Origin of the sequence: uncultured Roseobacter sp. (assembly GCF_947495275.1) — a bacterium.
Lineage (GTDB): Bacteria > Pseudomonadota > Alphaproteobacteria > Rhodobacterales > Rhodobacteraceae > Roseobacter.
In genome coordinates, this window is record NZ_CANLYL010000007.1 from 1 (window position 1) to 54,090 (window position 54,090).

Annotated in this window: 67 protein-coding genes, 1 tRNA gene and 1 pseudogene (1 of these 69 only partly in view); 17 read left to right on the forward strand and 52 right to left on the reverse strand. The window is 58.0% G+C overall.

What is annotated here, in order from left to right; all coding sequences use genetic code 11:
- Positions 1–70: 70 nt before the first annotated feature.
- The 4 genes from Q0802_RS13555 to Q0802_RS13570 form a co-directional block, all read right to left on the reverse strand.
- A tRNA-Arg gene (locus Q0802_RS13555) sits at positions 71–147 on the reverse strand.
- Between the two features lie 130 nt (positions 148–277).
- Positions 278–1,705, reverse strand: coding sequence for a HAMP domain-containing sensor histidine kinase (locus Q0802_RS13560; protein WP_298919182.1), 1,428 nt, complete (start codon positions 1,703–1,705; stop codon positions 278–280).
- Between the two features lie 14 nt (positions 1,706–1,719).
- A complete protein-coding gene (locus Q0802_RS13565) occupies positions 1,720–3,138 on the reverse strand; it encodes an FAD-dependent oxidoreductase (RefSeq protein ID WP_298919184.1) in 1,419 nt (472 codons plus the stop codon).
- Positions 3,135–3,872 carry a TVP38/TMEM64 family protein gene (locus Q0802_RS13570; protein WP_298919186.1) on the reverse strand — a complete coding sequence of 246 codons (738 nt, stop codon included), beginning with the start codon at positions 3,870–3,872 and terminating at the stop codon, positions 3,135–3,137. Before Q0802_RS13570 ends, Q0802_RS13565 begins: the two co-directional genes overlap by 4 nt.
- A gap of 308 nt (positions 3,873–4,180) precedes the next feature.
- Here Q0802_RS13570 and rpmH point away from each other — a divergent pair, with 308 nt between their 5' ends.
- Genes rpmH through yidD form a run of 3 tightly spaced genes read left to right on the forward strand, consistent with a single transcriptional unit; the run spans position 4,181 to position 4,980 of the window.
- Complete coding sequence (gene rpmH / locus Q0802_RS13575) at positions 4,181–4,315, forward strand: 50S ribosomal protein L34 (protein WP_037911188.1); 135 nt, start codon at positions 4,181–4,183, stop codon at positions 4,313–4,315.
- 24 nt (positions 4,316–4,339) lie between these two features.
- Complete coding sequence (gene rnpA / locus Q0802_RS13580) at positions 4,340–4,753, forward strand: ribonuclease P protein component (RefSeq protein ID WP_298919187.1); 414 nt, start codon at positions 4,340–4,342, stop codon at positions 4,751–4,753.
- A complete protein-coding gene (gene yidD, locus Q0802_RS13585; protein WP_298919190.1) occupies positions 4,750–4,980 on the forward strand; it encodes a membrane protein insertion efficiency factor YidD in 231 nt (76 codons plus the stop codon). The genes rnpA and yidD overlap by 4 nt, the downstream gene beginning before the upstream one ends.
- Positions 4,981–4,986: 6 nt before the next feature.
- On the opposite strand, the gene Q0802_RS13590 is transcribed toward yidD, so the two are convergent.
- Complete coding sequence (locus Q0802_RS13590) at positions 4,987–5,514, reverse strand: DUF3833 domain-containing protein (protein WP_298919192.1); 528 nt, start codon at positions 5,512–5,514, stop codon at positions 4,987–4,989.
- 122 nt (positions 5,515–5,636) lie between these two features.
- Positions 5,637–6,530 carry a tRNA 2-thiocytidine(32) synthetase TtcA gene (ttcA, locus tag Q0802_RS13595; protein ID WP_298919194.1) on the reverse strand — a complete coding sequence of 298 codons (894 nt, stop codon included), beginning with the start codon at positions 6,528–6,530 and terminating at the stop codon, positions 5,637–5,639.
- Between ttcA and Q0802_RS24745 the strand changes: the two genes are divergently transcribed.
- The 9 genes from Q0802_RS24745 (at position 6,529) to Q0802_RS13635 (ending at position 14,831) form a co-directional block, all read left to right on the forward strand.
- Positions 6,529–6,705 (forward strand): pentapeptide repeat-containing protein, encoded by a 177-nt coding sequence (locus Q0802_RS24745; protein ID WP_366523325.1) that lies wholly within the window; start codon positions 6,529–6,531, stop codon positions 6,703–6,705. The genes ttcA and Q0802_RS24745 overlap by 2 nt on opposite strands.
- Positions 6,706–7,151: 446 nt before the next feature.
- Entirely contained in the window at positions 7,152–8,546 is a 1,395-nt protein-coding gene (locus Q0802_RS13600; protein ID WP_366523331.1) for a bifunctional diguanylate cyclase/phosphodiesterase, read from the forward strand.
- Positions 8,547–8,699: 153 nt separating this feature from the next.
- On the forward strand, positions 8,700–10,520 hold the full coding sequence (yidC, locus tag Q0802_RS13605) for a membrane protein insertase YidC (protein WP_298919196.1): 1,821 nt from the start codon (positions 8,700–8,702) through the stop codon (positions 10,518–10,520).
- Complete coding sequence (locus Q0802_RS13610; protein ID WP_298919198.1) at positions 10,520–11,257, forward strand: MOSC N-terminal beta barrel domain-containing protein; 738 nt, start codon at positions 10,520–10,522, stop codon at positions 11,255–11,257. Before yidC ends, Q0802_RS13610 begins: the two co-directional genes overlap by 1 nt.
- Positions 11,257–11,907: a ribosome biogenesis GTP-binding protein YihA/YsxC gene (yihA, locus tag Q0802_RS13615; RefSeq protein WP_298919199.1), complete on the forward strand. Its 651-nt coding sequence runs from the start codon at positions 11,257–11,259 to the stop codon at positions 11,905–11,907. The genes Q0802_RS13610 and yihA overlap by 1 nt, the downstream gene beginning before the upstream one ends.
- Positions 11,908–11,966: 59 nt before the next feature.
- Positions 11,967–12,830, forward strand: coding sequence for an acetylglutamate kinase (argB, locus tag Q0802_RS13620; protein ID WP_298919200.1), 864 nt, complete (start codon positions 11,967–11,969; stop codon positions 12,828–12,830).
- A gap of 57 nt (positions 12,831–12,887) precedes the next feature.
- Positions 12,888–13,682, forward strand: coding sequence for a sterol desaturase family protein (locus Q0802_RS13625; protein WP_298919202.1), 795 nt, complete (start codon positions 12,888–12,890; stop codon positions 13,680–13,682).
- Positions 13,679–14,332: a ferredoxin gene (locus Q0802_RS13630; protein WP_298919204.1), complete on the forward strand. Its 654-nt coding sequence runs from the start codon at positions 13,679–13,681 to the stop codon at positions 14,330–14,332. Before Q0802_RS13625 ends, Q0802_RS13630 begins: the two co-directional genes overlap by 4 nt.
- Positions 14,333–14,336: 4 nt before the next feature.
- Positions 14,337–14,831 (forward strand): histidine phosphatase family protein, encoded by a 495-nt coding sequence (locus tag Q0802_RS13635; protein ID WP_298919206.1) that lies wholly within the window; start codon positions 14,337–14,339, stop codon positions 14,829–14,831.
- 23 nt (positions 14,832–14,854) lie between these two features.
- Here the strand turns inward: Q0802_RS13635 and Q0802_RS13640 are convergent, their stop codons facing one another.
- The 14 genes and pseudogenes from Q0802_RS13640 to ltnD all read right to left on the reverse strand — a co-directional run.
- Complete coding sequence (locus tag Q0802_RS13640; RefSeq protein ID WP_298919207.1) at positions 14,855–15,625, reverse strand: amino acid ABC transporter ATP-binding protein; 771 nt, start codon at positions 15,623–15,625, stop codon at positions 14,855–14,857.
- A gap of 13 nt (positions 15,626–15,638) precedes the next feature.
- Positions 15,639–16,937, reverse strand: a complete 1,299-nt coding sequence (locus Q0802_RS13645; RefSeq protein ID WP_298919209.1) for an ABC transporter permease subunit — start codon at positions 16,935–16,937, stop codon at positions 15,639–15,641.
- A 3-nt stretch (positions 16,938–16,940) separates the two neighbouring features.
- Entirely contained in the window at positions 16,941–18,155 is a 1,215-nt protein-coding gene (locus Q0802_RS13650) for an ABC transporter permease subunit (protein ID WP_298919211.1), read from the reverse strand.
- Between the two features lie 129 nt (positions 18,156–18,284).
- Positions 18,285–19,301: an amino acid ABC transporter substrate-binding protein gene (locus Q0802_RS13655; protein WP_298919213.1), complete on the reverse strand. Its 1,017-nt coding sequence runs from the start codon at positions 19,299–19,301 to the stop codon at positions 18,285–18,287.
- A 190-nt stretch (positions 19,302–19,491) separates the two neighbouring features.
- Entirely contained in the window at positions 19,492–20,208 is a 717-nt protein-coding gene (locus tag Q0802_RS13660) for an ATP12 family protein (protein ID WP_298919215.1), read from the reverse strand.
- A complete protein-coding gene (locus tag Q0802_RS13665; protein ID WP_298919216.1) occupies positions 20,205–20,879 on the reverse strand; it encodes an HAD-IA family hydrolase in 675 nt (224 codons plus the stop codon). The genes Q0802_RS13660 and Q0802_RS13665 overlap by 4 nt, the downstream gene beginning before the upstream one ends.
- Positions 20,876–21,916: an RluA family pseudouridine synthase gene (locus Q0802_RS13670; protein WP_298919217.1), complete on the reverse strand. Its 1,041-nt coding sequence runs from the start codon at positions 21,914–21,916 to the stop codon at positions 20,876–20,878. Before Q0802_RS13670 ends, Q0802_RS13665 begins: the two co-directional genes overlap by 4 nt.
- The gene (crcB, locus tag Q0802_RS13675) at positions 21,913–22,293 is read right to left on the reverse strand and encodes a fluoride efflux transporter CrcB (RefSeq protein WP_298919219.1); all 381 of its coding nucleotides are present in this window, start codon (positions 22,291–22,293) and stop codon (positions 21,913–21,915) included. Before crcB ends, Q0802_RS13670 begins: the two co-directional genes overlap by 4 nt.
- Before the next feature lie 58 nt (positions 22,294–22,351).
- Positions 22,352–23,146, reverse strand: coding sequence for a pentapeptide repeat-containing protein (locus Q0802_RS13680; protein ID WP_298919221.1), 795 nt, complete (start codon positions 23,144–23,146; stop codon positions 22,352–22,354).
- Positions 23,147–23,283: 137 nt separating this feature from the next.
- Positions 23,284–24,609, reverse strand: a complete 1,326-nt coding sequence (locus Q0802_RS13685; protein ID WP_298919223.1) for a replication-associated recombination protein A — start codon at positions 24,607–24,609, stop codon at positions 23,284–23,286.
- 90 nt (positions 24,610–24,699) lie between these two features.
- The gene (locus tag Q0802_RS13690; protein WP_298919225.1) at positions 24,700–25,464 is read right to left on the reverse strand and encodes a TIM barrel protein; all 765 of its coding nucleotides are present in this window, start codon (positions 25,462–25,464) and stop codon (positions 24,700–24,702) included.
- Positions 25,461–26,108 (reverse strand): aldolase, encoded by a 648-nt coding sequence (locus tag Q0802_RS13695; RefSeq protein ID WP_298919227.1) that lies wholly within the window; start codon positions 26,106–26,108, stop codon positions 25,461–25,463. The genes Q0802_RS13690 and Q0802_RS13695 overlap by 4 nt, the downstream gene beginning before the upstream one ends.
- Positions 26,105–27,355, reverse strand: coding sequence for a 3-oxo-tetronate kinase (gene otnK, locus Q0802_RS13700; protein WP_298919229.1), 1,251 nt, complete (start codon positions 27,353–27,355; stop codon positions 26,105–26,107). Before otnK ends, Q0802_RS13695 begins: the two co-directional genes overlap by 4 nt.
- Positions 27,355–28,281, reverse strand: a pseudogene (gene ltnD / locus Q0802_RS13705) (L-threonate dehydrogenase); the annotation flags it as partial. The gene otnK and the pseudogene ltnD, both read right to left, overlap by 1 nt.
- Before the next feature lie 109 nt (positions 28,282–28,390).
- Between ltnD and Q0802_RS13710 the strand changes: the two are divergent.
- Positions 28,391–29,404: a LacI family DNA-binding transcriptional regulator gene (locus Q0802_RS13710; RefSeq protein ID WP_298919232.1), complete on the forward strand. Its 1,014-nt coding sequence runs from the start codon at positions 28,391–28,393 to the stop codon at positions 29,402–29,404.
- A gap of 69 nt (positions 29,405–29,473) precedes the next feature.
- Here the strand turns inward: Q0802_RS13710 and rplQ are convergent, their stop codons facing one another.
- The 4 genes from rplQ to rpsM all read right to left on the reverse strand — a co-directional run bounded on the left by rplQ (position 29,474) and on the right by rpsM (position 31,928).
- On the reverse strand, positions 29,474–29,893 hold the full coding sequence (gene rplQ / locus Q0802_RS13715; protein ID WP_298919234.1) for a 50S ribosomal protein L17: 420 nt from the start codon (positions 29,891–29,893) through the stop codon (positions 29,474–29,476).
- 131 nt (positions 29,894–30,024) lie between these two features.
- A complete protein-coding gene (locus Q0802_RS13720; protein ID WP_298919236.1) occupies positions 30,025–31,041 on the reverse strand; it encodes a DNA-directed RNA polymerase subunit alpha in 1,017 nt (338 codons plus the stop codon).
- Between the two features lie 113 nt (positions 31,042–31,154).
- Positions 31,155–31,544 (reverse strand): 30S ribosomal protein S11, encoded by a 390-nt coding sequence (rpsK, locus tag Q0802_RS13725; protein ID WP_159974560.1) that lies wholly within the window; start codon positions 31,542–31,544, stop codon positions 31,155–31,157.
- A gap of 15 nt (positions 31,545–31,559) precedes the next feature.
- On the reverse strand, positions 31,560–31,928 hold the full coding sequence (gene rpsM / locus Q0802_RS13730) for a 30S ribosomal protein S13 (RefSeq protein ID WP_298919239.1): 369 nt from the start codon (positions 31,926–31,928) through the stop codon (positions 31,560–31,562).
- A 305-nt stretch (positions 31,929–32,233) separates the two neighbouring features.
- Between rpsM and Q0802_RS13735 the strand changes: the two genes are divergently transcribed.
- Positions 32,234–33,349 (forward strand): hypothetical protein, encoded by a 1,116-nt coding sequence (locus Q0802_RS13735; RefSeq protein ID WP_298919241.1) that lies wholly within the window; start codon positions 32,234–32,236, stop codon positions 33,347–33,349.
- Positions 33,350–33,382: 33 nt separating this feature from the next.
- On the opposite strand, the gene Q0802_RS13740 is transcribed toward Q0802_RS13735, so the two are convergent.
- From Q0802_RS13740 to rplO, 3 genes are all read right to left on the reverse strand, one after another.
- Positions 33,383–34,027, reverse strand: coding sequence for an adenylate kinase (locus tag Q0802_RS13740; RefSeq protein ID WP_298919243.1), 645 nt, complete (start codon positions 34,025–34,027; stop codon positions 33,383–33,385).
- Positions 34,024–35,391 (reverse strand): preprotein translocase subunit SecY, encoded by a 1,368-nt coding sequence (gene secY / locus Q0802_RS13745; RefSeq protein ID WP_298919245.1) that lies wholly within the window; start codon positions 35,389–35,391, stop codon positions 34,024–34,026. Before secY ends, Q0802_RS13740 begins: the two co-directional genes overlap by 4 nt.
- Before the next feature lie 120 nt (positions 35,392–35,511).
- Complete coding sequence (rplO, locus tag Q0802_RS13750; RefSeq protein ID WP_298919247.1) at positions 35,512–35,994, reverse strand: 50S ribosomal protein L15; 483 nt, start codon at positions 35,992–35,994, stop codon at positions 35,512–35,514.
- Positions 35,995–36,342: 348 nt separating this feature from the next.
- Between rplO and Q0802_RS13755 the strand changes: the two genes are divergently transcribed.
- Positions 36,343–36,969: a hypothetical protein gene (locus Q0802_RS13755; protein ID WP_298919249.1), complete on the forward strand. Its 627-nt coding sequence runs from the start codon at positions 36,343–36,345 to the stop codon at positions 36,967–36,969.
- A 55-nt stretch (positions 36,970–37,024) separates the two neighbouring features.
- Here the strand turns inward: Q0802_RS13755 and rpmD are convergent, their stop codons facing one another.
- The 11 genes from rpmD to rpmC form a co-directional block, all read right to left on the reverse strand.
- Positions 37,025–37,213 carry a 50S ribosomal protein L30 gene (rpmD, locus tag Q0802_RS13760; RefSeq protein WP_298919251.1) on the reverse strand — a complete coding sequence of 63 codons (189 nt, stop codon included), beginning with the start codon at positions 37,211–37,213 and terminating at the stop codon, positions 37,025–37,027.
- Between the two features lie 2 nt (positions 37,214–37,215).
- Positions 37,216–37,794 (reverse strand): 30S ribosomal protein S5, encoded by a 579-nt coding sequence (gene rpsE / locus Q0802_RS13765; RefSeq protein ID WP_298919253.1) that lies wholly within the window; start codon positions 37,792–37,794, stop codon positions 37,216–37,218.
- A 115-nt stretch (positions 37,795–37,909) separates the two neighbouring features.
- Complete coding sequence (gene rplR, locus Q0802_RS13770; RefSeq protein WP_298919255.1) at positions 37,910–38,269, reverse strand: 50S ribosomal protein L18; 360 nt, start codon at positions 38,267–38,269, stop codon at positions 37,910–37,912.
- 11 nt (positions 38,270–38,280) lie between these two features.
- Positions 38,281–38,814, reverse strand: coding sequence for a 50S ribosomal protein L6 (gene rplF / locus Q0802_RS13775; protein ID WP_298919257.1), 534 nt, complete (start codon positions 38,812–38,814; stop codon positions 38,281–38,283).
- Positions 38,815–38,824: 10 nt separating this feature from the next.
- Complete coding sequence (gene rpsH, locus Q0802_RS13780) at positions 38,825–39,217, reverse strand: 30S ribosomal protein S8 (RefSeq protein WP_195819744.1); 393 nt, start codon at positions 39,215–39,217, stop codon at positions 38,825–38,827.
- Between the two features lie 12 nt (positions 39,218–39,229).
- Positions 39,230–39,535, reverse strand: a complete 306-nt coding sequence (rpsN, locus tag Q0802_RS13785) for a 30S ribosomal protein S14 (protein ID WP_298919259.1) — start codon at positions 39,533–39,535, stop codon at positions 39,230–39,232.
- Between the two features lie 16 nt (positions 39,536–39,551).
- Complete coding sequence (gene rplE, locus Q0802_RS13790; protein ID WP_298919261.1) at positions 39,552–40,115, reverse strand: 50S ribosomal protein L5; 564 nt, start codon at positions 40,113–40,115, stop codon at positions 39,552–39,554.
- Positions 40,108–40,419, reverse strand: coding sequence for a 50S ribosomal protein L24 (gene rplX, locus Q0802_RS13795; protein WP_298919263.1), 312 nt, complete (start codon positions 40,417–40,419; stop codon positions 40,108–40,110). Before rplX ends, rplE begins: the two co-directional genes overlap by 8 nt.
- A 2-nt stretch (positions 40,420–40,421) precedes the next feature.
- Positions 40,422–40,790, reverse strand: a complete 369-nt coding sequence (gene rplN, locus Q0802_RS13800) for a 50S ribosomal protein L14 (RefSeq protein WP_011567679.1) — start codon at positions 40,788–40,790, stop codon at positions 40,422–40,424.
- A 72-nt stretch (positions 40,791–40,862) separates the two neighbouring features.
- Positions 40,863–41,102: a 30S ribosomal protein S17 gene (gene rpsQ / locus Q0802_RS13805; RefSeq protein WP_298919265.1), complete on the reverse strand. Its 240-nt coding sequence runs from the start codon at positions 41,100–41,102 to the stop codon at positions 40,863–40,865.
- An 11-nt stretch (positions 41,103–41,113) separates the two neighbouring features.
- Complete coding sequence (gene rpmC, locus Q0802_RS13810) at positions 41,114–41,320, reverse strand: 50S ribosomal protein L29 (RefSeq protein WP_298919267.1); 207 nt, start codon at positions 41,318–41,320, stop codon at positions 41,114–41,116.
- Between the two features lie 260 nt (positions 41,321–41,580).
- On the opposite strand from rpmC, the gene Q0802_RS13815 reads away from it, so the two are divergent.
- Entirely contained in the window at positions 41,581–41,955 is a 375-nt protein-coding gene (locus Q0802_RS13815) for a hypothetical protein (RefSeq protein ID WP_298919269.1), read from the forward strand.
- Between the two features lie 908 nt (positions 41,956–42,863).
- On the opposite strand, the gene Q0802_RS13820 is transcribed toward Q0802_RS13815, so the two are convergent.
- Positions 42,864–43,529 carry a PAS domain-containing protein gene (locus Q0802_RS13820; RefSeq protein WP_298919270.1) on the reverse strand — a complete coding sequence of 222 codons (666 nt, stop codon included), beginning with the start codon at positions 43,527–43,529 and terminating at the stop codon, positions 42,864–42,866.
- Positions 43,530–44,100: 571 nt separating this feature from the next.
- Here Q0802_RS13820 and Q0802_RS13825 point away from each other — a divergent pair.
- Entirely contained in the window at positions 44,101–44,724 is a 624-nt protein-coding gene (locus Q0802_RS13825; RefSeq protein WP_298919271.1) for a TIGR02466 family protein, read from the forward strand.
- 11 nt (positions 44,725–44,735) lie between these two features.
- Here Q0802_RS13825 and Q0802_RS13830 read toward each other — a convergent pair whose 3' ends face one another.
- The 13 genes from Q0802_RS13830 to fusA form a co-directional block, all read right to left on the reverse strand.
- The gene (locus tag Q0802_RS13830) at positions 44,736–45,146 is read right to left on the reverse strand and encodes a hypothetical protein (protein ID WP_298919272.1); all 411 of its coding nucleotides are present in this window, start codon (positions 45,144–45,146) and stop codon (positions 44,736–44,738) included.
- 267 nt (positions 45,147–45,413) lie between these two features.
- The gene (rplP, locus tag Q0802_RS13835; RefSeq protein WP_298919273.1) at positions 45,414–45,827 is read right to left on the reverse strand and encodes a 50S ribosomal protein L16; all 414 of its coding nucleotides are present in this window, start codon (positions 45,825–45,827) and stop codon (positions 45,414–45,416) included.
- Between the two features lie 13 nt (positions 45,828–45,840).
- Complete coding sequence (rpsC, locus tag Q0802_RS13840; RefSeq protein ID WP_298919274.1) at positions 45,841–46,548, reverse strand: 30S ribosomal protein S3; 708 nt, start codon at positions 46,546–46,548, stop codon at positions 45,841–45,843.
- Complete coding sequence (gene rplV, locus Q0802_RS13845) at positions 46,548–46,928, reverse strand: 50S ribosomal protein L22 (RefSeq protein ID WP_195819734.1); 381 nt, start codon at positions 46,926–46,928, stop codon at positions 46,548–46,550. Before rplV ends, rpsC begins: the two co-directional genes overlap by 1 nt.
- A gap of 3 nt (positions 46,929–46,931) precedes the next feature.
- Positions 46,932–47,210 carry a 30S ribosomal protein S19 gene (rpsS, locus tag Q0802_RS13850; RefSeq protein ID WP_025059469.1) on the reverse strand — a complete coding sequence of 93 codons (279 nt, stop codon included), beginning with the start codon at positions 47,208–47,210 and terminating at the stop codon, positions 46,932–46,934.
- A 3-nt stretch (positions 47,211–47,213) separates the two neighbouring features.
- Positions 47,214–48,056, reverse strand: coding sequence for a 50S ribosomal protein L2 (gene rplB, locus Q0802_RS13855; RefSeq protein ID WP_298919277.1), 843 nt, complete (start codon positions 48,054–48,056; stop codon positions 47,214–47,216).
- 293 nt (positions 48,057–48,349) lie between these two features.
- A complete protein-coding gene (locus tag Q0802_RS13860) occupies positions 48,350–49,423 on the reverse strand; it encodes a hypothetical protein (RefSeq protein ID WP_298919279.1) in 1,074 nt (357 codons plus the stop codon).
- 342 nt (positions 49,424–49,765) lie between these two features.
- Complete coding sequence (locus Q0802_RS13865; protein ID WP_298919281.1) at positions 49,766–50,062, reverse strand: 50S ribosomal protein L23; 297 nt, start codon at positions 50,060–50,062, stop codon at positions 49,766–49,768.
- Positions 50,059–50,676 (reverse strand): 50S ribosomal protein L4, encoded by a 618-nt coding sequence (gene rplD / locus Q0802_RS13870; protein WP_298919282.1) that lies wholly within the window; start codon positions 50,674–50,676, stop codon positions 50,059–50,061. Before rplD ends, Q0802_RS13865 begins: the two co-directional genes overlap by 4 nt.
- Positions 50,673–51,548: a 50S ribosomal protein L3 gene (rplC, locus tag Q0802_RS13875; protein WP_298919284.1), complete on the reverse strand. Its 876-nt coding sequence runs from the start codon at positions 51,546–51,548 to the stop codon at positions 50,673–50,675. The genes rplD and rplC overlap by 4 nt, the downstream gene beginning before the upstream one ends.
- Positions 51,549–51,566: 18 nt before the next feature.
- Positions 51,567–51,881, reverse strand: a complete 315-nt coding sequence (rpsJ, locus tag Q0802_RS13880) for a 30S ribosomal protein S10 (protein WP_108838874.1) — start codon at positions 51,879–51,881, stop codon at positions 51,567–51,569.
- Between the two features lie 162 nt (positions 51,882–52,043).
- Positions 52,044–53,219 carry an elongation factor Tu gene (tuf, locus tag Q0802_RS13885; protein ID WP_298919286.1) on the reverse strand — a complete coding sequence of 392 codons (1,176 nt, stop codon included), beginning with the start codon at positions 53,217–53,219 and terminating at the stop codon, positions 52,044–52,046.
- A 77-nt stretch (positions 53,220–53,296) separates the two neighbouring features.
- Positions 53,297–54,090, reverse strand: the end of a protein-coding gene (fusA, locus tag Q0802_RS13890; RefSeq protein ID WP_298919288.1) for an elongation factor G. Its footprint extends 1,324 nt past the window's final position; 794 of the gene's 2,118 nt are visible here — the last part of the coding sequence; its start codon lies beyond the right edge, outside the window — the gene reads right to left on this strand; the stop codon is at positions 53,297–53,299.

Here is a 54,090-nt window from a genome sequence, read left to right on the forward strand (position 1 = left end):
CGCAACCACCCACAAAACAAAGAAAAAGGTCGTCAAAGACGACCTGATCAAATTCGAGGAAATGTGGTAGTGGCGGACCGAGGAGGATTCGAACCCCCGACCCCTTGATTCGTAGTCAAGTACTCTATCCAGCTGAGCTATCGGTCCACTAACGCCGGGGTTTAGTTGTGTGTGCTTTTTTATGCAAGCACAATCGGTGGATTTTTTTCAAACTTGGCGCAGACAGCCAAATCCACTTATTTTCGTCCGCCCGTTGCATCAACAACCGAACCGCGTTTCAATCCGCCGCCTGGAATTGCGTCGGGATCGCCTGTCGGGTTGACAAGGTCCCGTCTCCCTTCGGCAGGCATATGCTGAACCGCGTACCTTCGGGACCGGTTTGTGACAGCTCAAGCGTGCCGCCATGGCCGCGCACCAATTCTTCGGAAATGGCGAGACCCAGCCCTGAACCACCTTTGCGGGCACCACCCTGGAAGGGCGTGAACAGATGCTCCTGCGCCTTTGGCGGCAAACCCGGCCCCGTATCCGTGACATCAATCCACCAGGCCTCGGCGTCCTCATATGCCTCAACACAGATTTCACCGGATTGTCCTCCAGTCACCAGCGCTTGCCGGGCGTTTCGGATCAGATTGGCCAGAACCCGGTACAATTGTTCGGGATCTGCGCGGACGGTCATATTTGCCGCGACGTTGCACGAAAAGCTGACATCGGACGACCCTACGGCGAGCCGCTCACTATCGATGACCTCATCCACAAGTTCTGCCAAGGGGAGCATTGTCAGCGTTGGGCTTGGCTCTTCCGCTTTCCCAAAGGCCAGGGTGCTTTCACACAGGTGAACCGCCCGCGTGATCGATCCGACAAGCTTGGGCGCCATGCGCTTGACCGTCGGATCTTCGCTCATCTCGATGCGGTCGGTAAAGAGCTGCGCCGAGGTCAGAATGTTTCTCAGATCGTGACTGATCTTGCTGACGGCACTGCCCAGTTGCGCAAGCCGGTCCTTTTGACGCAAAGCCTGCGTCAGGTCGGTTTCAAGCTTTTGCAGCGCTTCCTCAGCCTCGCGCAATTCAGTGACCCCGGCCGACGGCGTGATGATGCGACGGGCATCCTCCGGAGCGGCGGCGTAGTTCTGCATGTGCCCCACGACACCCTTGATCGGTTTGAGCAAAAGCGCGCGCATGGCAAAAAAGAGCAGCAACGCGGTAACGACGGAAATAACCGCCGAGAGGATCAGAATGCGAATACCGTAGTCGATCATCGCTTCCCGCAGCGGCATGGTCTCCATCGTCACTTCGATCAACAAGCCTGCGTCTCTCACAGGGGCTCCGATCACGCGGATCACTTCGTTTTCAGGCGCGATAAGCCGAACCAATGCATCCCGGATCAACACCACAGCGCTGTTGTCGCGCATGTCGAAGGTTTGCGATATCGGCTGCGGCAATTCCGACGCCAGCATCAACTGCCGCACCTGATCCCGCCGCAGCACCACATTGAACACACCTGCGTTTTCGAGAAGTTCGGCTTCAAGCTCGCGGTCGATCATGTCATCCGCCAGCAGCGCCAGCGAGGCAATCTGCGCCCTCTCAAGACGGTTCATCAGATAGTCTTCGCGGAAACGTGCAATGGACGGTACAAAAATCAGAACTTCTGCCAGCATCACGAAGATGGTGGTCAAAACAAGCAGCCGTCCTGAAAGCGAGTTTATCATATCACGCCAAGTTTTCACGGCACGAAGCGTTGAACAAGCCCTACGATCTTTTTGACCATGAGGCTGTCAAAAAGTCGCGGACTGAAATAGGCCCCGGCGGCACGTTTGTTGACCTCGCCAATCGTGGGGTAAGGGGCAACCATGGCCGCAACCTGGCTCATCTTCATCCTGTTCGCCAAAGCCAGCGCCCATAGATTGATCAGCTCACCTGCCTGATACCCGACAATTGACGCACCCACTGGGCGGCCTTTGACCACCATGACCTTGATAAACCCCTTGGTTTTGCGTTCTGCGATGGCGCGGTCGTTGTGTTCATAAGGAAAGCGTACCACTTCCAGGGCGATCCCATGGTCCTTTTTGGCCTGCGCTTCGGTCAATCCCACCTGCGCCAGTTCGGGATCGGTAAAAGTGACCCAGGGAATATGCGTGGTTTTCGCCTTGGACGGCAGACCGAAAAGCATCGACCTTATGATGACCCCGGCATGGTAGCCCGCCACATGAGTAAATTGCAGCCCACCCGCGACATCACCGATGGCATAGACACGCCGATTCGTCGTGCGCAGACCTGCATCTACCTTGATACCGGACTTTGTCGTCTCTACCCCTGCGGCGTCGAGGCTGAGCTTGCTCGTATTCGTTTTGCGCCCCACTGCCATCAGCAGATGTGTGCCTTTGATCGTGCGCCCATCTTCAGTGATCACTTCGATAGCGCCCGCTTTACCCTTCACCTCAGAGGCAACGGTGTCTTCTTCGATAACCACGCCTTCCTCGCGCAAGCTGTCGAGAACGACCTGCGCCAGTTCCGGGTCATCTTTGCCCAAAGCTTTCTCACCTTCGATGACGGTAACCTTGCTGCCAAGACGAATGTGAGCCTGCGCCATTTCCAAACCGATCGGTCCGCCGCCCACGATCAGCAGATGCTTTGGTTTTTCCCGGAGATCGAACAAAGTCTCATTCGTTTGATAGGGAACTGTCTCCAGACCCGGGATTTGTGGAACGAGGGGTGAGGACCCGGTCGCAATGACAATACGGCGCGCAGTGATAACCGTATCCCCAGCCTGCACTTGCGTGGGCGAGATGAAATGCCCGAAGGCCCGGATCACCCTGACACCAAGCCCTTCAAACCGTTCCTGACTATCAACCGGTTCAATCTGCGCTATAACACCGGCCACGTGATCCTTGGCCGCGGCGTAATCAACCTTGCCAGCGGCGCTTGCAACCCCAAATGGCTCTGTCTGGCGCTGATTATAGGCGGCCTTTCCGCTGGCAATCAAAGCCTTGGATGGAACACAGCCATAGTTCAGGCAGTCGCCGCCCATCTTGTGCCCTTCGAGCAGCACCACATCGGCGCCCATCTGCGCGGCACCCGCGGCAACCGACAACCCACCGGACCCGGCACCGATGATCAGAATATCGGTTTTGATTTCGTTCACTTGGTCAGATCTTTCTTGCCGGACACAGCTTTGACGAGCACGGGAAGCAATGACAAGGCGCTCAGGCCAAGAATTGGCACGAGGATATGGGGTTCAAAGATCACGCCAAGATCTGGTGTCTCTCCGCGCGCGAAAACCTCGCCCAATCCCGCGCCCACCGAGGAATAGACCAACGATCCAGGAATGATCCCGAGAAAGGTGGAAATCACGAAGCGATGCAAAGGCACAGCCAGAAAGGCCGGGATCAGGTTGGCGACAAAAAAGGGCACCGCGGGCACCAGCCGAATGAAAAACAACATGGACCACTGGTTTTCATCCAGCCCGCGCTTGATCTTGTTGATGGCCCCCTGGGACGCATCCATGCGGGCTTTCAAGCGATCTCCCAGACCGTGGCGCGCGGCCAGAAAGATGATCGCAGCCCCCAGCGTGGCGCCGGTCACGCTAAAGAGCGACCCGGCAAAGGTGCCAAACAGAAATCCGCCCGTCAGCGTCGCGATCAGCGCCCCAGGCAATGAAAACCCGACAATGACAACATAGGCCAGCACAAACCCCAATACGGTCAGCACAAAGTTGGCGTCGCGAAAGGCAATCAGAGCTTCGCGGTTATCGCGCAGCGCGTCAAAGCTGAGATATTCCCTCAGGGTAAATGCCCCGACAGCGGCCGCAGCCAGAATGACCAGCAAAGGCAGGTTGCGCATCAGGCCGGGTTTTGGGTTTTCAGTCATATCTGACATTACTGTTGCCTTTCAGGCGGTGCGTTTCAATTCCCTTGCTAGATGACGCTTTAACGCACGTTGTGATAGAGTTATCACGGGCGCTTGATCAGACGTGACGGATACGGCATCTGCAAGGCAGCATTCTGCGTTTAAATGAAACATGTTGACGAAATACCCGCGACCGGTCCGGAAAATGTTGCAAACTGCCAAAATATGCGCCCGTGGGGTTTGACTTGCCGCGCAGAGGGCATTAGAGCACGGGCTTCGAATGATACCGGACGAGCTGCGATTCCGCGCCTCCGGATAGTGATATTGGAGACGGAGCGATGAAACGCACCTATCAACCCTCGAATCTCGTGCGCAAACGGCGCCACGGTTTCCGCGCGCGCATGGCCACAAAAGCCGGTCGCAAGATCATCAACGCGCGCCGCGCCCAAGGCCGGAAGTCGCTGAGCGCCTAAGCGCCCTTGACAGGTCCACACGACATGACACCGCCGCAAGCTCCCCCGTCAGGCACAGATGCCGAAGGGGGTATGCTTTCGGCGGTTTCTTTGCGTCTGAACACTCTCAAAAAACGGGCGGATTTCCAACGTGCCTCGCGCAGTCTGAGGGCTGTAACGCCGGGATTTGTCTTGCAGATGCGCAAAAGGCGCGCGAACGACGCCCTTGGCCTGCGTGTGGGCTACACCTGCTCAAAGAAAGTAGGCAATGCCGTGGCGCGCAATCGCGCCAAGAGGCGGCTGCGCGCGGCGGCACAGTGCATCCTGTCGCAACAGGGTCAGAACGGTGTGGATTATGTGCTGGTCGGTCGGCGCGATATCACCGCCACGCTGCCCTTTGATCAACTCTGCACCGACCTGTCTGCTGCGGTCGCTAAGCTGAACCGCAAGGCAACATGAGCCCTTTCGCCCGGATATTGTCCTGGCCGGTACACGGATACCGTCTGATCTTCAGCCCCTGGGTCGGCCATAACTGCCGCTATCAACCGACGTGCAGCGCCTATGCATTGGAAGCACTGGATAAACACGGGGCGGCAAAGGGCGGATGGATGGCCCTCAGGCGAATATTGCGCTGTCATCCGTGGGGTCGTGACGGATACGACCCTGTGCCAGACAAAGACCTTTAAAAGCCTTCACTGCTTTTCAAAGGTGATGATGACTTCCCCTATATCGACGCCGTATTTCTTCACATAGGCGCGGTTGAGGACACGCGTATCACTCAGCTTCCACATCCAGTCGTCAAATCTCAGGCGCACTGTGCCATCGGGGACCGGAAGATCAATAAGATAGCGCCAATTGAAGGTGTCACCGCTTTCCTCGCCGAACGCTTCTCCAATCACACCTGGCGCGGTTCCACGCCAACTATCCGGGCCGGTCTTTCTAAGCGTCCAGACACGCTGTTCCGTGCTTTGGTCTTCGTAAAGGAAGTCTTCGACCAATGTCAGGGTTTTGCCGTCCCAGGTGCCGTTGATTTCGACCTCAAACCGCCGCCGGACGGTTCCAAAGCGGTCCTGAAACTGGCCGAAAGCCACAACGCGGCCGTCAAAGAACGCCTCAAGGTCCAGTTTGCCCTGTGAGAGCTTCGCGTCCTCGATCGACGGTTTGCCCACGCAGCCCGTCAGAAAGGCGGCAAGCACCAGCATCACAAAGGTGCGGATCATCGGGCATCTCCTCATTTATGAAGAGCTACGCACGGCGGTGGCTTTTGGTTCACCATCCCTGCGGACATCTTCAAAACGCTTGTGGTCGCCAGATGGTCTTACCTCACCCTAAGGCGCGAGGATCAGGCTTCAGAGACAGCATTGTCTTTGCTGAAATCCGGCACGGCACCGCGCGCCATGAGGGTCTCGTCGTTCAATGAAAGCCCCGCGAAGTCCCAGAGCTTCGGGTCGAGCAAGTGCGAAGGCCGCGCGTTCATCAAAGCCCGGAACATTACCTGCCGACGTCCGGGACTGTTCTTCTCCCATCCGTCGAGGATTTGTTTGACCTGCTGGCGCTGCAGCCCATCCTGACTTCCACAAAGATCACAAGGAATGATTGGGTAGTTCATCGCTTTCGCAAATCGCTCGCAATCCTTTTCGGCAACATGCGCGAGTGGACGGAACACAAACAAATCGCCTTCTTCATTTACGAGCTTCGGAGGCATTGTCGCGAGCCGACCGCCGTGAAAGAGATTCATCAGAAAGGTTTCCAGGATATCGTCGCGATGATGGCCCAACACCACCGCAGAGCACCCTTCCTCACGCGCGATCCGATAGAGATTGCCGCGCCGCAGACGTGAGCAAAGCGCGCAGAAGGTCCGTCCTTCAGGTACTTTGTCCATGACGATAGAATATGTGTCCTGATACTCGATCCGGTGCGGCACGCCCATGTTCTGGAGAAACTCCGGCAAGACCGTCGCGGGGAAACCCGGCTGGCCTTGGTCGAGATTGCAGGCCAGAATATCCACCGGCAACAGGCCACGCCATTTCAGCTCGTATAGCGCCGCGAGCAGGGTATAACTGTCCTTGCCACCAGAAAGACAGACAAGCCAGCGCGCGCCACTCTTTTGTACCATACCGTACTGCTCGACCGCTTCACGGACATAGCGCACAATCCGCTTGCGCAGTTTCCGAAACTCGGTTGTCTGCGGCGCGTTGTTAAAAAGTGGATGTATATCGGTAAGATCATGGGGCATGAACCTGTCAATAGGGCAAAGCTTTCTCCTCGAAAAGAGGGCTTGCTGCCCCGGCTGGCAGTTCTTGGCAGGCGGGCCCCTGAACAGAGCAGATTTTCATGGCGCGATGTTGATCGGCGCAGATTTGACCGATGCAAAGCGCGAAGGTGCGACCTTGATTAACCCTGATTTGTAGCGCGCGATACTCACCAACACCGTGCTGTGCGGCGCAGATGTTATCGATGCAAGTCTTGTCCCAGCAGATCTTACCAATACTCAACCGCTTGGACAGCCCTTTGACGGGCAGTGAATCCGCGGGACGACACTGGCTGTTGCCAGTCGTCCAATTTAGCGCGCCAGGCCTGAAACGGGTAAACTTTTAGGCAAACACACTGACTTTTTTGAAGCGACGTTAACCGAAGCCTCACCGCTCGATGCCTAATCTGTGTCGGAATCTATCTCGTACGCCGGTGTGAAGAAGGAATGGATATGGCAGGGGTTTTGCCGAATGGCTGGGAACGCGCCCGTTCAAAGGTGGCAGGGTTTCTGTCGCGCCCCGCTGCATTTGCCTGCTTGCCGGCCACATGTCTGGGCATCTATTGGCTCGGGGGCGATCTGGCGTTGGTCGGCATCGCGATACTCATGCCGCTGGTATATGTTCTGATCAGCGGCGCAAATCCAGGCGGGGCATTTGCGGCCAACGAACGCGACGGGGCGGGCCTGATCAATCGGCAGGCGTTCAATACCTTTGCTGATCGGACCTTTGAAAGTGCGCGGGACAAATCCCAGAAATCCGCAATTTTTAAGGTCGAAATCGACGATTACAACGATCTTGCGGACAGGTTTGGCCAGACCGCCGCAGATAATGTCGTCGCCCGCACCGGCGAGAGATTGGTGGCCACGATGCGTGACAATGATGCCGTCGCACATTCCGGCGATTACAAGTTCTCAGTTTGTCTGGCGCCTGTGCGTCAGCTTGATCTTGAACTTTGCATTCAAATGGCGGGGCGAATTCAAACCGCGTTGGAGGAACCTGTATCAATTGACGGCACCGCCGTCTACGTCACGACATCGCTAGGTTTTTGCCAGCTCAATCAAGTGATTACCAAGTCTTCAAAAGACTGGGGCGAAGCAGCGGAAACGGCGCTGCGAGAAGCACATAATCATGGTCCCAGCGCAATCCGTGCTTACTCGGACGAAATGAAGCGGAAGACCGAGATTCGCGCTGAGCTGCGCGAAGAAGTTTCGAACGCTCTTGAAAAGGGTCATATCCGCCCCTGGTTCCAACCCCAGATATCGACGGATACGGGACGCGTTACAGGTTTCGAAGCACTGGCGCGCTGGCATCACCCAGACCGCGGGATGATTTCCCCGGCAGATTTCTTACCTGCGATCGAGCAAGCAGACATGCTTGAGCGGTTGGCAGAAGTCATGATGTTTCAAGCCCTCACCGCGGTAAAAGCGTGGGACTCGGCTGGCGTTAACGTTCCTCAGGTAGGCGTGAATTTCGCGGGTCCCGAGCTCAAAAATCCAAAGCTTGTGGAAAAAGTTCAATGGGAACTGGATCGCTTTGAACTGACGCCGGCACGACTGGCGGTTGAGGTTCTTGAAACGGTCGTTGCAAGTGCTCCTGATGATGTCATCAGCCGCAACATCAATGGTCTGGGTCAGCTAGGCTGTCGAGTGGACCTTGATGACTTTGGCACGGGCCATGCGTCCATTGCGTCTATACGCCGCTTCTCTGTCAGCCGCATCAAAATTGACAGATCCTTCGTTATGAAAGCGGACCGCGATCCGGAACAGCAACGGATGATCAGCGCCATACTCACCATGGCTGAACGGTTGGGTATAGAGACCTTGGCCGAAGGCGTGGAAAGTGCCGGAGAGCACGCTCTCCTTGCTCAGTTGGGATGTGACCACGTGCAAGGCTTCGGCATCGGAAAACCCATGCCATTTGAAGACACCATTGAATGGATCAAAAAACATAATTCCAAATTGCAGGATATGCCCAGTATTTTTGACAATAGGACAGGTTGAACTCGGCGGTTGGCGAGGCGTTCCATGCGGGTTTTTCCAACATCAGGCTTACGACTGACCTGAAAACCATCAAAAGCCGCGAATCCGCTTGACCTTTTGGCCTGCACTCTGTTGAACCCACGCTGATATCAAATAGATCAGGTGGCTGTCCCGATGGACGATCAGAACAAGAACCTCATTCTTGCAACAGCGCTCAGTTTCCTTGTGATCCTTGTGTGGTTTGTTCTTTTTCCACCGCCTGAACCTGAGGTGCCACTGGACGCACCAGCCCCTGAACAGACGACAGGCTCCGGCGGCGAGACTATACCGGCGGCACCCACGGAAGCCGCGTCCGCGCCCCTTAGCACGGAACCTCAAACCACAGCTGTTCCGCTCGAAAATGCTCCGCGTATCGCGATCGAAACCCCCCGGTTGACCGGATCGGTCTCTCTGATTGGCGGACGGATTGATGATCTGAAACTGAAGGACTATCGAACGACGCTTGAAGAGGGCGCACCCATCGTCACAATGCTATCGCCCCAGGGGAACAACGACGCCTATTACGCTCTGCAGGGCTGGGCGCCCGGTGCTGGTATCGACCCTGCCGCCGTGCCCGGACCCGACACCGAATGGACGCTCAAGAACGGCGAAACACTTTCTGTTGACAGCCCGATCACCCTCTCTTGGGACAATGGTGCCGGACAGATCTTTGAACGCACGATTGCCGTCGATCAAAACTACATGTTTTCGTTGACGCAGTCGGTGGCCAACAATGGCAATGCGCCTATCAGCGTCGCCCCCTACGGCATGATCGTGCAGCACACGACACCAGATGATCTGGAGAATTTCTTCATTCTTCACGAAGGCGCCGTCGCAATGGCGGACGAAGAACTCGCCGAAACCGACTGGGATGAAGTTTCCGAAGCCGAACTGAACCCGAAATGGGGCCGTCAGGCCATCGTCAAGGAGGATGTCACATCCGGCTGGATAGGATTTACCGATCACTTCTGGCAGGCGATCCTCATCCCGCTGGCCGGTCAAACCTTTGATCAAGCCCTCACCTACGATGCACGCACCGACATTTACCGCGCGGTCACACGTATGCCGACCCAAACCGTTGCTGCAGGAGCCTCGGTGAGCATAACAACGCAACTTTTTGCCGGTGCAAAAGAATGGGCAATGTTGCGGGAATACGAATCTCAAGGGGTGCCAAAGTTCATCGACAGCATTGACTGGGGTTGGTTTTTCTTCCTGACGAAGCCCATTTTCTGGCTATTGCACGAGTTGAACAAACTCATTGGTAACATGGGTTGGGCAATCATCGGGCTGACGTTGATCATCAAGGCGATCCTCTTTCCGCTGGCCTATAAATCCTATGTCTCCATGGCGAAGATGAAAGAGCTTCAGCCGCAGATGGAAAAGCTCAAGGAACAGGCCGGCGACGACCGCCAGAAAATGCAACAAGGCATGATGGAGCTCTACAAGAAAGAAAAAGTGAACCCAGCTGCCGGTTGTTTGCCCATTCTCTTGCAAATCCCCATCTTCTTTTCGCTCTATAAAGTGATCTTTGTCACCATCGAATTGCGCCATGCCGCATTCTTTGGCCCCTTTCAGGACTTGAGTGCGCCCGACCCCACATCGCTGTTGAATTTCTTCGGCCTGCTGCCCTTCCAGGGGCCCGAAGCGGGGTCCATTATGGCCCTCATCTTCATCGGCATCTTGCCTTTGCTGCTTGGCATTTCCATGTGGTTGCAGCAGAAACTCAATCCCGCCCCCACCGATCCCACGCAACAGATGATCTTTGCTTGGATGCCATGGGTTTTCATGTTCATGCTGGGCAGTTTTGCCAGCGGCCTCGTGGTCTACTGGATCGCCAACAACACGATCACCTTCACCCAGCAGTATCTGATCATGCGCAGCCAAGGCTACACGCCGGATGTGTTTGGCAACATCAAGAGTGGATTCAGCCGGAAATCAAAATCGGACACTGAGTGATGCAGATAGCCCATATCCTGCGCCACCCGCTGAAGAGCCACGGCCGGGAAGCGCTGACATCCGTGGCCTTGCGCAGCGGTGAGGCGATGCCTTGGGACAGGGTCTGGGCCGTGGCGCACGAAGCGTCCAAAGCCGACGGCAGCTCATGGGCGCATTGCGCCAATTTCAGCCGCGGGTCCAAAGCGCCCGGTTTGCTCGCCATTTCCTCCAAGCTGGATGAAGCCAATGAGCAGTTGCATCTGACCCATCCAAACCGTCCCAATCTGAGTTTTCACCCTGACACCGAGGCTGACAAGCTGATCGAATGGGTGCAACCTCTGGTGCCGCAGGACCGCGCCTTGCCTGCCCGCATTGTGCGTCTTGACGGACGGGGCTTTACCGACAGTGACTTCCCGTCTGTCACGCTATGCAATCTGGCATCACACAGGGCGGTGGAACAACAGTTGGGTCACGCATTGTCCATTCACCGCTGGCGGGGCAACCTTTGGTTTGACAGCGATGAACCCTGGATCGAATTTGACTGGATGGGACGTGACATCCGTATCGGAGGCGCAACCATTCGGCTGCGCGAACGTACCGACCGATGCCTTGCAACCACAGCCAACCCCGAAACCGGTGAACGCGACGCAGATATTCTCGGCACTCTTAAGCACTGGGACCATCAGGATTTCAGCGTACGCGCCGAAGTGGTCGAAGGTGGTCCGATCACGATCGGCGACACCGTGAAGGTGCTGTGATGCAACTGCCCTTTCCCATTGTCGAAGAACCCGATGCACAAACTCTTGAGGACGGTCGCTTGCTCTTTGCGGGAGAAACGGAGTTTGTCAAAGGTGTCGTGGCCATGTCGGGCCTGCCTGTGCCGGATCGTCTGGAGGTCTGTTTCGCGGGCCGCTCCAACGTCGGCAAATCTTCCCTAATCAATGCGCTCACCGGGCGCAAAGGGCTCGCGCGCGCGTCAAACACCCCCGGCCGCACGCAGGAGATCAACTTTTTTACAGCGGGTTATGCCCATTATCTGGTCGATTTGCCCGGCTACGGCTTTGCCAATGCGCCGGTAGCCGTGGTGGAAAAATGGCAACGGTTGCTTAAGCAGTATCTGTCTGGCCGCCAGACCCTGCGCCGTGCCTTTGTGTTGGTCGACGCACGCCACGGTATCAAGAAAGTTGATGACGAAATCCTCAGCCTGCTGGATAGCGCGGCAGTGACGTTTCAGGTTGTCCTGACCAAGGCCGACAAGGTCAAGGAGGCCGAGCGCGCAAAGGTACTTGACCAGGTGCGACAAGCGCTCTCCAGGCATCCCGCCGCCTACCCGGAGCTTCTTGTCACGTCGAGCGAGAAAGGCTGGGGCATTCCGACCCTGCGCAGCGTTATCGCAACACTGGAATAAGTGGGCCTCTTGCACCAAAGTGGTCGCAGCATCATAACCACCGAACACACGGCCCCAAAATGAAGACCCAGGATATGAATCGCGACTGGATCGCCACAGCAAGCACCCTCAACAAGGCCCTGCCCTATTTGCAGCGCTATGCCGATGCTACCGTCGTGATCAAATTGGGCGGTCACGCCATGGGCAGCGACGACGCGATGGATGAATTCGCCCGCGATGTGGTGCTGATGCGGCAGGTCGGCGTCAACCCGGTGATCGTCCATGGCGGCGGGCCGATGATCAACGCGATGCTCGACCGTCTTGAGATCAAATCCGACTTTGTGAACGGCAAGCGGGTCACTGATGCGGCCACGATGGACGTGGTTGAAATGGTGCTGAGCGGCCTGGTCAACAAACGCATCGTTCAGGCGATCAATGGTCAGGGCGGGCGGGCTGTCGGGCTGTCGGGCAAGGACGGGCGGCTGATCACCTGCTCGCAAACCGATCCCGATCTGGGGTTTGTCGGCACGCCCGAGACCATAAATCCCAGATTGTTGCGTGATTTGACGGACAAGGAATACATCCCCGTCATCGCGCCGCTGGGCACCGGACAAAGCGGCGAGACCTTCAACATCAATGGCGATACCGCAGCCGGGGCCGTTGCGGCGGCGCTCAAGGCTGACCGGCTCTTGCTCTTGACGGATGTGGCCGGGGTGAAAAACGCTGCGGGCGAGGTCGTTACGGAATTGAGTGCAGCACAGATCCGGCAGATGACGGCGGAGGGTACAATCGCCGGTGGCATGATCCCGAAAACAGAGACAGCGCTCGATGCGCTTGAGGGAGGTGTTCGTGCAGCGGTTATTCTCGACGGGCGCGCGCCAAATGCCTGCTTGCTGGAGCTTTTTACCGAACATGGCGCAGGTTCCATCATCCGGGCAGACTGACGCAGTTGTGTCTATCCGCCGCTTGGAGCCTTTGCCTGCGTGCACTAGATGTGGGTCATGGAGAACGAAGCGATCATCCGCCTGAGCATTTTCATCGGCCTTTTTGCCCTTCTTGCAACGCTTGAGGCCATCGCGCCGCGTCGCGAACGCCGTCAGCCCCGCAGCCGTCGCTGGGTAACGAACTGGGGTATCACGCTGCTCAATACCCTTGCCTTACGGGCGCTTGCCATTGCCTTGCCCTTTCTCGCCGTCGGTGCCGCAATAGACGCGCAAGCGCAAGGTTGGGGCCTGCTGAACGCGCTGACCTGGCCCGCTTGGATAGAAGTCGTCGCCGCCATTCTGGTGCTCGATTTCGCCATCTGGCTGCAACATCTCATCACCCATAAAGTCCCGCTTTTGTGGCGCCTGCACCGGGTGCATCATGCGGACAGGGACATGGATGTCACAACCGCCATTCGCTTTCATCCCGTGGAAATCGCCCTGTCCATGCTGCTGAAGATTGGCCTTGTCTATCTGCTCGGACCCGCAGCCATTGCCGTTATTCTTTTCGAGATCATGCTCAACGGCACAGCCATGTTCAACCATGCCAACCTGCGCCTGCCGCTGTGGCTCGACGCTGTGGTGCGGCGTGTTCTGGTCACGCCTGACATGCACCGCGTGCACCATTCCGTGCACCGCGAAGAACACGACAGTAACTACGGGTTTGCCCTGTCGATCTGGGATCAGATGTTCGGCACCTATATTCCACAACCAAAAGCCGGACATGACGATATGCTGGTCGGCCTTGAATGGCAGGATGATCGCCCAAGCCGGTTTGGCTGGTCGATTGCTCTGCCCTTTACCAAAAAATGATCTTGGAGCTGATCGAAAAGCTCACGGCCCCCTCGGGGCTTTTTGTGATGGGATCATTCCATCCTCGGCGCGTATATCAATCTCAGGACGCCGCCGGCACGCTTGTTCTGCTGGGAGCGGGCAAGGAATGCTGGCCGCGCTTCACGTCCTCCGATGAGTTCACGGACGGGCAGCTCGATCCTCTGGACCGCTGGTCCAAGCGCATGATCGGCTGGATTGCCGGCGAGATCGGCGCAAAAGATATCTACCCGTCTGACGGCCCGCCCTATGCGCCCTTCATCGGTTGGGCGCTCAACACGGGTCGGTTTTTTCAGAGCCCTACTGGCATGATGGTGCATGACACCGCTGGCCTGATGATTTCGATCCGGGGTGCCTTGCGGTTTGAAGCGGAACTGGACTTGCCTGATGTGACCCTGGGCACCCCCTGCGAAACCTGCGTTGCACAACCTTGTATTAGCGCATGCCCAGTGGGCGCATTGTCGACCGATCACGCTTATGATGTCCCCGCGTGCAAATCATTTCTGGACACGGATGCCGGTCAGGACTGTATGCAGCATGGGTGCAAGGTCCGCCGCGCCTGCCCGGTGTCGCAAAGCTTTGAGCGTGACCCCGAACAATCCGCTTTTCACATGATCTCATTCAAAGGATGAATTGATGCTGCGACTGATCCTGATGCGTCATGCCAAATCGGATTGGGGTCATAAAGGGCTGTCTGACCACGACCGCCCATTGAACGCCCGTGGCACGACATCCGCTAAATTACTCGGGGAGTGGCTGCGCTCCAAAGGATATCTGCCCGATCAGGTTCTCAGTTCCTCGGCAGAACGCACGGGCCAGACCTTGTTGGGTCTGGGCTTTGATCAACCGATGCAAACAACTTTCACCCGCGCGCTCTATCTTGCGGATGCCGACGGGATGTTGCGTATTCTGCAAGGTGCGACCGGGACATGCGTTTTGATGATTGGTCATAATCCCGGCATATCCGAACTGGCAGAGAACCTGCTGGGCCATTCGGTCAGCCATGATCGGTTCTTCGACTACCCCACCGGCGCCACACTGGTCGCCGATTTCGATGCGCAAGGCTGGAACGACATCGGCTGGCACCAGGGCCAGCCGATTGATTTTATCATCCCGCGCGAGCTGCCGTAAGCCGCGCATCAGCCTGACGGATGTCAGTGCCCGAGGATCTGGCTGAGGAACAGCTGCGTCCGTGGCGATTGCGGGTTGTTGAAGAACTCTTCCGGTTCGTTTTGTTCCACGATTTGCCCCGCATCCATAAAGATCACGCGGTTCGCCACCTGACGGGCAAATCCCATCTCGTGGGTCACGCAGAGCATGGTCATGCCCTCTTCGGCCAGTTCGATCATGGTGTCGAGCACCTCCTTGATCATCTCCGGGTCCAGCGCCGACGTCGGTTCATCAAACAGCATGATACGCGGACGCATGCACAAGGACCGCGCAATCGCCACCCGTTGCTGCTGACCGCCTGAAAGCTGACCGGGGAACTTGTTGGCCTGATCGGGGATTTTCACTTTCTCCAGGAAATGCATCGCCGTTTCTTCGGCTTCTTTCTTGGGTGTCTTGCGCACCCAGATCGGCGCCAGCGTGCAGTTTTCCAGGATCGTCAGATGCGGGAAGAGGTTGAAATGCTGAAAGCACATGCCAACCTCTGACCGGATCTTGTCGATGTTTTTGAGATCGGACGACAGCAAGGTGCCATCCACCTCAATCGAGCCCTGCTGGTGCTCTTCCAGTGCGTTAATGCAGCGAATGAGCGTGGATTTACCGGACCCCGACGGCCCGCAGATCACGATCCGCTCGCCACGATTGACCGTCAGGTCAATGTCGCGCAGCACGTGGAAGGTGCCATACCACTTGTTCATCTTGTTGATGGTGATCGCGATCTCGTCAGAGACCTGCATTTGTGTTGCGTGTTCAGCCATTGTTCAGGCCTCCTTATCGGTGGTCGGTCGCGAGGCGACGTTCCAGCCATTGTGAGTATTGCGAAATGCCGTAGCAGACGACGAAGAAGAGGAGGGCCGCAAAGCCAAAGAGCTCCCAGTAGACGCCGTTCCATTCGGTAGACGCGAGGATCGGTCCGCGGATCATCCCAATCATATCGAACATCGAAATGACCGACACCAGCGTGGTATCCTTGAAAAGACCCACGGCCACGTTCACGATCCCCGGGATGGAGATTTTGAGCGCTTGCGGCAAGATGATCAGACGCATCGCCTGCGCATAATCCAGACCCAGACTGTCCGCAGCTTCATATTGTCCCTTCGGCAGGGCGGCGAGGCCACCCCGGATCACCTCGGCGATATAGGCTGCCGAGAACATGGTGATCATGATCACCACGCGCAGGAACAGGTCCACACCGGACCCGGGCGGGAAGAAATAGGCCAGCATGACGTTCGCCACGAACAGCAGGGTAATCAGCGGCACGCCTCGGATGAATTCGATGAAGATCACGCAAATCCACTTGATCAGCGGCATGCTCGACTGACGCCCCAGCGCCAGCGCAATACCAATCGGTACCGACAACGACACGCAAGTCACACCCAGCATCATGTTGAGCATGAAGCCCCCCATGTAGCGGCTGGGAACGGCTGAGAGGGCTGCGTTCTCTGATGCATTATCCGGGATCAGCAGGCCGCCGATATACCAGATAGCGAAGGCTGCCGCGATCCCGCCAAAGAAGCCAGCAGCAAAGCTGCCCGCAACCAGGCGTTGGTAAACCATGAAGCCCCCCGCAACGCCGACCAATGCAAGGATCGGCACAAAAATCGTCCCCCCCCAGAGCAGATAGTAGGCAATGAACGGGTAGAGCGCTGTGAAGGCCAGCAGCTTGCGCGGAAGGTCGAAAAACAGGACCGGTGCAGCTGCGATGAACAGCAGGATGAAGGCCAGACCCGGGCGCCAGTACTGGTCGTCGGGGTACTGGAAGCCGAAAAGCAACTGATTCCAGCGCTCTGTCAGCACCGCGAAACAGGCCGCCGAGGCCCCGTCGAGGATGTCGCGACAGGCCGAAAGGCTGGGCGCGTTCCAGATGCCGCCCAATATCCAGGGCAGCGCCGAGGACAGGATGGCGTAGATGAAATAAAGTGCCACCAGCGTCAGCAGTCCGTTGAGCGGTGTCGCAAAGAGGTTGTCCTTGATCCACTTGGCCGGTCCGGCGGCATTGCTGGGTGGTGGTGCTGTTGGCACTTCCTCCGTGCGGACGAAGGCAACGGAATTCGCATGTATATCTGACATGTCCTAGCGCTCCTTCAGGGCAACGGATTTGTTGTAGACGTTCATCACCGCCGAGATCAGCAGCGAGATCGTTAGGTAGAACAACATCATCAGCACCACGCATTCGATGGCGCGGCCCGTCTGGTTCAGGGTGATCCCGCCCAGCGTCGCGGTGACGTCGGCGTATCCCACCAGAATGGCCAGAGAGGAGTTCTTGGTGATGTTAAGATATTGCGAGATCAGCGGTGGGATGATGACGCGCAGGGCCTGCGGCAGAACCACAAGGCTCATCACGCGGCCCGACCGCAGCCCCAGAGCGGAGGCCGCCTCGGTCTGGCCACGCGACACTGCCTGAATGCCTGCACGCACGTTTTCCGCGATGAATGCACCGGTGTAGATGGACAAGGCGAACCAGATCGCAATCAGGGGTGCACCGATCTTGATACCACCCTGAAAGTTGAAACCCTTCAACGCCGGAACATCGAGGCCGATGGGCATTCCCATGAGAAAGAACATCAGGAGGGTCGGCACGAAGAAGATCGCCAGACTGGGCCATCCCATTGGCAGCAGGCGGCCCGTATCATAGAGCAGCTTCGTAGCATAACGCCGATAGCCGATCACCCCGATGACAGAGGCAATGAACGTGGCGACAACCACCATGGACCCCGGTCCCCAGACTGGGGCGGGGATATAGACACCACGATTGGTGAAAGCGAAGAGATCCAGCAGCATGGTTGACGTTGGGTTGTCGCCGCGGAACTCACGTGGGCCGGGCAAAACAACGGTCATGATGCCGTAAATGATCAGGATCCAGATCAGCACGGGGATATTGCGGAAAATCTCGACGTAGAAGGCCATGATCTTCGAGACCAGCCAGTTCTTGGACAGGCGCAGAACACCCGCCAGAACGCCAAAGATAGTCGCCATGAGGCAGGCCAGAAAGGCCACAAGCAGCGTATTGAGAATGCCAACGATGGCGGCGCGGGCATTTGTCGACTGGCTGGTATATTCGATCAGGCGCTGGTTGATGTCATAACCGGCAGGTGCGCCAAGAAACGAAAAATCGATCCTCAACCCCTGCGCCTGAAGATTGGCCGCGAGATTGCTATAAAGATAGCCAACCGAAAGCGACAGAAGGATGAAAGCCAACACCTGAAACGTCGTCGAGCGATACCGCGTATCGTTGATCAACATAGACAGGTTGAAGGACTCCCTGGGCGGGTCCGTCAGTGTCGTCATTGAATTTTCCCCGTGGTTCCGACCTTGATTTTAACGGACACTTTGCGCGCCTCGGTGGTCGGGTTATGGTTTTATGGGTCGTGATATGCGAAGGGCGCAGGATTTCCTGCGCCCTTGGCCGTTTGGTTCTTAGCGGAACGGAGGCGAGTAGATCAGGCCACCGTTTGTCCACTGCGCGTTGAGGCCGCGCGCCAGACCGATCGGTGTTTCTTCACCGATGTTCTTGGCGAAGACTTCACCGTAGTTGCCGCCTGCGGCAATCGCGCGCTTGGCCCAGTCGGCATCCAGACCGAGCATTTCGCCCAATGTGCCTTCGGTTCCAAGCAGACGCGCCACTTCAGGGTTCTCTGTGCTCGCCGCCATCTCGTTGATGTTGGTCGATGTCACACCCAGCTCTTCAGCTGTGACCAGCGCATTCAGCGTCCAGCGCACAACATCACCCCATTCGTCGTCGCCATGACGCACAAGCGGGCCCAGAGGCTCCTTGGAGATGATTTCCGGCAGCAGAACGTGATCGCCCGGGTTCTCGAAGGTCGCACGTGTCGATGCCAGACCGGATGCGTCCGTTGTGTAAGTGTCGCAAGCGCCGGCAAGGTATTGTTGCTGACCTTCCGCGTTTGTCTCGATTGGCACCGGCTCGTAGCTGATGTTGTTGGCGCGGAAGAAGTCAGCAAGGTTCAACTCGGTTGTTGTACCTGTCTGAATGCAGACGGTTGCGCCATCAAGATCCTTCGCTGAGGACACGCCCAGCGCTTTGGGGACCATGAAGCCCTGACCATCATAGTAGTTCACACCAGTGAAGGTGAACTTGAGGTCAACGTCGCGGCTGAAGGTCCACGTGGTGTTACGTGCCAGCATGTCGATTTCGCCGGAGGCCAGAGCGGTGAAGCGCGTCTTGCCGGTTGTCGGCACGAATTCAACGGCATTCGGGTCATTCAGAACAGCAGCGGCGACAGCGCGGCATACAGCAACGTCAAAGCCCTTCCACTCGCCGTTTGCGTCGGGAGCCGCAAAGCCCACCAGACCTGTGGTGACGCCACAGTTCAGTTTGCCGCGTGCTTTGACGTCGTCCAACGTACCAGCAGCCGCTGCACCGGCCGAAAGACCAGCAATGGTCAGCGCGCCAAGGATTACAGATTTTTTCATTTTTACCTCTTCCTGATTTTCCGCCATTTTTGACGGGTCGACCGGCAACTTGAGCGCCGGAGGCGATGTTGGAAGTTATTGCCTTCCAAGTGGGCGACATACTGCTCGGATTCAGGCGAAAACGTCAAGGGCGGGGGCCTGAAAATCACGCCCGCCCATACGTAACTTATCGTGTGAGTTGCCGTTATCGCTAACTTTCCGGCTGACAGAGGTCAAAAACCACTTTGGCGTGTTCAAATGCGTCCTGTTTTATCGCAGCCGCCGCCTCGGCGTCCTCATCCGCGCCCCATTGTTCCGCCTGCCAGAGTTCATCGAGACGTGAAATGTCCCAAATCGCTTTGGATGTTTTCACATCTTGCGCGGCCGCGAAGGCGAGAATCAGCGACCCAGAGAGACTGACAAGGTCGTGAAACGCGGCAAGCTCAAAATCAGTCAGCGCATGCACCTGTGCTCTGAGGCGCGCGAGGGCCGCGCTGTCCTGGGGCTGATGCATGACGCCTGATCGTGGCTCAAGCGTCACACCTAACACTGTGCTTGCCCAGGCCAGCATGGGATCCCATTGCTCGGCCTGACGGGCCACAAGCTCTGCCGGTTGATCGGCGCGGTAGCACAACAGATCGCTGTCCCCATAATCCGCCAGCATATCGGCCACTTCCGCGTGCTGGAGCGCCACCTTGTCCAACGCCGCATTGGCGGTGCGGGTGAAGGGCATGGTTGTCGGATCAACGTATTCTTGCTGCGCGTCCCACTCCGCAGCAATGGCCGCAGCCAACCTGCGGGTCGGCACCACCAGCGCCTTCTTTGCCGGCGTCTTGACCGGCTTTGTGTCCAGGGTGATCGCATATCCGCCCTCGCCCTCCACAGCCTCCGCTGATGTCCAGAACCGTTTTGCTTTCCACTCGCTCATGGAAAGGCCCTCCAATGATCGTCGAGCGCCGCCTCCAGGTCGTCAAAATCTGTGACAACTTTTCTGGCCGCGCGCAGGGCGGATATCGGATGATACCCCCAGCTGACGCCAAAGCCGTGCACGCCAGCGGCAGCCGCCATTTCCATGTCGAAACTTGTATCGCCAATCATCACCGTTCCGGCGGGCTCGGTGCCTGCATCCGTCATCGCTTGCAGGATCATCGAAGGATGCGGCTTTGAAGGATGAAAATCCGCCACTTGCTGTGTCACAAACAGCCCTTCCAGATCATGGGCTTCGATCAGCTTGTCGAGGCCGCGTTTCGATTTACCCGTCGCTACCCCCAATAGCGTGTCCGGCTGGGCATGCAGCCGGGCCAGCGTCTCTCTGGCCCCAGGGTAAAGCGGCGAAGACTGGGCAGCGCCGGTTTGTGCCCGCAACGCAATATAGGCGTCCTTATAGGCCGCCACCATGCGCAGATGATCCGCATCCGGTGCCAGCCGCGCCATCGCGACATCCAGCGAAAGGCCGACAATGCCAAGGATCGCGTTGCGTTCGGGAACCGGTAGGCCCACCGCCTCGAAGGCCAGCGTCATCGCGGCGATGATATCGCCCTGACTGTCCACAAGTGTGCCATCCACATCGAAGATCACCAGCCGCAGCTCTGCGCTCATTCCAACGCCTCGAACGGGTCATCGGCGGCGAGATCTTCCGTCCAGCCAAAGGTCTCCCAGCTTTGCGCCATGTGATCCGGCATCGGTGCCGTCACGGTGATGATCTGGCGGGTTTCTGGATGCTCAAACCGCATCATCCGCGCGTGCAGATGCAGTTTTTTGGAAATGATCCCCCCGAGCTGAGCGCCCCACCCGTCGCCGAGGTTTTCCTGGCCGGAGCCGCCGTATTTGCCGTCCCCGATGATCGGGTGACCAATCTCTGCCATATGCGCGCGCAACTGGTGGGTCCGGCCCGTGACCGGTTCCATCGCCACCCACGCCGCCCGCGAAGCAACGCGGTAAAGCGTGGCGTAAAGCGTATGCGCACGTTTTGCGCCGGGCGTGTCCTCAACGTCGCGTGGATGGACGGCGATCATTTTTTCACCTTCACCGCCTTTGCCGTGACCCGGGGCTTTGACAAGCCCGTAGCGCACCTCTCCCAGATAGGGGCTCGGCACGCCGGCAACCAGCGCCCAATAGATCTTGCGGGTGTCGCGATGTCGCATGGCTGCGGTCAGGGATTTTGCGGCAAGCCGCGTGCGCGCCAGCAGCAGAACGCCGGAAGTATCCTTGTCCAGCCGGTGCACCAAGCGCGGTTTTTCATCAAAGCCGAATTTCAGCGCTTCCGACAGCCCGTCCACATGGCGGGTTTGCTTTGACCCGCCCTGCGTCGGCAGCCCGGCCGGTTTGTTGAGGGCAATGACATGCTCATCCCGGTAGATGACGCAGGACTGGATCAGTTTGGCGTCCGCGTCCGACACACGGCGCTTTTCAGGAAGGGGTGCTGCCTGATCCGGCAGCGGCGGGATACGCACCTGCTGGCCCGCCTCTATCCGCGTGGCGGCCTTGACGCGGCCCCCATCAACCCTGATCTCGCCCTTGCGGCACATCTTTTCGATGCGCCCCTGACTGATTTGCGGAAACTGCTGGCGAAACCAGCGATCAAGGCGCTGATCGCCATCGTCGGTAGCCACGGTGAGTGTCTGCACCCTGCTCATAGCAACACCATCCGCATCAGCCAGAGCCCCGCTATTAGTCCCATGATCGACAAGCCCACGGAGAGCGCCATATAAACCCCTGCCAGCCCAAGGTTGCCACGTTCGATCAAGGTGACGGATTCAAGCGAAAAAGCCGAGAAGGTCGTGAACCCACCCAAAATCCCGGTCATCACAAAAGGCGCAAGATGTGTCAGGCCCCGATGCGCGGCCAGTACGACAAATGCGCCCATCAGAAACGACCCCACGATGTTCGCAGCCATGATTGCCAGCGGCAGCTCTGTGGGGCCGGTCAGGCGCAGCACAGAGACCCCCCAGAGAAAGCGCAGGGACGCCCCGATTGAACCACCAAGGGCCACCATGATCAGAGTTTTCATCATGGGCGGTCTGTCACGCACGCCCGCTCGATTGTCAAGTTTTGTACGGCCCGGGAAAGATCTATTTCCAAATTGCCCGCTTAAAGTTGCGTGCATCGGCAAATTGGCCATCGGTCGCGCCCTGCAAAGCCAGCAATCGGGTCGAGGTAATATCTGCCTTGTCAAAGACAGCGCCCGCCACCGACGCGCCGGTCAGATCGGCGCCGCCAAGGGTCGCCATCGACAAATCGGCATCTGTCAGGTTGGCGTCGCGCAGCTTGGCGAATTCCAGGTCAGCCCGGGACATCAAGGCCCCCGTCAGATCAGCACCATCCAGCAGCGCCTTGCGCAGAACACCCCGCATCAGACCCATGGACTGGTTGCGCATATCCGCAGAGAAATCCGCACCACGCAGATTTGCACCGGTCAGATCAGCACGGGTGAAATCTGCGGCGGCACGCGAATTCTCCAGATCTGCGCCGGTGAAATCCGCATTGTGGAATTGCGTTTGAAACAGGGAGGCACCGCGCAGGCTGGCACCTGAGAAATCAGACTTCAAAGCCCAGGCCTGATCGAGAACGGCGTCGTCAAACCTCGCCCCGGAAAAATCAGTGCCGTTGAACGCAGCGGCACGCAAAATCGCACCGGAAAAATCCAGACCAGAAAGATCGAGCCCGTTGAGCCGCATACGGGTGAAATCCGCCGGGTTTGTCTCAGTGGATTTCGCCAAGCGGTCTGCGACTTCTTCGCGGGTCAATTCCGCTTCGACCATCCGCGGCAGGGTCAGATCGACACCGTCCATTGCAGATTGTGTCAATCCGGCGGAGCCCTGAAAGCACAGAAACAGGGCGAGTATCGCAAAGATGGCTCTGGTCATCATGGGCCCTTTCGGCGCGCGGAGCAGACAGCTGGCAGCATGCCCCGCCCCTCCCTCTGGACAAAGCGCCGACCGGGGAAGATCACGAAATCGTTATATGGCACCGCTTGCCCACGCGACGTGACAAAGCCCAGCGCCTAGTTTTCCTCACGCCGCGCCCGCAGCTTGGCAAAATACTCCACGCGCTTTTTCATTTCACGCTCATAGCCGCGCTCCGGGGGCGCATAAAACGCCGGGCGCTCCATGCCATCGGGAAAGTAGTGTTGCCCGGAAAAACCGTCTTCGGCGTCATGATCATAGGCATAACCATCGCCGTATCCCTCATCCTTCATCAGCGTCGTTGGCGCATTCAGGATGTGCTTGGGTGGTGGTTCTGATCCGGTTTCTTTGGCCAGACGCATCGCCTGCTTGAATGCCACGTAAGCGGCATTGGATTTCGGTGCCAGCGCCAGGTAGATCACCGCCTGCCCAAGGGCCAATTCGCCCTCCGGAGAGCCAAGGCGCTCGTAGGTGGCCCAGGCATCCAGACACAGACGCGTGGCCTGAGGGTCCGCCAGACCGATGTCTTCGGTTGCCATCCGGGTGATCCGGCGCGCCAGAAAACGCGGGTCTTCTCCCGCCGTCAGCATCCGCGCCAGCCAGTACATCGCGGCATCCGGGTCCGACCCGCGCACGGATTTGTGCAGCGCCGATATGAGATTGTAGTGCCCATCGCCGGATTTATCGTATTGCGCGGCCCGTCGTTGCAGTCGGGCGGCCAGTTCCTTCGGGTCCATCGGCGCGTCAGGTGCCATGGACGCTAGCTGTTCGATGAGATTCAGCAGCGCACGCCCATCGCCATCGGCCATTTCCAGCAGGGCCGTACGCGCCGTGGTAGTCAGCGGCAATTTCTTGTCCAGCATTTGCTCCGCGCGCGCGGCCAACTCCTCAAGCGCCTGCGGATCAAGCCTTCGCAGCACAAGGACCTGCGACCGCGACAGCAGGGCGGAATTCAGCTCAAACGAAGGGTTTTCCGTGGTCGCCCCGACCAGCACGATGGTGCCGTCTTCCATATGCGGCAAGAAACCATCCTGCTGCGCCTTGTTGAAACGGTGGATTTCATCGACGAACAGCAGCGTGCCCTGCCCTATCCGTTGTCTTGTCTTTGCGGCCTCAAAGACTTTACGCAACTCGGATACACCCGAAAAAATAGCGCTTATCTGCACAAACGCTCGGTCTGACGCGTCCGCCAGTAACCGCGCTATTGTGGTCTTGCCCACACCCGGCGGCCCCCAGAAGATCAACGAGGAAAGCGCATTTGCCGCCAGCATCGCGCCAAGGGGCGCATCCTCACCCAGAAGGTGATCCTGACCGATCACCTCGCTCAATCGTGCAGGCCGCAAACGGTCCGCCAGAGGACGGTCACGGGGTTCAGGTGCTTGTTCGCGCGCGGTGTCCGGCAGGTCGCCAAAGAGATCGGTCATAACCGGCTTTTACCCCACGCCGGGGTGATTTGAAATCGTCATGATGACCTCTCGGGCACGCTGGCGCATGGGTCAGGTCTCGGCCCGTTCTTAACGCGCCGCCGCCATCCAACCAAGTGTCTGCGCTGTGGGACCGCCGGGTTTGTATTCAGCGCCCAGCGGTGCGCCATACCCCAGATCAGACAGCACCCGGAAGATATGCGCATAGTTGACCTCGCCATGATCGGGCGCACCCCGATCCGGAACCGATGCAATCTGGATATGTCCGATCACGGGCATCAGATCGGCCAGCCGGTGGCTGAGATCGCCCTCCATCAGTTGCACATGATAGCAATCGAACATCAGCGCCAGATTGGGCGCGTCCACCTCCGCAATGATCGCCTGGGCCTGATCGGTCGAGGTCAGAAAATACCCGGGCGCGTCGTAGCGGTTCAGGGGTTCGATCAGGATTGTGACCCCGTTTTCGCGCGCGCCATCACAAGCGTAGCGCAGATTGGCGATGAAAGTGTCATGCGCCTCAGATCCGGTTGCATAACCCGCCATGACATGAATACGGCGCGCGTCAATCGCACCGGCATAGGCCAGCGCCTCGTCTATTGCGGCACGGGCTTGTGCAACCCGGTCCGGCAACGCGGCCAACCCGTTTTCCCCCGCCTCAAGGTCGCCACGTCTGGTGTTGAGCCCCAGCATCGTCAGCCCGGTCTCCTCCAGCGCTGCCTTTACCAGACGTGCAGGCACATCATAGGGCCAATGGCATTCCACCGCGTCAAACCCCGCGACCTTGGCCGCATGAATGGCATCAGGCAAGGGCAGTTCCGCCCAGAGAAAACCAAGATTCGCCGAGAATTGGGTCATGCGTCCCACTCCACATCGAAATGGGTCACCAGATCGCCGATCTGCGCGGGTGTGAGCTGGCGGCTCTCAATCCCCCGCATCATCATCGCCAGCCGCGCGGTGTCTTCCAGCTCTTCGATAGCATTGCAGGCCGCCTCCACGTCTTTGCCAGCCACGACCGGGCCATGATTGGCCAGCATCACAGCACTCCGCTTGCCCGCAAGCCCGCGCACCGCCTGCCCCATGGCCGGATCGCCCGGTCTGAAGAAGGGCAACAGCGCCACTTTTCCCAGTTTCATGATCGCATAGGGCGTGAGCGGCGGTAGAAAATCATCCGCATCCGCATCAGGCATCAACGACAGGGCCACCGCGTGGCAGGAATGCAAATGCACCACAGCGCCCGCCGTGCTACGCGTGTCATAGAAAGCCGCGTGCAGCGGCATTTCCTTGGTGGGTGGGTCGCCTTCGATGAGCCGTCCTGACGCATCGAACCGCGACAGACGCGCCGGATCAAGTCGCCCGAAACTGGTGCCTGTGGGCGAGACCAGCAGCCCGCCATCCTCCGTACGCGCCGATATGTTGCCGGTAGACCCGCCCGTCAGTCCCCGGTTAAACATTGACTTGGCCAAAAGGCAGATCAACTCGCGCAGCGCCGCTTCTGTCATGTGCCTGCCCCCAGCACGGCCGCCGCCTTTGCAAAATAATCCTCGGCCCCGAAGTTTCCCGATTTGAGGGCAACAACCAAGCCGTTACCTGCCCGCAGTGCTGGCACGCCGGGGTCAATCTCCGGTCCGATTTCCAACGTCGTCAGGCGCAGCCCCTCGACCACCGCACCAGAGGTTTCGCCCCCTGCGGTCAGGATTTTCGGAACGCCGGCAGCCACCAGCAGGCGCGCCACGTCTGCGAAAAAGGCCTCCAGCGCCTGTGCGGCGTTCTCGCGCCCGAACTGCCGTTGCACTTCTGCGATGCTTTCGGGGTCAGCGGAACTGTAGACCAAAGGGATGCCCTCCGATGTCAGCGCCCAGTTGGTCACGGTTTCCGGCGACAGTTGCTGCGTGATCACCTCTGCGGCGCTGATCTCAAACGACGGGTGCGATGTGCGATGTGCGGCAACCTGGGCCCGTGTCGCCCTCGAGCAGGACCCGGACAAGGCCACGCATTTTCCAGCCTCGCCCCGCCAGGTCGTGGCGCGCGGAACCATCATGCCGCGCCGGGCAAAATTCTGCGGCAGCCCCAATGCCACACCTGATCCGCCGGTGATCAGCGGCAAACCGTCAGCCGCCGCGCCAATTTCCATCAGGTCCGCATCGCGCAGAGCATCCACAACGATGAGGCGTTTGCCCGCCATATGTTCCGCCTGCAAGGCATCTTTGATCGATGCCGCCCCGGCCAGAACGGCCCCCGCCCCCACATGGCCCACCGCATGGCGGGTTTGCGGGGCCAGCCAACGGCGGATGTCGGGGTCTGTCATCGGGGTCAGCGGGTGGTTCTGCATGCCGCTTTCATTCAGCAATCTGTCAGCCACAAACAGGTGGCCTTGATAGATTGACCGACCGGTGCCCGGAAATGCGGGGCAGACGATCACCTTTTCGGCCCCCAGCGCTTCGATCAACGCATCCGCAACCGGACCGATGTTCCCTTCGGGTGTGGAATCGAAGGTCGAGCAATATTTAAAAAATATCTGCACACAGCCCTGCGCGCGCAGCCATTCCAAAGCAGCCAGAGAGTGACGGACCGCCTCGGCAGGGTCGATCGAGCGTGATTTCAGGGCGACGACCCCGGCGTCGACATCCTCCGCGGCAGGGGATTCAGGAACGCCGGTGTATTGTACCACGCGCATCCCCTGTTTCGACAGCGTATTGGCCAGATCAGACGAGCCCGTGAAATCATCTCCGATACACCCCAACAGCATCAGGCGTCTCCGGGAAGGGTTAGGCCCGCATTGCGGGCGTAGACCTTGGCTACTGCGGCATCATCTTCGCGACCCAGCCCCGAGCCCGATGCCGCCAGAAACTGCTGCAAGGCCGCTGCCGTCAGGGGAGCACCAAATTTGGCCGACTTCGCGATATCCAGCACGATCCCCAGATCTTTGGGCCAGATGTCGACCGATGAATGCGGCGTGTAATCACCGGCCACGATGTGCGGAGCCCGGTTTTCCAGCATCCAGGACGTGCCCGCACATTTGCTGATGACCTCAACGAATTTATCCGGCGTCACCCCTTGGGTCATCCCGAAGGTCAGCGCCTCCGCCATCGCGGCAATATGAACCCCGGCGAGCAATTGATTGACGGCCTTCATCGCCGAGCCAGCACCGGGTTGGTCACCGAGTTCAAAAACCGTGGCTGCGGTGGCCTCCAGAACCGGGCGCGCCGCATCGAAAGCCGCCGCACTTCCCGATGCCATGACGCTCAACGCACCTTGCGCCGCTTTTGCCGCACCGCCCGAAATGGGCGCATCAAGATAATGCAGGCCCGCTGCCGCGCAGCGTCCGGCCATATCGCGGGCAAACTCAGGTGCCACCGTGGCGCAGGCCATCACGACAGCACCCGGTTTGAGGTGTCCCGCGACCCCTTCTGCGCCAAAGAGGACCTCTTCGGTCTGCACGGCATTCAACACCACGATCACAACCGCATCCAACGCTCCGGCAACGGCGTGCAACTCACCCGCCGCGCCGCCCTCCGCCTGTAGTCTTGCCTGCGTGTCTGGCGCAATATCATAGCCATAGGTGGTGTGACCTGCGCGCAGCAGCGACTGCGCGATACCATATCCCATGGACCCCAGACCGATCACCGCGGTTTTTCTGGTCATCACCTTGTCCTTTGCTCTGTTTGGCGTCCAGCCAGTCTCTTTCGAGGATCAGAATAGAATATGTTTACGTAAACATATCGGTTATATATGTATGTTTACGTAAACATAAGTCAAGCGATTCGTATCAGGAGCGACACGGGTGAGTGACGGCAAACCAGCACGCCCAACAATGGAAGATGTGGCCCGGCACGCCGGTGTCAGTCAGATGACCGTATCCCGCGTGATGAGCAGCAAGGGTTACATCTCTGAGAAAGTGCGCGACAAGGTCCTCGCCGCCGCCCGCGACATCGGATATGTGCAGAACCGGCTGGCGCGCGGGTTGCGTTCCGAGCAGACCCCGCTAATCGCCGTGGTCCTCCCGACCCTGGGCAATACCGTCTTCACCGATGTGCTCAGCGGCATCACCGACGCTTTGACCCAAAACGGGTATCGCCCGGTCTTCGGGCTGACCGAGTATTCTGAAACTCGCGAAGAAACCCTGGTCCGCGATCTGCTGTCCTGGCGGCCCTCGGGCATCGTTCTGACCGGGCTTGAACATTCTGAGACGACACGACAGGCAATCCGGGCGTCCGGCGTGCGGGTCGCCGAAATCATGGATGTGGACGGCCCCGCAATGGAATGCGCCTTTGGCCTGTCGCAAAAGGCCGCCGGCCAGCACACCGCGCGGCATTTGCTGGGCAAGGGCCATCGCCGGTTCGCCTATGCCGGCAGCCAGAACGGTCAGGACCTGCGGGCCGTCAAGCGACTTGAAGGGTTTCGGCAAACCCTGCGCGACGCAGGGGCCGTGATGATCTCCGAAGACGTCAGCACCGCCCCGTCCTCAATGGTCGAGGGGCGGCGTCTCACCGCCGACATCCTGTCGCGCGCCGACCAGCCTGACGCGATTTATTACGCGAGTGACGATCTTGCGGCGGGCGGCCTCATGCATTGTCTCAGTAACGGCATCGACGTTCCCGGAACGCTCGCTCTTGCCGGGTTCAACGGCCTTCCGTTTCTGAACGCTCTGCCGCTGCAACTCACAACGGTAGAGACACCCCGTTATGAGATCGGGCTGCAGGCCGGGCGGTTTCTGGTCTCTGATCAGGCGCAGGAGGCCCTACCCGATGGATGCGTCGATCTGGGCTTTACGCTGATACCCGGGCAGACCTGCTGACCGAAGGCACAAAAAAACCCTCATCCCGTGAGGGACGAGGGTCAAACGCAAGCGCTCTATGCGCAAGCTTTATTCTTCTGCGGCTTCTTCCGCTGCAAGGCGCGCCTTGTCCGACGCCCCTTTGGCATCGCGGTCCCGGTCCACGAATTCGATGATCGCCATGGGTGCCATGTCGCCATAGCGGAATCCGGCTTTCAGAACCCGCACATAACCACCCTGACGGTCCTTATAGCGGGGGCCCAGCACGTCAAACAGTTTGGCAACATACTGGTCCTGCTTCAGCTTGGCGGCGGCCTGACGGCGCGCGTGCAAATCGCCGCGTTTCGCCAGTGTGATCATTTTTTCGATGATCGGGCGCAGTTCCTTGGCTTTTGGCAAGGTTGTCTTGATCTGCTCATGTTCGATGAGCGAGCCGGCCATGTTTGCCCAGAGCGCCTTGCGGTGCTCATGTGTGCGGTTCAGGCGGCGGTATCCACGTGCGTGACGCATTTTCTATCTCCTAACATGCCCTCTACGGGCGGTTTTGCTTTGTCTGGCCGGGTGATGCGTGTCACCCGACTCTCCTTGGGGCCATCTGGCCCTGATTGTCCCCGCCAGACGCGGGCATGATTGAAGACCCCTTAGAAGGAGTCCTCGAATTTCTTGGCCAGATCTTCGATGTTGTCTGGCGGCCAGTCTTCGACATCCATGCCGAGGTGCAGGCCCATGCCCGAAAGCACTTCCTTGATCTCGTTCAGGGATTTCCGACCAAAGTTCGGCGTGCGCAGCATTTCCGCTTCGGTCTTCTGGATCAGATCACCGATGTAGACGATGTTGTCGTTCTTCAGGCAGTTCGCGGAACGCACCGAAAGCTCCAACTCGTCCACTTTCTTCAGAAGCAGCGGGTTGAATTCCAGGCCGTCGTCCTCATCCGCGCGAGATGCGGATTCAGGCTCTTCGAAGTTGACGAAGATGCCCAGTTGATCCTGCAGGATACGCGCAGCAAAGGCCACCGCGTCATCCGGCGTGATCGAGCCGTCGGTTTCCACCTTCATGGTCAGCTTGTCATAGTCAAGCACCTGACCTTCACGGGTCGGTTGCACGTCATAAGACACTTTTTTGACCGGCGAGTAGATCGCATCAATCGGGATCAGACCGATGGGGGCGTCTTCGGGCTTGTTTTTCTCTGCCGAGACGTAGCCTTTGCCCTGATTGACGGTCAGCTCCATGTAGAGGTCCGCGCCATCGTCGAGGTGGCAGATCACATGCTCGCGGTTCAGCACTTCGATGCCCGCGGATTCGGAAATATCGCCCGCTGTCACGACGCCCGGACCCTTGGCGGAGATCGACAGACGCTTCGGCCCTTCGACTTCCATGCGCAGGGACACACCCTTGAGGTTCAGGATGATGTCGGTCACGTCTTCACGCACACCGGCAACGGAGGAAAACTCGTGCAGCACGTTGTCGATCTGCACGGATGTGATCGCCGCCCCTTGCAGCGAGCTCATCAGCACGCGGCGCAGCGCGTTGCCCATGGTCAGACCAAAGCCGCGCTCCAGCGGTTCTGCCATGACGACGGCCTGACGTGCCGGATCGTTACCCGGTTTAACGTCCAGTTGTTGCGGCTTGATCAGTTCAGCCCAATTCTTGTGGATCATGCGTCCCTCCATTCCTGTCTAAGCCCCATGTCCGAAAGGCCAAGACTCTCGAGGTTTCAAAAAAGCGGATGGGGGCCGCGAGAATTCCCGCAGCCCCGATAGTCAAAGTCAGCTTAGACGCGGCGGCGCTTCGGCGGACGGCAGCCGTTGTGCGCCATCGGCGTCACATCACGGATCGACGTGATGTTGAAGCCCGCAGCGGCCAACGCGCGCAGGGCGCTTTCACGACCGGAACCCGGACCCTGCACTTCAACTTCCAGCGTTTTCACGCCGTGTTCTTGTGCTTTGCGTCCCGCATCCTCGGCAGCCATCTGGGCCGCGTAAGGTGTGGATTTCCGCGAGCCCTTGAACCCCATGGTGCCCGCAGACGACCAGCTGATCGCATTGCCCTGCACATCGGAGATCAGGATCTTGGTGTTGTTGAAGGAGCTGTTCACATGCGCCACACCTGCGGCGATGTTCTTGCTGGCCTTTTTCTTAACGCGTACTCTGTCACGTGCCATTGGTCAGACCCTCCCTTATTTCTTCTTGCCGGCAATGGCCTTTGCGGGGCCTTTGCGGGTACGAGCGTTGGTATGGGTGCGCTGACCGCGGACCGGCAGGTTACGACGGTGGCGCAGGCCACGGTAGCAACCAAGGTCCATCAGGCGCTTGATGTTCATCTGCGTGTCGCGCCGCAGGTCACCTTCGACGGTGTAGTTGGCGTCGATGTGCTCGCGCACCGAAAGAACTTCGGCGTCGGAAAGCTCATTGACCCGGCGGGATGCGTCGATACCAACCGCTTCGCAAATGGCTTTTGCGGAGGCGTTGCCGATACCGGTGATATATGTGAGGGCGATGGGAACCCGCTTTGCAGTCGGGATGTTTACGCCGGCAATACGTGCCACGTGTCATATTCCTTTTCGTTGCGGGTCCGTAGTTCCAGACCCTTTTTTCACAACGTAAGCCCGAGGCGTATTACGGCATCGGGCGTCAGCTGATCAGGTGATCTCGCGCCGCAGGAGCGACCTGCCTTGCGATTTGATTCTCATTAGAGATATCGCGTGTTATGGGCTTTTTAAGATGGCGTCAACCCGTCAGGGCGGGCAGGTGGAAAGAGAGCGAAACCCAGACTGCCGCGCCGCAGCGCTGGACGAGAAATACCACCCAAGGTAGTGTGATCCGAAGCACTCTTGAAATCGGAATTTCCGGCATGAAAACCGCCCGTCCCCGCCAGCCTGCTATCGCCTCGGACCACGCAGCGCAACCCAGTCAGGCGCACGGCCGCACCCCGGCTTCAGGCACATTGGCCGCGCTTCAGCTCACGGCAGACCAAAGTCCTGCCGTCAGCGCCTTGCAAACCCTGCAACGGCGCGCCAGCGCGGTCATTCAGCGGGAAGGAGAAGACCCGCCGGCCCCCGTCCCCGCTATTCTCAGCATGGACGGCGACAAGATCGGCAGCGTCTATTTCGATGATGGGCGCATTCGCACCACTCACGTTGCTGGCCCCGAAGACGAACGGGGCGGGCATGGTATGATCGAACGTTACAACATCGATATTGCGCTTGCTGAAGCAACGCACGCAGCAGAGGTCAAGGCGGGTACACATGACGGGCTCGATGATTTTAACGAATGGGCGTCAGTCAGGCTATGGAACAGCGACACGCACCCTTGGGTCATCGCAAAATTGCCGAATGCCGAGGACATGGTCGCCGGTCCCGCCCCTGCGGGCACCATCCTGTTCGAAAACTTTGGCAGCGCTGATGGCGCTTATGAAGGCTACCACCCATCCCGTGGGGCGGCAGTGAAGGAGATGATGGCACCCTCGGACATTGCGGCACTGGAAGTGGCAATCGCGGCAGTGGGGGCTGGGAACGCATCGAAAAAGAACCGGGACTTCTTTAAAAAACTGTTGGAAGAGTCGCCTGAGCTCGCCGCGCGGATGCGTCTGCCCGAAGAGATTGACGCGCAGGAGGCAGAATGGTGCCACGAGGACGCGCAGGAAGGCGTTAGAGTGTTGGAAATTGTTCTCGGCATTGATGCTACGACGATCTCGCCGGATGAGGATGCTGACAACGTGGGCTACGCGCGCCGCGCCTCGCAGGCGGTTGTCAATGCTGGCGTCGAAGCAACCGTGGCTGTGACCCACGCGCGCGACAAATCATACCGGAGCGATATTCAGGCTGCCGCAGGCATCGAAATCCGTGCCGCAAACGCTGCGGCACGGGCCGCGAAATCAGAAGAGAACGCCAAGGCCCTTATTCCGACTGCGCGGGAAAAGCTCGCGGCAATTCTTGAAGCACGCCGCCCCGCGGTGACAACGGTCTGACACGTGTAGGTTACCGCTGTGTGCCTGTGTATCTCAGGCGTCAAGAACGGCCTTGATCTCACCCTGCACCGCCTCAATCGCGCCCAACCCGTCCACGCGGGCCAGCAGCCCCTTGGCGTAGTAATAGCCGATCAGCGGCGAAGTCTGTTTGTAGTATTCCATCAGACGGGTCTTGAGGCTTTCCTCATTGTCATCCGCACGGCGCTTGAATTCGGTGCCGCCGCAGTTGGTGCATTTGCCATCCGCCGGGATCGGCTTGGTGTTGTCGTTGTAGACTTCACCGCACATGCCGCAGGTTGACCGGGCAACAATGCGCGCCACCAGCGCTTCGTCGTCCACGCGCATCTCGATGACAGCGTCCAACGTTTCGCCTTCCGCCTCCAGCAACTCTCCCAGCGCGTCGGCCTGTGCCAGCGTGCGTGGGAAGCCGTCAAAGATGAAACCGTTGGCTTTGACCGTCTCCAGCTTTTCGCGAATGAGGCCGATCACAATCTCATCGGTGACCAGCGCGCCGCGCGCCATCACGTCGGCGACCACCTTACCCATTTCCGTGCCTGAATCCTTGGCCTCGCGCAGCATATCGCCTGTGCTCAACTGCACCATGCCGCGCGTCTCAACGAGGTGACGCGCCTGCGTCCCTTTACCGGCCCCCGGAGGCCCAAGCAGAATAATGTTCATCGGCGGACAGGACTCCGTTTCTTGCGTGGTTTACCGCCGGTTTTACCGCGCAGCTGGGATTTCTCAAGCAGACCTTCGTATTGGTGCGCCAGAAGGTGGCTTTGCACCTGCTGGATCGTGTCCATGGTCACAGAGACCACGATCAGCACGGAGGTGCCGCCAAAATAGAACGGGATCGCAAACTGGCCGCGCAGGATTTCCGGCAAGAGGCAGACAGCCGCCAGATAGCCAGAGCCCAGAACCAACACGCGATTGACCACATATTCCAGATATTCGGAAGTCTTCTTGCCGGGACGAATACCGGGGACAAAGCCGTTCTGGTTTTTCAGATTGTCTGCCACGTCATCGGGTTTGAACGATACGTTGAACGTATAGAAATAGGCAAAGAACACGATCATCGCGACAAAGAACAGCAGATACATCGGCTGACCAGGGCCAAAGTTGGCCAGCAGCCAGGACATCACCGGATTGGTGGAATTGCCCGAAAACGTGCTGATCGTGACCGGCAGCAGCAGCAGCGAGGAAGCAAAGATCGCCGGGATCACGCCCGCGGGGTTGACCTTGACTGGCAGGTGGCTGGAACCGCCGTCATAGACCTTCATGCCGACCTGGCGGCGCGGATACTGGATGTGGATCTTGCGCAGCGCACGTTCCATGAAGACCACGAACATGATTGTGCCGATCACCATCAGCAGCACGCCGATGATCACGGCGGGGCTGATCGCGCCGGAACGGCCCTGGCTGAAGAACTGCGCAATGGCGGCCGGAACCTCGGCAATAATGCCCACAAAGATGATCAGGGAAATCCCGTTGCCGATGCCGCGCGCTGTGATCTGTTCGCCCAGCCACATCAGGAACATGGTGCCGCCGACCAGCGTGATCAGGCAGGACATGCGGAAAAAGAGGCCCGGATCGGTCACGATATCGCCCGCTTCAAGCGATACCGCCAACCCGTAGGCCTGCAACGTCGCCAGCGCCACGGTGCCGAAACGCGTATATTGGTTGATCTTCTTGCGCCCCTGCTCGCCCTCTTTCTTCAACTGTTCCAGTTGCGGCACCATCGAGGTCAGAAGCTGCACGATGATCGAGGCCGAGATATAGGGCATGATGCCCAGGGCAAAGATGCCCATCCGCCCCAGCGCGCCGCCGGTAAACATGCTGACCATGCCACCGATGCCCTGCCCCGCCTGCTCCATGAACTCGCGCAGGGCGACGCCGTCGATGCCCGGCACCGGGATAAAGGTGCCCAGCCGGTAGACGATCAGCAGACCAAGGGTGAAAAGGATGCGATTGCGCAGGTCCGTCGCTTTACCCAGCGCGGACCAGCTGGTGTTGGCGGCCATGTTCTCAACGGCAGATACCATGAAGGGCTCTCTTTCGATACGGACACGCCGCCCGGGCCGTTTTCCGGCGGGCGGCGTGAAGGAAAACTCGAAGACTTATGTAAGCGGCGCGGACGCCGCCCACAAGTCCAATCCTAGTGCTTAAGCTTCCGCTTCTGCCGCCGCCGGTGCTGCCACGGTCAGCGAACCGCCCGCTTTGGCCACCGCATCAATGGCAGATTTGGACGCGCCGGTGACTTCAATGGTCAGCTTGCCGGTCACGTCGCCCTTTGCCAGGACGCGAATACCGTCCAGTTTACGGCGCACAAGGCCGCTTTCGATCAGCACATCCTCGGTGATCGCTTTCTTGGCGTCGATCTTCTTGGCGTCGATGAATTTCTGGATCAGGCCCAGGTTCACAACTGCGTATGATTTGCGGTTTGGCTTGTTGAAGCCACGTTTTGGCAGGCGTTGGTAGAGCGGCATCTGCCCGCCTTCGTACCCGTTGATCGCCACGCCCGAGCGGGATTTCTGACCTTTGATACCCCGGCCACCCATTTTACCGGTGCCGGAACCCGGGCCACGACCGACGCGCTTGCGTTTCTTGGTGGCGCCTGCGTTGTCAGACAGTTCATTCAGTTTCATTGTCGCTTCTCCTTTGGCCGGATGTACCCCCCAGCGACGGGAGCGGGCAAACACGGCGTTTCGATTCTATGATCACCCTTGGGGTGATCGTGGGCGTATAGACGCCCTTTGAGCATGGATCAAGGGTCAGTTTGCTCCCAACGGAAGGGCAGCGCCCGACCGCGGGGCGAAGGCCGTCTTGCAATCGCTCCGGTGGAGCGATTGAGGCCGCAGCGGGGTTCACCCCCGGGTGCGAAGCGCCCGCCCATGGGGGCGGTCGGGCGCTGCCCGTGATCGGGGATCACGGACTGGTTGCGGAAGGATAAACTTGGTAGTGAAATGTGCGCACGCGCTTTATGGTTTTGTTCGATGACAGATGAACCAATAAACCCGATAGGTTTTGCCAACTTTGCAAAGTCGTACGCAGACAGCGCCGAGTATCTCATTGACGGTATCAATACCAAGGAGCTGAATGTTCGTTTTCATGCGCCAGTCGATTTTCTTTTGGCTCATGCGCTGGAGTTAAATCTCAAGGCTCTCTACTTGAAATGCGGTAAAAGTGATGAAGATGTTCGAAACTTTGGTCACGATATAGCTAAGCTATATCAAGATGCGAAGCGAGGATCTTGTTCTGCGCCAGTTATAAAGCATTTGGAGCACCACGTTCGGATCTTTTGGAAAACAACTTTGCGTCGGGCAAGAGATGTGCATCGCGAAAAAGTTGAAGGGTACTTGCACTCAATTGACAAAAACAATGAGGAAGAATTCGGCATCTATGACAACGAAACCATAGGTCGCGAATTGCCAGAACTTTGGCCATCGATACATTGGTTCAGTGAACTGCATTTAAGCGATGGGAGCGAGTTTAGATACTTAAAGACTGGTCTAAAACAAAGGTTAGAAATAAGAGTGTTCGGCTTGGAAGTAGACGTACACAACGTAACCGCGTTGCAGGTTTGCAAGATTTTCCACTCACACTTTAGAAACTCAAAATGAAAAAGCGCCCCGCAGTTTCCTGCGAGGCGCTTTCAATATCAATTCTCCGAAAAGCTTAGTCGCGCTCTTCCACGATCTCGACCATGTGGCTGATCGAGTTGATCATGCCGCGTACGCTGGGCGTGTCTTCCAGCTCGCGGGTTTTGTGCATTTTGTTCAGGCCCAGGCCGATCAGCGTGGCGCGCTGTTTGGCGGGGCGGCGGATCGGGGAACCGATCTGTTTCACAACGATTGTCTTGGCCATGCTCATGCCTCCTCAGCCACTTGCGCGGATGTGTCCACGGCGTCTTCACGCTTGGGCAGAATGTCAGCCACTTTCTTGCCGCGACGCTGCGCGACCGACCGTGGCGAGCTTTCTTTCCGCAATCCGTCCATGGTGGCGCGGATCATGTTGTAGGGGTTCTGCGAGCCGATGGATTTGGACACAACGTCCTTGACGCCCAGCATTTCGAACACAGCACGCATCGGACCACCGGCAATAATACCCGTACCCTCAGGGGCGGTGCGCATGACCACTTTACCGGCGCCGTGACGGCCTTCCATGTCGTGGTGCAGCGTCCGACCTTCGCGCAGCTGCACGCGGATCATCTGGCGCTTGGCCTGCTCTGTGGCTTTGCGGATGGCCTCGGGGACCTCTTTCGCTTTCCCTTTGCCAAAGCCCACACGGCCCTTCTGGTCACCCACAACCACGAGGGCTGCGAAGCCAAAGCGCTTACCACCTTTTACGGTTTTGGACACGCGGTTGATCGCGACCAGACGGTCGGCGAATTCCGGTGCTTCGTCACGATCACGGCCTCTGCCGCGACGGTTTTCACGTTCTGCCATTGAGAACATCCTTTTATCTGGGCCCGGTTTAAAGCGGAGCGCCCGTTTGTCTCAATCCAGGTGGGCAAAAGCCCCCGGATCATCGAGGTCGCCCGCAGGGGGCGACCTTCAGCTCTTAGATCTTCAGACCACCTTCGCGGGCGGCGTCGGCAACGGCCTTGACCTTGCCGTGAAAGAGGAACCCGCCACGATCGAAATAGGCTTCTTCAACACCGGCTTTTTTCGCACGTTTCGCGATTTCAGCCCCGACCTTGGTGGCCGCTTCGATGTTGTTTTTGCCCACAACACCCAAATCCTTTTCAAGCGTCGAGGCGGCGGCGAGTGTTTTGCCAGCCACATCGTCGATCAATTGAACGGAGATGTTCTTGTTCGAGCGGTGAACCGAAAGGCGCACGCGACCTGCGTTGACCTTGCGGAGTTTGTTCCGAACGCGCAGGCGGCGCTTCAAGAACAGTTGTCTTTTGCTGTTTGCCATGTCTTGCGTCCTTACTTCTTCTTGCCTTCTTTGCGGAAGATGAACTCGCCCTTGTAGCGGATGCCTTTGCCTTTGTAGGGCTCGGGCTTACGCCACGCGCGGATGTTCGCGGCAACCTGACCAACAAGCTGTTCGTCAATGCCTTCCACCACAATCTCGGTTTGTTTCGGAGCGGTTACTGTCACACCCTCGGGTGCTGTGTAATCCACGTCGTGGCTGAGGCCGAGGTTCAGCTTCAGGGTGTTGCCCTGCATCTGCGCCCGGTAACCCACACCCTGGATCTCCAGCTCTTTCTTGAACCCTTCGGTGACGCCGGTCACACAGTTCTGGACCTGCGTCCGGGACATGCCCCACTGCTGACGGGCGCGCTTGGACTTGCCACGCGGCACAACAGTGATGACGTTGTCTTCGACCTTCAGATCCACATCGTCTGTTGCACTGAACGAACGCGTGCCCTTGGGGCCTTTCACTTCGATGGTCTGACCGCTGACGGAGGCGGAAACACCGCTGGGCAGGTCGACCGGTTTTTTACCAATACGAGACATGAGCCCCTCCTTAGAAGACGGTGCAGAGCACTTCGCCACCAACGTTGGCGCTGCGTGCTGCTTGGTCAGACATCACACCCTTGGGGGTGGAGACAATCGACACGCCCAGGCCCTGACGGACAACGGGGATGTCATTGACGCCCATGTAGACGCGGCGACCGGGTTTGGAGACCCGCTTCAATTCGCGAATGACAGGTTCGCCTTCGTAGTATTTGAGGCTGATCTCGATGGCCGGGTGGCCGTCGGCACCGGTGGTTTTTTCATAACCACGGATGTAGCCCTCGTCCGCCAGCACATCCAGCACCCAGGCACGCAGCTTGGAAGCAGGCGTGTGGACGGTGGATTTGCCGCGCATCGAAGAGTTCCGGATGCGTGTCAACATATCTGCGATAGGATCGTTCATCTGATGCGCTCCTTACCAGCTCGACTTGACCATGCCGGGGATCTGGCCGTTCGAGCCAAGGTCCCGCAGCGCGATCCGCGAAATTTTCAGTTTGCGATAGTAGGCGTGAGGACGGCCCGTCAGCTGGCAGCGGTTGTGCAGACGCACAGCGCTGGAGTTGCGCGGCAGTTTCGCCAGCTTCAGGGAGGCGCGGAAACGCTCTTCCATCGGCTTGCTTTCGTCATTCACGATCTCTTTCAAAGCGGCACGTTTCTCGGCGTATTTCGCCACCAGACGTTCGCGCTTCTTCTCGCGTTCGATCATAGATTTTTTAGCCATGTCTATTCCCTCCCGATCAGCTGTTGAAAGGCATGTTGAAAGCTTTCAACAGGCTCTTTGCTTCAGCGTCGGTTTCCGCCGTTGTGGCGATCACGATGTCCATTCCCCAATTCTCGTCGATCTTGTCGAAATTGATCTCCGGGAACACAAGGTGCTCTTTGAGGCCCATGGCGTAGTTGCCACGTCCATCGAAAGATTTGCCCGATACGCCGCGGAAGTCGCGGACGCGGGGCAGAGCAATCGTGACCAGACGATCGAGGAATTCATACATGCGGTCGCCGCGCAGGGTCACTTTCGCGCCCATCGGCATATCTTCACGCACCCGGAAACCCGCGATGGATTTCTTGGCCGTTGTGGTCAGCGCCTTCTGGCCTGCAATCAGCGTCAGATCTTCCTGCGCCGATTTGGCTTTCTTGCTGTCACGCACGGCCTCGGCACCGCAGCCAATGTTCAGGACAATCTTGTCCAGACGCGGGATCTGCATGTCGTTCTTGTAGCCGAACTCTTCTTTCATCGCCGGGCGGATGGTCTCCGCATAGGCGGCCTTCAGGCGGGGTGTGTATGTTGCACTATCAAGCATCGATCACGTCCCCCGTGGTTTTGGCAAAGCGTACTTTCTTGTCGCCGTCCATCTTGAAGCCCACGCGTGTGGCTTTGCCGTTGGCATCCACGATTGCGAGGTTGGACAAATCCAGCGGCATCGCCTTGGGGATACGGCCCCCCTGGCTTTCCTGCGACTGGCGTGTGGCGCGAATGGAGATGTTCACGCCGTCGACGATGGCCTTGTTCGACTTCGGATCCACAGACGAAATGGTGCCTGTCTTGCCCTTGTCCTTGCCGGCCAGCACGATGACCTTGTCACCTTTTTTCAGCTTAGCAGCCATGATTACAGCACCTCCGGAGCGAGCGAGATGATTTTCATGAAGTTTTTCGCGCGCAACTCACGCACAACCGGGCCAAAGATACGTGTACCGATCGGCTCGTTGTTGTTGTTGAGAATGACAGCGGCGTTGCGATCAAAGCGGATCGCGGTGCCGTCTTCGCGGCGAACTTCTTTGGCGGTGCGAACGACAACGGCCTTGCGGACGTCACCCTTCTTTACACGACCGCGGGGGATGGCTTCCTTCACCGAGACGACAATGATGTCGCCGACGGAGGCGTATTTACGCTTGGAACCACCCAGAACCTTGATGCACTGAACACGGCGCGCGCCGCTGTTGTCAGCAACATCCAGGTTGGTCTGCATCTGGATCATTTGGTTTCTCCCGACCTTTGGGGGGCCGATGCGTGGCCTTTATCCCCAGGGTTTCGATTAAGCGGTTGGTGCTCAGGCCTCAGCGGCTTCGAGCACTTCCCAACGTTTGGTTTTCGACTTTGGTGCACATTCGATGATGCGGACGCTGTCGCCCACCTTGAACGTGTTCTTCTCATCGTGCGCCCGGTATTTCTTGGACTTACGGATGGTTTTTTTCAGAACCGGGTGCGTAAAGCGGCGCTCGACGGACACGGTAACGGTTTGTGCGTTGGCATCAGAAGTGACGACGCCCTGCAGGATACGCTTTGGCATGAGGGCTCTCCTTATTCAGATGCTGCAGCGGCTGCTGCTTTTTGGTTCAACACAGTCTTCACACGTGCCGCGTCACGGCGGGCCTTGCGGATTTGTGCAGGGTTCTCCAACTGGCCTGTTGCTTGCTGGAAGCGCAGGTTGAAGGAGGCTTTCTTCAGATTGGCCAGCTCTTCACGCAGCTGGTCAGGCGTTTTGTCATGCAATTCTTTGGCGTCCATCGCCCTTTTTCCTTTCAACATCACGAGTAGGCCGCCATGAGGCGTCACCGATGATTCCCGTGGAGTTCATGATGAAGGGGCCGTATAGGCCCATGTCGCGATGATCGCAACCCTTTATTCCCGGCCCAGATGATCGGGTCCGACGAACCTTGCAGGGAACGGATGCCGTAGGGTGCAAACGCCTCTGCAATCCAGTCGGTTGTCCGAGTCTTCTGCCGAGCCCGTGGTTGTTTTGTCGGTGGGTTTGGGCAATGGTGGAAGTGACGCGCTACAGAGAAAGATTTGTCGTGATGCATGTTGCCAAGATACTGCCGCTATTTGGTCTGTTGATCACCCTATCGGCCTGTGCGGGAGGCACCTTGCCCTCCGGCTCTCCCGAGCAAACCTGGCTCAGCCCGTCCGAGAAGGCGTTTCTGAATATACAGCGGCCCTACCCGAACGACGATGACGTCTGCGTCCTGCTGGGCGAGAGCGAAAACACCGTAGCTCTCAAAGCGCAGGACCAAGAGTTGATCGCCTGTCCGAAACACGAGACCGGTGCGACAGAGGACCGGCGGCGGACCGGCGGGAAGATCGTGGGCCAGTCCACCTACTGGGTCATTCTCAGTATCTCTTCGGACCTGGTTAAAGAGTAGTTGCAGACATACTGAAGCTCACCAGTCTGTTCGAACGCCCGTCCTGATCCGTGGTACTGCCTGTCTCGGTCGCTTTGGGAGCTATAGAAGAACGATTCAAAACACGACCGTTTCCAGTGAAACCCAGTGACCAAACCCTCGTCAGGGACGCGCACAAGGATACGGGACGGGAAGGTGACAAAAGATCGTCCATCGGAGAAGACCGGACGCCATTTCCTGGAGCTCCCTGCGCATTTTACCGTCTGACACAGAAAATGCCTTGGATCAGCGGTTACATCATACGATCTGGCAAGCTTTTTGCGTGCATCCACCGGCAACGGCTTTGACAAATCGGTACGCATCCGTCGAATTGCGTGCTGTTCGTTTGTTGATAAATCTATCGACAAACGCGTCAGCCCCTTTTTGATCTGAGTGCCATCAGAAGCAATCACAGCGGCGCGCTGAATGAACTTCCTCCAATGCGTCGATAGAATGGGGAAATTGTATATCCCACCGCAGATGAACGTTTTACCGTTCACATTTACAACCTTATGTAACGCAAGCGTGCCGTAGGTCTGCTTTCCATTGACGACGTTACGCGGCCCAAACGGCGTGACCACGAAGCTCTCATCAATCTGCATGGACTTTAGTCTTTGCGCCAGTGCGGGATTAACCGCCAAACAAAGCAAAAATAACACCGATAAACGCAACAGACGCGTGCGCATAAACAGCCTATAACCTATTGTTTCAACGACACTAAAGCTCGCATTCGCGTCTACAGATTGCAAGCGCAAAGCGCAATCTGCGGCATATCTCTTTTGCAGGGTTCATGAGATTGACGCGTCGATTGATCCATCGGGGCGCGACTTGGCACCGAATAACCTCGTTCCGTGTTTTGCGGCGCAAAATCCTCACGCCGACAACGCAGATCAGAGCCGGGCTTTCTGCCTCAGGATGCAATTCCTGATCCGCGCGGCCACGGCCTCCGCCTGCATCACAAGCGCCTGACGCGCCTTGGCCTCTTGATCTCGAAGCTTCATGCACATCTGCGCGGCGTTCTCAAATTGGCTGTAATAGCTGCGCTCGATTTGGCGGCGCCGCAGCCCGAAGTTGAATTCGTTCTGGCACCCCATCAGCAAACACCGGTCAGGAAAAAACCAGATCGGCCGGATCGCCAGCAGATTTTGGAACCGCATGCCATTTGCCTTGTAGTTGACGATGATCGCCTCGGTCGCCCGGCATCTTTCGACAGCGTTCCGTATCTTTGCAATCTCATCTCGGTCGGTGTCTTCACCTTGCAGAAATCTGCAATTGCTTCCCATCAGCATGGATGACCGGAATCCCGTCAGGTATTCAAAAGCACTGTTGGCAAACACGAGGGGGCAGTCGGGCAACGTCGGGTCAGAAAATGTGATTGGAACCTTCATCCCACTGGCGACGTTGAAAATCCGCGTCTCGCCTTCAGAATACGCCGCCTGACGGTTCTGATCAAAGGCAGTCAGCGTTTCGAGATGGGTGTCTCTCTGGATGATGTTCGCTACTGGTTGGTATGCTTTCTTCCGCTTGTCGTTGATCGGGGCCGTTTGGACGTTCATGATTTCCTCAAGAGTACTTTTCGCAGATATTTTTTTAGGAATGGTTAACGTCGTGTTAATGACGATCCGGGAACACAGGTTGACGTAGGGTTAACCGGCGATTTTTCCGACAGCTGTTGCAAAGCACCGCTTCGTCAGCTGCAAGCGTGCCTCCCGACGCCATTCAACTCAGACATGGCACCCTCGCCGGCCACTCAAGCACCGAAATCGGCACAACAGATGGCGATGTATGTGTGACACCTGCTGCCACATCGAATTTGCCGCCCCCTTCAGAGCAGGGCCAAAGTCTCTACCCGGGGGCCCCACGCCACCACCCCCTATGCGCAGTAACGGACAATTAATCCTTCTATACCGTCCGGCCTATTAACCCCACCCTCCGCGGATTTTCGGTGCACGGCCTGTGCACGTTCTGTGCACGGATGGAACATCATTCAAAACCTCTGTTTTTCAGGCATTAACTGGCGTTCCGGACCCGCCGCTCGCGACTCCGAATTTGCGTGCATCGGAGTGTTGCGCGGTCGCGCCCTTAACCCCTCTCGCCAGCGCTGCGTCGCTCGGCTAAGACAGGGCCATGTCCACAATCGAATCCCTCTTCGTCACCCGCCTCTACCGTGCCGCTCTCTCGGAGCACGGCAAACCCATTGATACAGCAGAGCTCGAAGCCTCCTGCTGGTCCATCGCCGAAGATGACGAGGCGGGGCAGAACTGGTGTGATGACAACGGCTATCCCGGCTACACCAGCTACGCCTCGCTGACCGACCTGCCCTACCGCTTCCCGATCTTCAAAGATCTGGTCAAGTGTCTCGACAAACACGTGAAATCTTTCGCCAAGGACCTCGCTTTCGATCTTGGCGACAGACCCCTGAAACTCGAAGACATCTGGATCAACATCCTGCCCCCCGGCGGCATCCACACCAGCCACATCCACCCGCATTCGGTGATCAGCGGCACCACCTACGTCGCCGTCCCTCCCGGTGCCAGTGCCCTGAAGCTCGAAGACCCGCGCCTGGGCCTAATGATGGCCGCCCCCCCGCGCCGGAAAGGCGCCCCCGCCGAGTTGCAGACCTTCTCCTATGTCACCCCCGAACCCGGAGACGTTCTCCTCTGGGAAAGCTGGCTCCGCCACGAAGTCCCGCTCAACATGGCGGAAGAAGAACGGATTTCGGTGAGCTTCAATTATGGCTGGGCCGGTTGAATATCCCATGTTCATTCATCATCTGGCACCTCAAGGCCACCGACAGGCAATCCAGCCAAACGAGATAGGCCGCGCACATCTAACCAGCGGCCTACAGCCTGAAACGCCCTGCATTCAGTCGTATTCCAACTGTGTTGGCAGGATGGAAGATCCCCGTTTTTCAATTTAGCTATGCCGCGCTCATATCTCATTTTTTTAAAGCCAGTCAGGGATGTATAGGATGTCAAAAGAGGAAGACGCTCTTCAATTTCCGCCTCAAGATGCGCCGCCAATTCTGACATGCAAACGTAGCGTTCCTGCTCTAATCGTCCGATTTCGCAATAGTCAAAAGCGCGTGAAGCACAGTGCAGCTCCATTTCAGGCTTCATTGTATCGCTTTCAGAGGAGGCCAACGAAAGGCAGCCATTCAGCCACTTCGGCACGTCTCTCACCGCAGTGTCTGAAGACTGAGATATGTTGGGAAACGTAACGAACAACCAGAGCATTGAAAGCACAAGATAGCTGGATTTTTGAGACATTCTTTTCAACAAGTAAACCATTGTGCCAAATGCTAACCGCTGACGCTCAAAAAACAAACCCCCGCTGATTTCTCAACGGGGGCTTCTAACTTTGCCGGGGGAGGAACGCGCATTTACACGTAAATACGCTGCCTCCGCTAGCGTCGTTCCCGCAGTGCGGAAACGACGGAGTTACCAGTCCTCGCGGACCACGACCCGTGTCTTGATCGGCAATTTCATTGCCGCCAGACGCAGGGCCTCGCGGGCGATGTCGTCATTCACACCGTCGATTTCGAACATCACGCGGCCCGGTTTGACCTTGGCCGCCCAACGGTCGACCGAGCCTTTACCCTTACCCATACGAACTTCGATGGGTTTGGCCGTGACAGGTACATCCGGGAAAATCCGGATCCAGACCCGGCCCTGACGTTTCATGTGACGTGTCATCGCGCGGCGGGCCGCTTCGATCTGACGTGCTGTGACCCGCTCGGGTTCAATCGCCTTGAGACCATAGGTGCCGAAGTTCAGGTCAGACCCACCCTTCGCCAGACCCTTGATCGAGCCCTTGAACTGTTTGCGGAATTTCGTGCGTTTTGGCTGTAGCATCTGTCATTCCCCCTTAGCGACGACCGCCTGCACCGCGAGGTGCTGGGCCATCCTGGAGTTCCTGTGCTTTACGGTCACGCGCCGCCGGGTCATGTTCCATGATCTCGCCTTTGAAGATCCAGGTCTTGATCCCGATGATGCCGTAGGCGGTTGTTGCCTCGACATGTGCGTAATCGATGTCAGCACGCAAAGTGTGCAAAGGCACGCGACCTTCACGGTACCATTCGGTCCGCGCGATTTCCGCACCGCCTAGACGGCCCGCAACATTCACACGGATGCCCAGGGCCCCCATGCGCATCGCGTTCTGCACCGCACGCTTCATGGCGCGGCGGAAAGAAACCCGGCGCTCCAGCTGCTGTGCAATACTCTCACCAACGAGTTGTGCATCCAGTTCCGGCTTGCGCACTTCAACGATGTTGAGATGCAGCTCGCTGTCGGTCATCTTGGCGATTTTCTGACGCAGACCTTCGATGTCCGCCCCTTTCTTGCCGATGATGACACCGGGGCGGGCTGTGTGGATCGTCACGCGGCATTTTTTATGCGGACGCTCAATGATCACACGGGCCACACCGGCCTGTTTGCATTCTTCTTTGATGAAATCACGGATCGCGATGTCTTCCAGCAGAAGGTCACCGTAATCTTTGGTGTCGGCATACCAGCGGCTGTCCCAGGTGCGGTTCACCTGCAGGCGCATGCCAATCGGATTGACTTTGTTACCCATTAGGCTTGCTCCTCTACCTGACGCACTTTGATCGTGATTTCCGAGAACGGCTTGATGATCTTGCCGAACCGGCCACGCGCGCGCGGACGCCCACGCTTCATGGTAAGGTTTTTGCCCACATAGGCCTCTGCGACGACCAGTTCGTCCACGTCGAGGTTGTGGTTGTTCTCCGCGTTCGCGATGGCGGACTGAAGACATTTCTTCACATCCAGTGCGATCCGTTTCTTGGAGAAAGTCAGGTCCGTCAGGGCCTTGTCGACTTTCTTGCCCCGGATCATCGCGGCGACGAGGTTCAGTTTCTGCGGGCTTGTACGAAGCATGCGCAGTTTTGCCATGGCTTCGTTGTCAGCCACGCGGCGGGGATTTTTATCCTTGCTCATGGCTTACTTCCGCTTCGCTTTTTTGTCCGCAGCATGACCGTAATAGGTCCGCGTTGGCGAATATTCACCAAACTTCTGACCGATCATTTCTTCGGATACGTTAACTGGGATGTGCTTGTGGCCATTGTAGACACCGAAAGTCAAACCCACGAACTGAGGCAGGATTGTCGAACGGCGCGACCAGATTTTGATCACTTCATTGCGACCGCTCTCGCGGGACGCTTCGGCCTTTTTCAACACATATGAGTCGACAAAAGGACCTTTCCATACTGAACGAGACATGAATTAACGTCCCTTCTTCTTGGCGTGCCGCGAGCGCAGAATGAGCTTGCTGGACGCTTTGTTCTTGTTCCGGGTCTTTGCACCCTTTGTCGGCTTGCCCCATGGGGTTACCGGGTGACGACCACCAGAGGTCCGACCTTCACCACCACCATGCGGGTGATCGATCGGGTTCATGACAACACCACGCACAGACGGGCGGACGCCCTTGTGACGCATGCGGCCCGCTTTACCGTAGTTCTGGTTGGAGTTGTCTGGATTGCTGACCGCACCAACGGTGGCCATGCATTCCTGACGCACCAGACGCAGCTCACCCGAGCTCAGACGGATCTGAGCGTAACCACCATCACGGCCCACGAACTGGGCGTAGGTACCGGCGGCACGGGCGATCTGACCACCCTTGCCGGGCTTCATCTCGATGTTGTGCACGATTGTCCCGATGGGCATGCCCGAGAAGGGCATCGCGTTGCCGGGTTTGATGTCTGCTTTTGCGCTTGCGACCACGCTGTCACCCACGGCCAGACGCTGCGGTGCCAGGATGTAGGCCTGTTCGCCGTCTTCGTATTTCACGAGGGCGATGAAAGCTGTCCGGTTAGGGTCATATTCGATGCGCTCGACCGTGGCCGCTACATCCATTTTGTTCCGTTTGAAGTCAACGATCCGGTAGAGGCGTTTTGCCCCGCCGCCTTTGCGGCGCATCGTGATCCGTCCGGTGTTGTTCCGTCCGCCGTTCTTGGTCAAGCCTTCGGTGAGGGCTTTGACCGGGCGGCCTTTCCAGAGCTCCGAACGGTCGATCAGTACCAGCCCACGCTGGCCCGGCGTCGTCGGTTTATACGACTTGAGTGCCATGTTGTCTGTCTTCCGTTTTGCTGTACGGCGGGTCGCCCCACCTATGGTATGAAGGCCCCCGTAGGTGCCCGATTTAGATGCCCTTTCGGACAACAACGAAGCCCCGGACGAATCCGGGGCCTTGCCGATGGGCTCTCTTAGGGGATTGGGTCTGTAGGGTCAAGCGAGGCAAAGCCACGCTTTATGCTTTTTGCTGAATTTTATCGTCGCCGGGACCGGCCTCCTTGTCAGCTTTTGCTTAAAAGGCCGAATGGCTCACCGGAATGCGCGGCTTTGCTGATCAATGAGGCGAACTAGTCGATCTCGCTGAGCGCCTCCGCATCAACCTTCTGACTGTTGAAGAGCCGGGCAAAGAAACCTACCTGAGGCTCTTCGATTTCTTCTACAGCTTTGGGTCGGCCCGCCAACCAGACCTCAATTCTCTCTGTGTTGGTCGAATTTTGGGAGAAGTCGCGGGCCTCAACGCCAAGATTACTTGCCACATTTTGAGCGACGCTTGCGTTTTGTGGGCTGTAATAACGCAAATGCGTGGCTGAGACGCGAAAGTTCTCGCGCCCGATTGCTGCGACGGCTATACCCGCGTCTTCCAGATTGGAGACATAGGCCTGCAACCTGCCGTTGGAAATGCCGTCAGGTGCGTGGATAAAGAACCGCAAGCGATCCGTTGTGAACGCATCGTAGATCATTTCGTCGGTGTCGGTTGCGGATAGATCAGGCAGCGAGCGCAGGTTGAGCGCGGCGGCAGGTTCCGTATCTGCGCGCATGTATTGCACGGCTGAGATCGCGGGTAGACTGATGTTTTCGACCCGCAGGGGGGATGGTTCCACCACGGTCAGCGGCATGTCCAGAACGTCGGGAATGTTGCCGGCGTCCGCAAGGACCGCATCTATCACCACAGGCTTTGCGGGCGGCGGGCTTTCCTCAAGAGGCGGCGTCACGGTTGCGACCTTTTGTGTCTGCACGGTCAGTACGGGATCGGGCACCGGGTCAACGGTCACAACCCGCGACGCACCAACACCCGTCAGGGCACCAATGCCAAGCGTAACGCCAAGACCCAAGCCTGCCGCGCCGAAAAACACCAACATCAGAACGCGCGCATTGGCATGTATAACGCCGAGCCAGAAACTTGTCCGCTCGTGGTTTCCAGGCTCCGGCTCTTCACCAGACACATCGCCTTTGGGTATCGATGGATCTGATGTCGTGTCCTCAGGGCCGCTACGGCGTCGCGATGAAAGGAGCCTGTTGCGTTTGGCCCGTGCCTCACTCAGGCGATCTTTCCAACCCGCTTCAAATACCGGATGCTCCGTCGCCCCGGGTTCACCTTCAGGTATCGGTTCGGTACCGCCGCTTGCTTCCATATTCGACACAACATCGACCTCTCGAAGAGATGAAATTTTTGAACTTACTGGACATTCAAAAACGTTCCGCTGCGCGGCACTGAGAACAGACTCTTCACAAGCGATTAGAATAGCACGGAAAAAACGCTGGTTGGTGGCCGGTTTGCTACACAATCCTCGAAAAGTGAAACCGCGCTACAACCTGTGAGTGCATGACAACTGTGGCCGTTTTGTTGTCGACTGACACCGGGGGCCCGTGGATCAGAGTCAATTCAACCGGACCTCACAACGCCTTGGCTAATTTGAAACGCTCAAACAAAAAAACCCCAGCCTCTAATGAGGCCGGGGTTTCGCATAGATATTGCAAGCGGCTTAAAGGCCGGTAGACACGTCAATCGTGTTGCCGGCTTCCAGCGTCACATAGGCTTTCTTGACGTCTTTCCGCTTGCCGAGTTGGCCGCGGAAACGCTTCACCTTGCCTTTGGTGATCGTGGTGTTGACCGCTTTGACCTTCACACCAAAGAGCGCTTCAACAGCCTCCTTGATCTGCGGTTTGTTGCTGTCCATAGCCACTTCGAAGACAACCGCGCCATTTTCGGATGACATGGTGGCTTTCTCGGTAATGATCGGCTTGCGGATCACATCGTAATGTTCTGCCTTGGCACTCATTTCAAGCGAGCCTCCAGTGCTTCGACACCCGCCTTCGTGATCACCAGCGTATCACGCTTGAGGATATCATATACGTTTGCGCCCATTGTCGGCAGGATATCCAGACCGTCAATGTTGCGCGCGGCTTGGGCGAAGTCTTCGTTCACAGATGCACCGTCGATGACCAACGCGCGTTTCCAGCCCAGGTTTGCGACCTGTTTGGCCAGAGCGGCAGTTTTGCCTTCGGAGGAGGCCTCGTCGATGATCACGAGCTCGCCTGCTTTCATTTTGGCAGAAAGCGCGTGACATAGACCCAGCTTGCGGAACTTCTTGGTCAACTCGTGACCGTGGCTGCGCGGGGTCGGGCCCTTGTAGATACCACCACCGCGGAAGATCGGCGCGTTGCGGGAGCCGTGGCGTGCGCCGCCGGTGCCCTTCTGACGATAGATCTTCTTGGTCGAATAGCTGGTTTCCGAACGGGTCTTGACCTTGTGCGTACCAGCCTGCGCGTTGTTACGCTGCCAGCGCACGACGCGGTGCAAGATGTCCGCGCGCGGCTCCAGACCGAAAAGCGCCTCGTCCAGCTCTACCGAACCGGCTTTCTTGCCGTCGAGTTTGATGACATCGAGTTTCATGCGTCACCTTCTTTCTTGTCTTCGCCAGCTTCGGGTGCATCATCCGCCTTGTCCGCTGCGATTTCCGCTTCTGCAGCTTTCAGCGCTTCGGCTTCCGCGGCGGCTTGTTCTTCAGCCAGACGCTTGGCTTCTGCTTCGGCCTCGGCGGCAGCAGCAGCAGCAGCTTCTTCAGCGGCTTTTGCTGCTTCCTCGGCAGCAGATTTCAAAGCAGCAGGCAGAATCGCATTCTCAGGGAATGGTTTCTTGACCGCATCCTTGACTGTAACCCAGCCCCCTTTGGAGCCCGGCACAGCGCCTTTGACCATGATCAGGCCACGGTCTGTGTCTGTGCGAACGACCTGCAGGTTCTGCGTGGTGACACGGGCAGCGCCCATGTGACCGGCCATCTTCTTGCCTTTGAAAACCTTGCCCGGATCCTGACATTGGCCCGTGGAGCCGTGCGACCGGTGAGAGATCGATACACCGTGCGACGCGCGCAGACCGCCGAAGTTGTGGCGCTTCATCGCACCGGCAAACCCTTTACCGATGGAGGTGCCCGCCACGTCAACGAACTGACCCTCAAAGTAGTGATCCGCGATGATTTCTTCGCCAACACCGATCAGGTTCTCTTCGTCTACGCGGAACTCAGCCACTTTACGCTTGGGTTCCACTTTCGCAGAAGCGAAGTGGCCCCGCATGGCCTGGCTTGTCCGCTTGGCTTTGGCCACACCGGCACCGAGTTGAACAGCTGTGTAGCCATCCTTTTCAACGGTCCGCTGGGCAACGACCTGCAGCTTATCGAGTTGAAGAACGGTCACAGGGATCTGTTTGCCGTCTTCCATGAACAGCCGGGTCATCCCGACTTTTTTTGCAATAACGCCTGAGCGCAACATGAAATTACCCTCCTACGTTTACGATTGCAGCTTGATCTCGACGTCCACGCCAGCCGCAAGATCGAGCTTCATCAGCGCGTCTACGGTCTGGGGCGTCGGATCAACGATATCCAGCAGGCGCTTGTGCGTGCGGATTTCGAACTGGTCACGAGATTTCTTGTCGACGTGGGGACCACGCAGAACAGTGAATTTTTCGATCTTGTTCGGCAGCGGGATCGGGCCGCGAACAGATGCGCCGGTTCGCTTGGCGGTGTTGACGATTTCCTGCGTGGACGCATCCAGCACACGATAGTCAAACGCCTTCAGCCGAATGCGAATGTTTTGGCTTTGAATTGCCATTTTCTATTTCCCTAACGATGGGTCTGTAAACGGAGAGGAAGAGCAGCCTTATTGCCACCCTTCGTCGCGCCTTTGTGCGTCTCGAGACCTGGGTCCCGAAATGGCTGGGGTGCCGAATATGACCCGGCACCCCGAATGTCCAGAGCGAGTTGGAAACTACTCCGTAATTTTGCTGACGACGCCGGCGCCGACGGTGCGGCCGCCTTCGCGGATGGCGAAGCGCAGGCCGTTTTCCATGGCAATGGGTGCGATCAGTTCAACGCCGAAAGACACGTTGTCGCCCGGCATCACCATCTCGGTGCCTTCGTTCAGCTGAACCGTGCCGGTCACATCCGTGGTGCGGAAGTAGAACTGCGGACGATAGTTCGCGAAGAACGGCGTGTGACGGCCACCCTCATCCTTGGTCAGGATGTAGGCTTCGGCTTCGAACTTGGTGTGCGGCGTCACAGAACCCGGCTTGCAGAGCACCTGGCCGCGTTCCACGCCTTCACGGTCGATACCGCGCAGCAGGGCGCCGATGTTGTCACCCGCTTCACCGCGATCCAGCAGTTTGCGGAACATTTCAACACCTGTGCAGGTGGTTTTCTTGGTGTCGCGGATGCCCACGATTTCGATCTCGTCGCCCACGTTGATCACGCCACGCTCAACACGCCCCGTCACAACGGTACCGCGACCGGAGATCGAGAACACGTCTTCCACAGGCATCAGGAACGGCTGGTCAACCGCGCGCGCCGGTGTCGGGATGTATTCGTCAACCGCTGCCATCAATTCGCGAATCTTCGCTTCGCCAATCTCCGGATTGTTGCCTTCCATCGCCGCCAGGGCCGAGCCCGCGATGATCGGAATATCGTCGCCGGGGTACTCGTAAGAGCTCAGCAGCTCGCGGATTTCCATTTCCACCAGTTCCAGCAGCTCTTCGTCGTCCACCTGGTCAACTTTGTTCATGAAGACAACCATGTAAGGAATGCCCACCTGGCGGCCGAGCAGGATGTGCTCGCGGGTCTGGGGCATCGGGCCGTCAGCCGCGTTCACAACCAGGATCGCGCCGTCCATCTGCGCCGCACCGGTGATCATGTTTTTCACATAGTCCGCGTGGCCAGGGCAGTCGACGTGGGCATAGTGACGCGCGTCGGTTTCATATTCCACGTGCGCGGTCGAAATGGTGATCCCGCGGGCTTTCTCTTCCGGCGCGCCATCAATCTGGTCATAGGCCTGAAAATCGCCAAAATACTTCGTGATCGCAGCCGTCAGCGTCGTCTTGCCGTGGTCAACGTGACCAATCGTGCCGATGTTTACGTGCGGTTTCGTACGTTCAAACTTTGCCTTTGCCATGGTGGCCTCTCCTTAGTGTTCTGGTGAGCGGCAATCCCGCTCGAAGTTGGATCGAGGCGCCCGAAGGCGCCCCGGTGTTATGCGAATTTCGCTTGAATCTCGTCAGAGATGTTCTGTGGTACCGGCTCGTAGTGGTCGAACTGCATTGTGAAGTTCGCACGACCCGACGACATCGACCGCAGCGTGTTGATGTAACCGAACATATTGGCCAGCGGTACGAAGGCATCGATGGCAATCGCGTTACCGCGTGTGTCCTGACCCTGCACCTGACCGCGACGGGATGTGAGGTCACCAATGATGCCACCGGTGTATTCCTCAGGCGTCACAACCTCGACCTTCATGATCGGCTCGAGCAGTTTCGCGCCGGCTTTCTTCATGCCTTCGCGCATGCCCATACGGGCGGCGATTTCAAAGGCCAGAACCGAAGAGTCCACATCGTGGAATTTACCGTCGATCAGGGCCACCTTGAAATCGATCACCGGGAAGCCGGCCAGGGGGCCGCTGTCCATGACCGACTGGATGCCTTTTTCAACACCAGGAATGTACTCTTTCGGAACAGCACCACCCACGATGCGGCTCTCGAAGGAATAGCCTTCGCCCGGCTCTGTCGGAGAGATGATCATTTTCACCTCGGCGAACTGACCCGAACCGCCCGACTGTTTCTTGTGCGTGTAGGTGTGCTCGACCTCGTGACCAATGGTCTCGCGGTAGGCAACCTGCGGCGCACCGATGTTGGCCTCAACCTTGAATTCACGCTTCAGACGGTCCACCAGGATGTCGAGGTGCAATTCACCCATGCCCTTCATGATGGTCTGACCGGATTCCAGATCCGTTTCCACGCGGAAAGACGGGTCTTCGGCAGCAAGACGTT

Excerpts from the sequence above, each read along its gene's own strand:
- Q0802_RS13560 (WP_298919182.1), bottom strand. The coding sequence starts at position 1,705 with ATGATAAACTCGCTTTCAGGACGGCTGCTTGTTTTGACCACCATCTTC.
- Q0802_RS13570 (WP_298919186.1), bottom strand. The coding sequence starts at position 3,872 with ATGTCAGATATGACTGAAAACCCAAAACCCGGCCTGATGCGCAACCTG.
- rpmH (WP_037911188.1), top strand. The coding sequence starts at position 4,181 with ATGAAACGCACCTATCAACCCTCGAATCTCGTGCGCAAACGGCGCCAC.
- rnpA (WP_298919187.1), top strand. The coding sequence starts at position 4,340 with ATGACACCGCCGCAAGCTCCCCCGTCAGGCACAGATGCCGAAGGGGGT.
- yidD (WP_298919190.1), top strand. The coding sequence starts at position 4,750 with ATGAGCCCTTTCGCCCGGATATTGTCCTGGCCGGTACACGGATACCGT.
- Q0802_RS13590 (WP_298919192.1), bottom strand. The coding sequence starts at position 5,514 with ATGATCCGCACCTTTGTGATGCTGGTGCTTGCCGCCTTTCTGACGGGC.
- Q0802_RS24745 (WP_366523325.1), top strand. The coding sequence starts at position 6,529 with ATGAACCTGTCAATAGGGCAAAGCTTTCTCCTCGAAAAGAGGGCTTGC.
- ttcA (WP_298919194.1), bottom strand. The coding sequence starts at position 6,530 with ATGCCCCATGATCTTACCGATATACATCCACTTTTTAACAACGCGCCG.
- Q0802_RS13600 (WP_366523331.1), top strand. The coding sequence starts at position 7,152 with ATGCCGCTGGTATATGTTCTGATCAGCGGCGCAAATCCAGGCGGGGCA.
- yidC (WP_298919196.1), top strand. The coding sequence starts at position 8,700 with ATGGACGATCAGAACAAGAACCTCATTCTTGCAACAGCGCTCAGTTTC.
- Q0802_RS13610 (WP_298919198.1), top strand. The coding sequence starts at position 10,520 with ATGCAGATAGCCCATATCCTGCGCCACCCGCTGAAGAGCCACGGCCGG.
- yihA (WP_298919199.1), top strand. The coding sequence starts at position 11,257 with ATGCAACTGCCCTTTCCCATTGTCGAAGAACCCGATGCACAAACTCTT.
- argB (WP_298919200.1), top strand. The coding sequence starts at position 11,967 with ATGAAGACCCAGGATATGAATCGCGACTGGATCGCCACAGCAAGCACC.
- Q0802_RS13625 (WP_298919202.1), top strand. The coding sequence starts at position 12,888 with ATGGAGAACGAAGCGATCATCCGCCTGAGCATTTTCATCGGCCTTTTT.
- Q0802_RS13630 (WP_298919204.1), top strand. The coding sequence starts at position 13,679 with ATGATCTTGGAGCTGATCGAAAAGCTCACGGCCCCCTCGGGGCTTTTT.
- Q0802_RS13635 (WP_298919206.1), top strand. The coding sequence starts at position 14,337 with ATGCTGCGACTGATCCTGATGCGTCATGCCAAATCGGATTGGGGTCAT.
- Q0802_RS13640 (WP_298919207.1), bottom strand. The coding sequence starts at position 15,625 with ATGGCTGAACACGCAACACAAATGCAGGTCTCTGACGAGATCGCGATC.
- Q0802_RS13645 (WP_298919209.1), bottom strand. The coding sequence starts at position 16,937 with ATGTCAGATATACATGCGAATTCCGTTGCCTTCGTCCGCACGGAGGAA.
- Q0802_RS13650 (WP_298919211.1), bottom strand. The coding sequence starts at position 18,155 with ATGACGACACTGACGGACCCGCCCAGGGAGTCCTTCAACCTGTCTATG.
- Q0802_RS13655 (WP_298919213.1), bottom strand. The coding sequence starts at position 19,301 with ATGAAAAAATCTGTAATCCTTGGCGCGCTGACCATTGCTGGTCTTTCG.
- Q0802_RS13660 (WP_298919215.1), bottom strand. The coding sequence starts at position 20,208 with ATGAGCGAGTGGAAAGCAAAACGGTTCTGGACATCAGCGGAGGCTGTG.
- Q0802_RS13665 (WP_298919216.1), bottom strand. The coding sequence starts at position 20,879 with ATGAGCGCAGAGCTGCGGCTGGTGATCTTCGATGTGGATGGCACACTT.
- Q0802_RS13670 (WP_298919217.1), bottom strand. The coding sequence starts at position 21,916 with ATGAGCAGGGTGCAGACACTCACCGTGGCTACCGACGATGGCGATCAG.
- crcB (WP_298919219.1), bottom strand. The coding sequence starts at position 22,293 with ATGATGAAAACTCTGATCATGGTGGCCCTTGGTGGTTCAATCGGGGCG.
- Q0802_RS13680 (WP_298919221.1), bottom strand. The coding sequence starts at position 23,146 with ATGACCAGAGCCATCTTTGCGATACTCGCCCTGTTTCTGTGCTTTCAG.
- Q0802_RS13685 (WP_298919223.1), bottom strand. The coding sequence starts at position 24,609 with ATGACCGATCTCTTTGGCGACCTGCCGGACACCGCGCGCGAACAAGCA.
- Q0802_RS13690 (WP_298919225.1), bottom strand. The coding sequence starts at position 25,464 with ATGACCCAATTCTCGGCGAATCTTGGTTTTCTCTGGGCGGAACTGCCC.
- Q0802_RS13695 (WP_298919227.1), bottom strand. The coding sequence starts at position 26,108 with ATGACAGAAGCGGCGCTGCGCGAGTTGATCTGCCTTTTGGCCAAGTCA.
- otnK (WP_298919229.1), bottom strand. The coding sequence starts at position 27,355 with ATGCTGTTGGGGTGTATCGGAGATGATTTCACGGGCTCGTCTGATCTG.
- rplQ (WP_298919234.1), bottom strand. The coding sequence starts at position 29,893 with ATGCGTCACGCACGTGGATACCGCCGCCTGAACCGCACACATGAGCAC.
- Q0802_RS13720 (WP_298919236.1), bottom strand. The coding sequence starts at position 31,041 with ATGATCCACAAGAATTGGGCTGAACTGATCAAGCCGCAACAACTGGAC.
- rpsK (WP_159974560.1), bottom strand. The coding sequence starts at position 31,544 with ATGGCACGTGACAGAGTACGCGTTAAGAAAAAGGCCAGCAAGAACATC.
- Q0802_RS13735 (WP_298919241.1), top strand. The coding sequence starts at position 32,234 with ATGAAAACCGCCCGTCCCCGCCAGCCTGCTATCGCCTCGGACCACGCA.
- Q0802_RS13740 (WP_298919243.1), bottom strand. The coding sequence starts at position 34,027 with ATGAACATTATTCTGCTTGGGCCTCCGGGGGCCGGTAAAGGGACGCAG.
- secY (WP_298919245.1), bottom strand. The coding sequence starts at position 35,391 with ATGGTATCTGCCGTTGAGAACATGGCCGCCAACACCAGCTGGTCCGCG.
- rplO (WP_298919247.1), bottom strand. The coding sequence starts at position 35,994 with ATGAAACTGAATGAACTGTCTGACAACGCAGGCGCCACCAAGAAACGC.
- Q0802_RS13755 (WP_298919249.1), top strand. The coding sequence starts at position 36,343 with ATGACAGATGAACCAATAAACCCGATAGGTTTTGCCAACTTTGCAAAG.
- rpmD (WP_298919251.1), bottom strand. The coding sequence starts at position 37,213 with ATGGCCAAGACAATCGTTGTGAAACAGATCGGTTCCCCGATCCGCCGC.
- rpsE (WP_298919253.1), bottom strand. The coding sequence starts at position 37,794 with ATGGCAGAACGTGAAAACCGTCGCGGCAGAGGCCGTGATCGTGACGAA.
- rplR (WP_298919255.1), bottom strand. The coding sequence starts at position 38,269 with ATGGCAAACAGCAAAAGACAACTGTTCTTGAAGCGCCGCCTGCGCGTT.
- rplF (WP_298919257.1), bottom strand. The coding sequence starts at position 38,814 with ATGTCTCGTATTGGTAAAAAACCGGTCGACCTGCCCAGCGGTGTTTCC.
- rpsH (WP_195819744.1), bottom strand. The coding sequence starts at position 39,217 with ATGAACGATCCTATCGCAGATATGTTGACACGCATCCGGAACTCTTCG.
- rpsN (WP_298919259.1), bottom strand. The coding sequence starts at position 39,535 with ATGGCTAAAAAATCTATGATCGAACGCGAGAAGAAGCGCGAACGTCTG.
- rplE (WP_298919261.1), bottom strand. The coding sequence starts at position 40,115 with ATGCTTGATAGTGCAACATACACACCCCGCCTGAAGGCCGCCTATGCG.
- rplX (WP_298919263.1), bottom strand. The coding sequence starts at position 40,419 with ATGGCTGCTAAGCTGAAAAAAGGTGACAAGGTCATCGTGCTGGCCGGC.
- rplN (WP_011567679.1), bottom strand. The coding sequence starts at position 40,790 with ATGATCCAGATGCAGACCAACCTGGATGTTGCTGACAACAGCGGCGCG.
- rpsQ (WP_298919265.1), bottom strand. The coding sequence starts at position 41,102 with ATGCCAAAGCGTATCCTGCAGGGCGTCGTCACTTCTGATGCCAACGCA.
- rpmC (WP_298919267.1), bottom strand. The coding sequence starts at position 41,320 with ATGGACGCCAAAGAATTGCATGACAAAACGCCTGACCAGCTGCGTGAA.
- Q0802_RS13820 (WP_298919270.1), bottom strand. The coding sequence starts at position 43,529 with ATGAACGTCCAAACGGCCCCGATCAACGACAAGCGGAAGAAAGCATAC.
- Q0802_RS13825 (WP_298919271.1), top strand. The coding sequence starts at position 44,101 with ATGTCCACAATCGAATCCCTCTTCGTCACCCGCCTCTACCGTGCCGCT.
- rplP (WP_298919273.1), bottom strand. The coding sequence starts at position 45,827 with ATGCTACAGCCAAAACGCACGAAATTCCGCAAACAGTTCAAGGGCTCG.
- rpsC (WP_298919274.1), bottom strand. The coding sequence starts at position 46,548 with ATGGGTAACAAAGTCAATCCGATTGGCATGCGCCTGCAGGTGAACCGC.
- rplV (WP_195819734.1), bottom strand. The coding sequence starts at position 46,928 with ATGAGCAAGGATAAAAATCCCCGCCGCGTGGCTGACAACGAAGCCATG.
- rpsS (WP_025059469.1), bottom strand. The coding sequence starts at position 47,210 with ATGTCTCGTTCAGTATGGAAAGGTCCTTTTGTCGACTCATATGTGTTG.
- rplB (WP_298919277.1), bottom strand. The coding sequence starts at position 48,056 with ATGGCACTCAAGTCGTATAAACCGACGACGCCGGGCCAGCGTGGGCTG.
- Q0802_RS13865 (WP_298919281.1), bottom strand. The coding sequence starts at position 50,062 with ATGAGTGCCAAGGCAGAACATTACGATGTGATCCGCAAGCCGATCATT.
- rplD (WP_298919282.1), bottom strand. The coding sequence starts at position 50,676 with ATGAAACTCGATGTCATCAAACTCGACGGCAAGAAAGCCGGTTCGGTA.
- rplC (WP_298919284.1), bottom strand. The coding sequence starts at position 51,548 with ATGTTGCGCTCAGGCGTTATTGCAAAAAAAGTCGGGATGACCCGGCTG.
- tuf (WP_298919286.1), bottom strand. The coding sequence starts at position 53,219 with ATGGCAAAGGCAAAGTTTGAACGTACGAAACCGCACGTAAACATCGGC.